Consider the following 56,576-nt stretch of genomic DNA (forward strand, 5'->3'; position numbering starts at 1 on the left):
CGCACCGCATGAGCACTCGCCCGTGCCGCGCCGAGGCAGCTGTAGATGCTCGCCGGATTGGCCGCATCGAGGGCAAAAAAGTGCAGCAGGCGTTCGGCATGCAACGCGCCATGACGCTCCAGATAATCCTCAAGGGTGCCGGTGATCAGCAACGGCATGGCCAGTTCGTGCAGACCATCGCCGCGACCGTCCTGCGGCATCAGCGACAGCGAATAACTGACGTCGAGCATCCGTGCGAGGTTTTCCGCCCGCTCCAGGTAACGCGACATCCAATACAGATCCGAGGCAGTTCTACTTAACATGGCAAGCTTCCTTCAATCCTCGACCACCCAGGTGTCCTTGGTTCCGCCGCCCTGGGATGAGTTCACCACCAGAGAGCCTTCGCGCAGTGCGACGCGGGTCAAACCGCCAGGCACCACGCGGGTTTCACGCCCGGACAAGACAAACGGGCGCAGGTCGATGTGGCGCGGCGCGATGCCGTTTTCGACAAAGGTCGGACAGGTCGACAGCGACAGCGTCGGTTGCGCGATGTAAGCGTGAGGCTTGGCCTTGATGCGCTCGCGGAAGGCATCGATTTCGGCCTTCGTCGACGCCGGCCCCACCAGCATTCCGTAACCGCCGGAGCCTTGGGTTTCCTTGACCACCAGATCTGGAAGATTGGCCAGCACATGGGAAAGTTCAGACGGGTTGCGGCATTGCCAGGTCGGCACGTTTTTCAGGATCGGTTCTTCGTCGAGGTAGAAACGGATCATGTCGGTGACAAACGGGTATACCGATTTGTCGTCCGCCACGCCGGTGCCGATGGCATTGGCCAGCACCACGTTGCCGGAACGATAGGACGACAGCAGCCCCGGCACGCCGAGCATTGAATCCGGGTTGAACGCCAACGGATCGAGGAACGCGTCGTCGAGGCGGCGGTAGATCACGTCTACCGCTTTCGGGCCATCGGTGGTGCGCATGAAGACTTTGTCGTCACGCACGAACAGGTCCGCGCCTTCGACCAGCTCGACGCCCATTTCCCGGGCGAGAAACGCATGTTCGAAAAAGGCACTGTTGAAGCGCCCCGGCGTCAGCACCACGACGCTTGGGTCGTCAATCGGGCTGGAGCTTTTCAGGGTATCGAGCAGCAGGTTCGGGTAGTGATCGATTGGCGCAATGCGTTGCGCGGCGAACAGCTCAGGGAACAGGCGCATCATCATCTTGCGGTCTTCGAGCATGTAGCTGACGCCACTCGGCGTGCGCAGGTTGTCTTCGAGCACGTAATACGTGCCGTCGCCATCGCGCACCAGATCGACGCCGGAGATGTGCGAATAGATATCGCGGTGCAGATCCAGACCTTGCATCGCCAACTGGTATTGCTCGTTGGCCAGCACCTGTTCGGCGGGAATGATCCCGGCCTTGATGATGCGCTGCTCGTGATAGAGGTCGGCGAGGAACATGTTCAACGCCTTGACCCGCTGGATACAGCCGCGCTCGACGATCCGCCATTCACTGGCGGGGATGCTGCGCGGAATGGTGTCGAAAGGAATCAGGCGCTCTGTGCCCTGCTCGTCCCCATAGAGCGTGAAGGTAATCCCGGCACGATGGAACAGCAGATCGGCCTCGCGGCGCCGTTGGGCCAGCAGCTCGTCAGGCGTGTCGGCCAGCCATCGGGCGAACTCCCGATAATGCGGGCGAACCTGGCCGCCGGCATCGTACATCTCATCAAAATAGGTGCGGATCATGCCGTACTCCTTGTCACCCGGACATACAGGCCTTCGCAAGGCCCGTGCCATCGGCATAAACGCTTTGATTTCAATCGGTTGGATATTCACGCCAGAGACACCGCACCATTCCTGTGCGGCAAATGCCCCAACCTGATTGCCCCCGCTTCATTGCGACGCACTGCATCGCCTATCAGCAGCATAGTCAGAGTTGATTTCACTGCCCGGCCTTGGCTGCGGATAATCCGCGCATTCGCTGCAAAACTTCCCCGCGCACAGCGCCGCGAAGTCGCCAGCTCAACTGACCTGGACTGCTCCCGCAGCCCGACCCGCTGTAACCCTGACCGGTTTCCTCTCCTTATCGGTCTTCCCTTTTAGCCACCCTTTTCGGTGGCTTTTTTTTGCCTTTTGGAAATGTTTTGAAAGCAAAAGATCGCAGCCTCCTGTAGCTCCTACACCAATCACCTGTAGGAGCTGCCGAAGGCTGCGATCTTTTGATCTTCTATCTATAAAAATTCAATTCAACCGGTGGCGGCTACGCACCTCCTGTTTCACCCCCCAGCCCTCGATTATCCCGCCCAAGGGCTCGACCACTGCCGAAAAGCCCTGCTCGAAATCGCCAATGTCGTCATATGTCGCGTACATCACCTTGCTCAATTCCAGCGCCCACGCGCCATCATCACGCACACTGACCTGGGCATTGATGGATTCACCACGAAATTTGCCTGCAGCCCTGCGCGCCCGCTCCTCGTCCGGGAAAATGGCGTAGAACTCGATGGGATGGAATCGGGAAAAATCGAAACCGCCTTCTTTCATGCGGCGCAGAACATTGCTGCTGATGTCTTCTTGATAGGCTGTGCTCATGAATCGTCCCCCTCGCATAGATGGATAGACTTTCCGTATTCCCGCCCCGGGCCTTACAGGCCAAAGCACTTCGGCAACGGGGTTGCCGGCGGGAAACAAGCATGTAGCTGACAAGACCAGACCTTAGCGATCCGTTCGCTGATCTCGCTTGCAGAGTAGCCCCAAGATAGAGCTGCTGCCAAGGCCTGGTGTGAAAGGTGACAGGAAGAATGTCAGACGGGAGTAATGCTGCGGATTTCGATGCTGTTCTGGGTTTTCAGGCTTTTCGCCCCCGCGTCGGGGGTACGCCCTTCCAGATCGTTGAGATCCAGTTCGGCAGCAACGGGCAGAAGCCGTGCCTTGATCAATCGAGCGGCCTCATCGTCGCTGGGGCATTCCGCGCGCTCGAACACCTCATCGACAATTTCACCATGATCGTCCACGAAAGTGACTTTCCACTTTTGCATCGGTGCCTCCTCGATCAAACCCGCAAATGGGCTTACACCTATCTCGACTTATACGCCGGGGGTTGGTTCAAAAGGATTACAGCGGACGAAGATGAAAAAAACGACATCTGTCACTGGGGCTGCCGCAGGCTGCGATCTTTTGATCTTGTTTTTAAGATCAGAATCAAAAGATCGCAGCCTGCGGCAGCTCCTACAGGTTCAATATCAGTCGTTGCTTGGCTTGTTGATCGCCTGCAGCACGTATTGCGGCAAGGCGAATGCGCCGATGTGGATTTCCGGGTTGTAGTAGCGCGTGACGATGCCGCTGCCGATGAAACGCTGCTGCAGGGTTTCACGGCTCAGCTTGCGGTAGGCCGGATGGGTCGAGCCCCAGGCGAAGGTCATCGAGCCGCCGATGTAGGTCGGCACGGCTGCCTGGTAGAAGTGCCAGTCCGGGAACAGGCTGTTCAGGCGCCCGGCGGTGGTTTTCACTTCGTCGATCTGCATGAACGGCGTGCCGTTCTGGGTCACGAGGATGCCGCCTTCGTTCAGGCAACGGTGGCAGGCCTGGTAGAAGTTCTCCGAGAACAGCACTTCGCCCGGGCCGATCGGGTCGGTGGAGTCGGAGATGATCACGTCGAATTTTTCCGTGGTGGTGGCGACGAAACGCATGCCGTCGTCGATCACCAGGTTCAGACGTGGATCGTCGTAGGCGCCGCTGGAGTGGTTCGGCAGGAACTCTTTGCACATGTCGACCACGGTGCCGTCGATCTCGACCATGGTGATGTGTTCGACGCCGGCGTGTTTGCTTACTTCGCGCAGCATGCCGCCGTCACCGCCACCGATGATCAACACGCGCTTGGCGCTGCCGTGGGCGAGGATCGGCACGTGGGTGAGCATTTCGTGGTAGATGAATTCGTCGGCTTCGGTGGTCTGGATCACGCCGTCCAGCGCCATGACACGGCCCATGCGCGGGTTCTGAAAGATCACCAGGTGCTGGTGTTCGGTGCGCACTTCGTGCAGCAGTTTTTCCATGCGAAAACGCTGGCCGTAGCCTTCGTAGAGGGTTTCCAGGTACTCGCTGGTCTTGGTGACGGTCATGGTGAAGTGCTCCGATGAATGCGCGGGCGTTAATCGTGGGGACGATTGCCCGGGAAAGGCGCGCATTCTACGTTGCCGAAGATGACAGGTCGAACCTCACAACCACAATCCCTGCAGGAACTGCCGCAGGCTGCGATCTTTTGACATTGATTTTTAAAAGCAAGATCAAAAGATCGCAGCCTTCGGCAGCTCCTACAGGGGTATCGCGGTGTTGGTTGATTCAGATCCGGACGTTGCCTCGTGGGCCGGCGATTGCCCAGATGATCAGGCCCAGCACTGGCAGGAGGATGATCAGCAACACCCAGACGATTTTCATCCCGGTGGAGGCGCCGCTTTTCAGCACGTTGATGATGGCCCAGATGTCGAGGGCGAGAATGATCAGGCCGATCAGACCGTTGAACGTGGAACCCATGGCGTTGCTCCAGAATAGTGGCATGCACTTTTAGGATAGACGGTCGCGCGCAGGGTTCCCTTTTATTGCGCTCAGACGTGAACAGCGATTTTCAGCGCTTCCAGCGCAGGTGCCGCAGTGATGCCAGCCTCAGCGCACAATTCGAGGACGCGCGGTACGTCATTGCCGTAGACCAGCACCATTTGCAGCTCGTCATCGAGCAACTGGCTGAAGTTCATCAACGTGTAGCCGCCGTTTTCCTTGTTCATGCTGCTCATCTGCACCTGGATGCGGTTGAGTGCGGTCAACGCTTCGGTCTTGGCCAGTTGCTTGGGCTTGAGGTTGAAATCGACGCCCGGGCCGAACGAGGCAACGATCTGTGCAAACAGGTCGCCATAGGAGTCAGCCTGGAATAGCACGGTTTCCGGCAGGCTGCCGACCACGACCCACTCGCCCAGCGGAATCGGGAAGGTGTCGTCGTAGTTGATGTCCGGGTTGGCGGTCAGAAAAGCGTCGGCATCGGCGTAGGCTTGCGCCGCTTCCTCGGCCACTTTCAGGATCTCGTCCTCGCCCATGCAGCCGGAGCTGATTTTGCTGATGAGTTCGACGAGTGCGGCTTTCATGAGGGCGGATCCTGTGGCGAAGGTGAAATTTCAGGGCGCGGAGGATAGCGCACAAAGCAAAAGATCGCAGCCTGCGGCAGCTCCTACAGAGGAATCAGTGTAGGAGCTGCCGCAGGCTGCGATCTTTTGACCTTATCAACCCAACAATTTTTCCAGCTGCGCCATGGTATCAACCGCGCCCATGGTCCGCGCCGCGTCCAGCGCGGTCACGCCGTTGGCGTCCTTGGCCTGCGCGTTGGCGCCTTTGCTGATCAGGTAATCAACGATTTCAACACGGTTGAACATCGCCGCCATCATCAACGCCGTGCGGCCATCGAACGACGAACCTTCGATCTCGGCACCGGCCTCGACCAGCGCTTTCACCACGGCCAGGTCACCTTTGAACGCCGCACCGGCAATCGGGCTCTGGCCGTTGCCATTGCGCATTTCCGGATCAGCCTTGTGCTTGAGCAGCACCTGCACCGCGTCGACATGGCCGTAATAGCTGGCCAGCATCAGCAAAGTGTCGCCCTTGCTGTTTTTCAGGTTCACCGGCAAACCGGCGGTGACCAGGCGATCAAGCATCTCGGCATCACCGTCGCGCGCCTTGTTGAAAACCTGCTCGGTGAATTCGGCAGCTTCTTCAGGGGTCATCTGGCGGCTTTGGTCGGACATGGGGCAACTCCACTTTCGGTCGATCGGAAAGCCGACAGTTTCCCGAGCGCGGCGAAAGCTGTCACCCCCTTTTTCTCAAAAGCGCTTATAGCCAGAATCAATAACGATGCTTGCCCTGATGAATTTCCGTCAACACTTCGTCAGTGACTCGAACATAAGTCTGCGTACCAGGCAGCCATGCGTAGATCGGGTCATCGCCCGTCTGACCGGGGTCGAAGCCTTCGTTTTTCAGGCGCGTCTTCTGGTATTTGAAGGTGCCGGTGGTTTCCATTTTGACTTTCACCCGCAAGAACAACGGCACCGCATAGGCGGGCATGCGTTCGCGGGCAAACGTCAGTAACTCGGCAAAATCCAGCGTGGCCAAGGATTCTGCCGGGGTGATTGCCGCCATGCCGGCGCGGCCGTTGGTGTTGCGGATTTCCACGCCATACGCCACCGCCTCGGAGATATGCGGGTGTTGCAGCAACAGGTTTTCGACTTCCGTGGTCGAGACGTTTTCGCCCTTCCAGCGATAGGTGTCGCCGAGTCGATCGACAAATTGCGCGTGGCCGAAACCGATGTTGCGCAGCAGATCGCCAGTGTTGAAGAAACGATCGCCCTTACTGAACACGTCGTGCAACACGACCTTGGCGGTTTTCTGAGGATCGGTGTAACCGTCCAGCGGCGCTTTCTCGTCGATCCGCGCCAGCAACAGGCCCTGCTCGCCTTTGCCGACCTTGCGCATGAACCCGTCGGCGCTGCGGATCGGCGCACCGCTGTCATGGTCGTAGGCGACCAACTCCCAAGCCATCAGCGAGAAACCGATGGTGTTGTCGAAGTTGAGAATGTTGGTGAAGCCGATGTTGCCGTCGCTCGCCGCGTAAAGCTCACAGATGTGTTCGACCGCGAAGCGTGTCTTGAACTCGGCCCAGGCACCGGGGCGCAAGCCGTTGCCGATCATCTTGCGCACGTCGTGACGGCTGTCGTCGGCGCTGGCCGGTTGGTCGACCAGATAACGGCACAACTCGCCGACGTAACCAATAGTGGTCGCGCGATAGCGGCGCACATCGTTCCAGAACTGGCTGGCGCTGAATTTGCGCCGAATCGCGAAACCGGAAGCGCCGTTGACCGCCGAGCCCCAACACACACAGAGGCCGGTGGCGTGGTACAGCGGCAAGGTGCAATAGACGACGTCGTCGGGGCGCATGTCGAGAGCGATCATGCCGAAGCTCGCTGAACTGCGCATCCAGCGGCCATGTTTGAACACCCCGGCCTTGGGCAGGCCCGTGGTGCCTGAGGTGTAAATGTAGAAACACGGATCGTTGAAAAATACCTGCCGGCTGCTCGGCGGATTTTCGCTGCTGGCATCGGCACTGGCGCTGATCAGGTTGACGTAACCGTCGGGCGCAATCCCCGGATGGCTGTAGGTGTCGTGGTCGGCAATGAACCAGGTGCGCTGCGACGCTATCGATACTTGCTCGCGCACTGCCGCAAACGCGGGACTCAATTCTTCGCCGACGACGATCGCCACCGGCGCCACCAGATTCACGCTGTGGATCAGCGTGTCGCGAGTCTGAGAAGTGTTGAGCAACGCACTGACGGCACCGATCTTGGCCAGCGCCAGAATCGTCACCAGCAATTCCGGACGGTTCTCGACGAACACCGCCACCACGTCGCCCTTGCCAATGCCCTGCCCGCCCAAATAATGAGCGATGCGATTGGCCCATTGATTGACCTGCGTGTAGGTCAACACGACCTCGCCCTGCAATAACGCCGGGCCTTGGGGATTGCGCAGGGTCGCTTGTTCAAATGTCCAGCCAAGGCCACAGCTTTGGGTCGGATCCGTGACGTTGGCTACCTTCATGCCCTTGACCACCCGCGGGATGGCTTTGGCAATCATCGGCAGTTTGCGGAGCATCATGCCCCAGGTAATCGTGTCGCTTGGCGCGTGACTCATGACAGCTCCCCGTTCGGCCTTGGTGTTGGCCGGTGTTTTTATTTTCGGGCAATGGCTTGGTGCAACCGACGCATTGGAGCGTGGATCGAGATCGAAAATACGTCAGCACTTCTCGGGCTGTACACGCGGTTTTTGCAATGTTTTGTATCCGCTGTTTGTGCGGATGCGACGAGGATCGCCAAGTAATCGAATGGTTCCGTCAAATCGACAACGATCCCGCAAAATGCAGGATGCACGATGGCCACTCATGCAGATTGCACGACACCTGAAAATCTCGTTATTTACAACACATTGATTTATAAGGATATTTTAAATTTAAAATGCTGGCACAATCTCTGCAACCTCCTCTGCATGCTTGCCATTCAAGTGCATACGGAGCTGAAAGACATGAGCCTGATCCAAGAAAAATTTACCTCGCTGTTCTCCAACTTCGAAGTCACCACCGCGCCACGTCCCGATGGCGGGATCCTGCTGACTCTGCGCAGCAGCGACGGCAAGGTGTTTAAACGCGCACTGACCTATCAGCAACTGCATGCCGGTGACCAACTGTCGTGGGCGATCAGCGCGATTCGCCGTGACCTGGCCGAACAAGCCAGCGAGTTGCCGCAAATTGCCATGTTGCAGAGCCAGCAGCGTTTTGCGCTGCCGACGTATCACTCGCTGTAATTTGTAAAACGCCTTAAACGAAACAGGCCGTGGAGCATGCGCTTCACGGCCTGTTTTTTTATGCGCGATCTCTACTACGATCGCTAACTCTTTGTAGGAGCTGCGGAACGCTGCGATCTTTTGATCTTGTTCTTAAAGATAAGGATCAAAAAATCGCGGCGTGCCGCAGCGCCTACAGGGGTTTTGGGTGGTCAGAAGGCTTCGGGTTCTATGCCGGAGAATGTGTCGACGGCGATGTGGCTTCCCAGCTCGCCGCCTTCGCGGGCCAGGCCGCAGGTCTGCAGGCCGGCCGATTGCGCGGCGTCGAGTTCTTCGACGATGTCGGAGAGGAATAGAATCTCTTCCGGTTCAACGCCGATGGCTTGCTGGATGTTGGTGTAAGACTGCGCCTCACGCTTGGGCCCCGACGTGGTGTCGAAGAAACCGTCGAACAGCGGCGTTAGATCCCCCGCCTCCGAGCAGCCGAAGATCAGCTTCTGCGCCTGAATCGAGCCGGACGAATACACAAACAGTTGATAACCCGCCGCGTGCCAGCGTTGCAGTGCTTCAACGGCGTCCGGGTAAACATGCCCTTTCAACTGCCCGGCGTGATAACCCTGCGCCCAGACCATACCCTGTAAGGCCTTGAGCGGCGTGGCTTTGCGATCTTCCTCGATCCAGCTCAAGAGAATTTCAACGACCCGTTCAACCTCGGCCTGCGGTGCATTGCTGTCACGGCGCACGGCGTCGAGTTGCTCGGCGACATCGGCACGCTCGGCGTTCTGCCGAACGAAATCCGGCAGGTGTTTGGCCGCGTAGGGAAACAGCACGTCAAACACGAAACTCACCGCGCTGGTGGTGCCTTCGATGTCGGTGACAATGGCTTTGATCGACATCGAATCAGTCCTCCAGACGCGGGAAACGGCCGGCGATGTCTTCGCCGGTGAAATTGGCAACCCAACCTTCTGGATTGTTGAACAAGCGAATCGCGACGAAATGCGGATGCTCGCCCATGTCGAACCAGTGTTTGGTGCCGGCCGGTACCGAGATCAGATCGTTCTTCTCGCAGAGTACCGCGTAGACGTAATCGTCGATGTGCAGAGTAAACAGCCCACGGCCGGCGACGAAAAAGCGTACTTCGTCTTCGCCATGGCGATGTTCTTCGAGGAACTTGGCGCGCAATTCGGCTTTTTGCGGGTGATCGCTGTTGAGGCTGATGACATCGACGGTGATGTAACCGCGCTCGGTCATCAGCTTGTCGATCTGCTCTTTATAAGCGCTGATCACTTCTTCCTGCGTAGCGCCGGGCTGGATCTTCGCCGCAGCTTGCCAACGGTCGAAGCGCACGCCCTGCTCGGCCAGGGTCGAGGCGATGTCTTCAAAGTGAGTCAGCACTTTGTTGGGAATGTCGGGGCTTGAGACGTGATAGACGGACAGGCTGCTCATTGGGGCAATTCCTCGGTATCGGCCTTGCCGTCCGGTTCTTGCAGACCGGTCGGGCAGAGCATTTCATCAGGCAAATGGGCTACTTCCGGTGAAGTCAGCCTTGGCGGTTCATGACGCTGCGGGTTTTCAATTCGCATTCAAACAGGAATTCAAAGGCCTCGATCTGCCGCAACGCGTCGTTCATCTGCGCGCCCCACGTATAGAGGCCGTGGCCGCGGATCAGATAACCGACGCAATCGGGATGGGCGTCGAGCCAAGGCTGCACCTTGGCGGCGAGGCGCGCAATGTCCTGATCGTTGTCGAAAATCGGCACGCGCACTCGCGATTCGTGGGTCGAGATGCCACTGAAGGCTTTTTGCAGTTCGTAGTCTTCGAACTCGATGAAGTCTTCCGGGGTCAGGCGCGACAGCACCGTGGCGTTGACCGAATGGGTGTGCAGCACCGCACCGATCTCCGCGCGCCAGCTATACAACTGGGTGTGCAGCAGGGTTTCGGCGGAGGGCTTTTTGCCCGGTTCCAGGCTGTTGCCCGACAGATCGGTGGCGAGCACATCGTCCAGACCCAACTGGCCCTTGTGCTTGCCGGACACGGTCAACAGCGCTTCGCTCGGCGACAGGCGTGTCGAGTAATTGCTGCTGGTGGCCGGCGACCAGCCGCGACCATAAAGAAAACGCCCGGCGTCGACGATTTGCTGGGCGAGCTGTTCACGCGTAAGGCTCATGGCCTGTCCTCTTGCATACGTGTGGCAATGATAACGGCAGCAGCGAGCGCCGCGAGACTGGCAATACTAAAGGTCAATGTCGCGCCGAGGGCATTCCAGCTGTAGCCGGAATACAACGCACCCATGGCGCCGCCGGTACCGGCGAGTGCCGCATACAGTGCCTGGCCCTGCCCTTGCTGACGGGCGCCGAAGCTACGTTGCACGAAAGCGATGGCCGCGGCGTGAAAACTGCCGAAGGTCGCCGCGTGCAGAATCTGCGCGAACAACAGCACCCACAGGAACTCGGCGAACGAACCTAGCAGCAACCAGCGCAGCGCCGCCAGCAGAAAACTCGCCATCAGCACCCGGCGCAGGGAAACCCGCGCGAGAATCCGGCTCATGCACATGAACATCAGCACTTCGGCGACGACACCCACGGCCCAGAGCATGCCGATGGTGCCGCGTGTGTAGCCGAGTCGTTCCAGGTGCAGGGTCAGAAAGGTGTAATACGGGCCGTGGCTCATTTGCATCAGCGCCACGCAGCCATAAAACGCCAGTACGCCGGGATTGCGCAGTTGCTTGAGGAATCCGTCGCCGCTTGACCGGTTGCCTTGTGGCGGCTGCGCGTTCGGCACCCACAGACTGCTGAGGACGATGCCGGCCATGATCAGCACCAGCGCCGCCGGGTAAATGTCGAGGCTCAGCCATTCGAACAGACGACCGAGGGCAACCACGGTGATGATGAAACCGATCGAACCCCACAGGCGAATCTGGCTGTAACGCGAGGTCTGCCCCTGCAAATGCGCCAAAGTGATGACTTCGAACTGCGGCAACACCGCGTGCCAGAAGAACGCGTGCAGCGCCATGACCATCGCCAGCCAGGCGTAGGTCTTGCTGACGAAGATCAGCGAGAAGGTCAGCAACGTGCACACTGCGCCAAAGCGCACGATGGCCAGGCGCTTGCCGGTGTAGTCGCCGAGCCAGCCCCAGATGTTTGGCGCCACGCAGCGCATCAGCATCGGGATCGCCACCAGCTCGCCAATGCGTGCGGCGCTGAAGCCGAGATGATCGAAGTACAGCGCCAGAAACGGCGCTGTCGACCCGAGCAAGGCGAAATAGAACAGGTAGAAACTGGACAGCCGCCAGTAAGGGAGCGCCGCCACGCCGGTTATGCCGCGACGGCTTTAGAGCCCGCCATCAAAGCTGACCCAGCACCGGCGTGCTCACGCGTACATCGGCGTTCTGGCCACGGTGACGCAGCAGGTGATCCATCAGCACGATGGCCATCATCGCTTCGGCAATCGGCGTGGCGCGGATGCCGACGCACGGGTCGTGACGGCCCTTGGTGATGACGTCGACCGGGTTGCCGTGGATGTCGATCGAACGGCCCGGGGTGGTGATGCTCGACGTTGGTTTCAACGCGAGATGGGCAATGATCGGCTGACCGGAGGAAATGCCGCCGAGGATGCCGCCGGCGTTGTTGCTGAGGAAGCCTTGCGGGGTCATTTCATCGCGGTGTTCGGTGCCGCGTTGGGCAACCGAGGCGAAACCGGCGCCGATTTCCACGCCTTTGACGGCGTTGATGCTCATCAGCGCATGGGCCAGTTCGGCGTCGAGGCGGTCGAAGATCGGCTCGCCCAGACCGGGCATGACGCCTTCGGCAACCACGGTGATTTTTGCGCCGACCGAGTCTTGATCGCGGCGCAACTGGTCCATGTAGGCTTCCAGCTCAGGGACTTTGTCCGGATCCGGGCTGAAGAAGGCGTTCTCTTCCACCGAATCCCAGGTCTTGAACGGGATTTCGATCGGGCCGAGTTGGCTCATGTAGCCACGGATGACGATGCCTTGGGTGGCGAGGTATTTCTTGGCGATCGCACCGGCCGCTACGCGCATCGCGGTTTCGCGCGCCGAGCTGCGGCCGCCGCCACGGTAGTCGCGCTCGCCGTATTTGTGGTGGTAGGTGTAGTCGGCGTGGGCCGGGCGGAACAGATCCTTGATCGCCGAGTAGTCCTTGGACTTCTGGTCGGTGTTGCGGATCAGCAGGCCGATCGAGCAACCGGTGGTGCGCCCTTCGAACACACCGGAAAGGATTTCGACTTCGTCGGCTTCCTGACGCTGGGTGGTGTGGCGGCTGGTGCCGGGCTTGCGGCGATCGAGGTCGCGCTGCAGGTCTTCGAGGGAAATCTCCAGGCCCGGCGGGCAGCCGTCGACAATGGCGACCAACGCCGGACCATGACTTTCGCCAGCGGTGGTGACAGTGAACAACTTGCCATAGGTATTGCCGGACATGCAGGACGCTCCGTGAAATCAAACCCAAATTCGTGATGCGCGCCAGTATACGCAGGCTAACCGAGTAGTTCATCCTCGAACCTTAGTGGTGCGGGTGAGTCCAACCGGCACCTTGGCGAATGATGGCGTGATGATGCTGCGAGTTTTGATCTTGAGTCTTACCCTGTTTACGGGCTTTGCCCAAGCGACGGTCCTACAACGCCCGGTAACTTTGGACACCGGCACTGGCGAGCTTTTCGGCTCGCTGTTGCTGCCAAAGTCCGACAGTCCGGTGCCGGTTGTCCTGATCATTTCTGGCTCCGGCCCTACGGATCGTGACGGAAACAACCCCGACGGCGGGCGCAACGACAGCCTGAAACGGCTGGCCTGGGTGCTGGCCAAACACAACATCGCCAGTGTGCGATACGACAAGCGTGGTGTAGCGGCGAGCCTGGCTGCGACCCCGGATGAACGTAACTTGTCGGTGGAAGCCTATGTCGCCGACGCCCAGGCGTGGGCGCGCAAACTCAAGGCCGATCCGCGATTCGGCCCGTTGATCCTGCTCGGCCACAGCGAAGGCGCGATGATCGCCACGCTGGCGGCACCGAATGCTGATGCGGCAGCGCTGATTTCGCTGTCCGGCACTGCCCGACCGATTGATGAGGTGTTGCGCCAACAACTGGCGCGCAGCCTGCCGCCGCCACTGATGCTGCGCAGCAATGAGCTGCTCGACAGCCTCAAGGCCGGCCACACCGATGACAATGTGCCGCAACCGTTGCAGGTGATATTCCGTCCGAGCGTGCAGCCGTATCTGATTTCGCTGTTCCGTCAGGATCCAGCCAAGGCTTTCGCGCAATTGCAGATGCCGGCGCTGATTGTTCAGGGCAGCAACGACATTCAGGTCGGCGTCGATGACGCGAAGCTGCTCAAGGCTGCCAAACCCGACGCCGAACTGGTGGTGATCGAAGGCATGAACCATGTATTGCGCATCGTCCACAACGACATGAAGCGGCAATTGGCCTCGTACAAGGATCCGAATTTGCCCCTGGCGGCAGAACTGGGCAGCAAAATCATCGAGTTTATTGACGGACTTCGCACCCGTTAAGCGTTGTTTGCCCTCCAGTCCTGACAAAAACGGCCGATAAGCCTTTGTCGCCAGCGCAATGGCTGGCGACAAGCAGGGCTTGGACAGGATCTCGCCGTTATGACTGATACCCCGACTTCACCCGACACCACCGCTGAAAAAGACGCACCGCCAGCGGCCGAGCTGCCGTGGGCGGATGTCCATGTCGAGCACCACAAGATGCTCCGCCTGGCCCCGTTGCAGACTGATCGTCACACCGGTGGCCGGCCGCTGCGCTTTGTCGAGTTCGGCTATGCCGAGCGCAACAGCAAAGAACACAGCCTGATGCGCATGGAAATCAAGCTGCCTGGCCAGCGCGTGCGCAAAGAACAGAATCACCTCGATATCTGGGTCAATCACACGACCAAGCGTGTGCATTTCGGCCCGGACAGCGGCCTGCAGATCGAGCCGTTGAACCGTGGCATCGGCCGTTACATGGCGGCGCAAGGGATCAACTGGGCGAAAAAGCGTTGGCCGACGTACACCGTCGACGGCATGGACTTGAACAACAAGGACGCGCTGAATGAAGACACGCGGCTGCGTCGCGATCATTTCCTGCGCGTCCACGGGTTTGATGTGGTGTACGCCGATGCCCAGCATTTGAAGGGCAGCGTCAAGGAAGTGCAGGTCGGTGACTTGCTGGGCGACTGGAACAGCGAAAAGCTGCAGAACGTCGAGATTCTCGAAGCGGCGCAGATGCTTCAGCAGGCCGAGCAGAATCTGGCCGAGCAGGAAGTGAAGCTGAAGAAGCAGGAAGAGAAAGTCGGCAAGTTCAAGCGTGAAGACGCTGGGCTGCGCTTTACGATTACTTGTCTGGTGGCGTTTGCGGTGTTTCAGGCGGGGCTGTTGATCTGGATTGCCACGCACCGGTAGATCAAAAGATCGCAGCCTTCGGCAGCTCCTACATTGGAATTGGTGTACACCCTGTAGGAGCTGCCGAAGGCTGCGATCTTTTGCTTTTAGGCCTTAGACGCGGGAAGCGAACAAGGCCTGGTGAGCGCGGCACTGTTCAGCGGTCAGCATGAACACGCCATGCCCGCCGCGCTCGAATTCGAGCCAGGCAAAATCGACTTCCGGGTACAGCGCGTCAACGTGCACCTGGCTGTTGCCCACTTCGACAATCAGCAAACCCTTCTCGGTCAGATGATCCGCCGCTTCCGCGAGCATCCGGCGCACCAGGTTCAGACCATCATCGCCACACGCCAGGCCCAGCTCGGGCTCATGCTGATATTCATCCGGCATGTCGGCGAAATCTTCCGCATCGACGTAAGGCGGGTTCGACACGATCAGGTCGAAACGCTGCCCCGGCAGGCCATCGAAACCGTCGCCCTGCACGGTGTACACACGCTCATCGACGCCATGGCGCTCGATGTTCTGGTTAGCCACTTCGAGCGCTTCGAACGACAGATCCGCCAGCACCACTTCGGCATTCTGGAACTCGTAGGCACAGGCGATGCCGATGCAGCCGGAACCGGTGCACAGGTCGAGAATGCGCGCAGGCTCGGTGCCGATCCACGGGGCAAAATGGTTTTCGATCAGTTCACCAATCGGTGAGCGCGGGATCAACACGCGCTCGTCGACGATGAACGACATGCCGCAGAACCACGCTTCACCCAACAGGTAAGCGGTCGGTATACGTTCTTCGATACGGCGCTTGAGCAGGCGTTGCAGGTTCACCAGTTCGTCGTCTTCCAGCGCACAATCGAGGTAGCTGTCGGCGATTTCCCACGGCAGGTGCAACGCACCGAGTACCAACTGCCGGGCTTCGTCCCAGGCATTGTCGGTGCCATGGCCGAAAAACAGATCCTCCCCATGGAAGCGGCTGACGGCCCAACGGATGTGGTCGCGCAGGGTACGAAGTCGGGAAGTGATCACGGGGGCAGAACTCCAGAAAAAACGACTGGCGATTCTACCAGCCAAAACGCGCGCCGACGACGCAGGAAAATCGTCGCGGCGACGGTAGGCGTTTTGTGTCTTTTTGCTTCAGCGGTTCAACATAACGTGTAACTTGACATGGCTGCAGGCCAGTAACGACGGTGCCTACGATGGTAGCGATTCACAGAACCGCTCAGCCAGAGGACAATGTCGCAAAAGCCCCACCCCAAGGAGCCCCAGAATGTCCGTTCCAAAAACGATGTTTCAACTCAGCGGTCGCGGTTATGCAGCGGCCACACTGAGCCATGCCACCGTGGTCATCATCGATGCCCAGAAAGAATATCTCAGCGGCCCGTTGGCCCTGAGCGGCATGGACGCGGCCGTCGCGAACATCAAACAAATTGTTGCCGCAGCCCGTGCAGCCGGTCGGCCGATCGTGCACGTGCGTCATCTCGGCACCGTTGGTGGCCTGTTCGACCCACAGGGCGAACGTGGCGAATTCATCCCTGGGCTTGAACCGCAGGGTGATGAAACCATCATCGGCAAGCTGCTGCCGAGCGCCTTCCATGGCACCGAATTGCTCGACCGTCTGCAAAACCTCGGCTCTCTGGACCTGATCGTTTGCGGTTTCATGAGCCATTCCAGCGTCAGCACCACCGTGCGTGCGGCGAAGAACCTCGGGTTCCGCTGCACGCTGGTCGAAGACGCCTGCGCCACCCGCGACCTGCCGTTCAAGGGCCGGGTACTGAGCGCCGAACTGGTTCAGGAAGCGGAAATGGCGATCATGGCCGACAACTTCGCCACCCTCGCGCTGACTCAAGACCTGATCTGATCTGCTCTAATGAGCGGTTCAGCGCGCCGCTCATCCGCAAAATCCTCTCATTTGCCGCAAATGCCATAGCCTCAGGAACAACCCGGTCAACTCCCGGTCGAAGGGCCGATACCCATTGAGGAAGGTCGGAATGAAGTTATCCGATGGATTTGACGCACGCCGCTTGCGGCCCAAAGGCCAAAGCAACTGGCGTTTTCGATTCGGCGCGGCGATCGCGGCCATTCTGGCCACCTTCGGCGTGTTGTTGGCAATGGCCGGAGCGGCCAGCCTGATCGGGCACCCTCCGGCGCTCGGTGATTTGAACGCTACACCGATGGGTTCGGCGATCATTCTGGCGGTCGGTTTGCTGTTTCTGTATTTCGGTGTCGCCCTGTGGCGCCGCTGCCGCCGTCGCGCACGGCAATCGCGGGAACTGAACATGTCCCCGCACCTGATGAAAAAACACGACTGATTCACCGGCCTGGCTTTTTGCCGGGCCGTTTTGTTTCGACTTGGGTAAACTGGCCGCCCTTCGCGGAGGCTGACATGCAAGACGACGATTTTTCCCTGTTCAAAAGTGCGATCCAAGGCGTCAAGCCGATCAAGCACGACCGCGCCGACACCGGCAAACCCAAGGCTGACCGCGCACAGATTGCCAAGCTGCGCCAGTCCGCCACCGTGCGCACCGACACCGCTACCGTGGATGGTCTGTCCGATCAGTTCGTGATCGATGTCGGCCCGGAAGACGAGTTGATGTGGTCACGCGACGGCGTGCAGGAAAGTCAGATGCGCAAGCTCAAGGTCGGTCAGATCCCGTTCGAAGGCAGCCTCGACCTGCACGGCATGAGCGTGGAAAAGGCCCGCGAAACCCTCTGGGCCTTTCTCGCTGAAGCGACAAAATTCGAAATCCGCTGCGTGCGTGTCACCCACGGCAAGGCCGTGCGCCTGGACGGCAAGCGGCCGATGATCAAAAGCCACGTCAACACCTGGTTGCGTCAGCATGCGCAGGTGCTTGGGTTCTGTTCGTGCCAGGCCAAACATGGCGGTGCCGGCGCGGTGTACGTGATGCTTAAACGCACGATGATGGAAGGTCGCGACGAATAATCCCGTTACACCGAACTTGCAGGGTCGTGTCCGCCACCGTACCCTTGCCCTTTGCGAAAATCCCCCACAGGTAGTTTCATGTCCCTGGAACAGAATTACACCGCGATTCTCGGCCAACTGGGCGAGGACGTCTCCCGCGAGGGCCTGCTCGACACGCCAAAGCGTGCCGCCAAAGCCATGCAGTACCTCTGCCGCGGTTATCAACAGACGCTCGAAGAGGTCACCAACGGTGCCCTGTTCAGCTCCGACAACAGCGAAATGGTGCTGGTCAAGGACATCGAGCTGTACTCGTTGTGCGAACACCACCTGCTGCCGTTTATCGGCAAGGCGCACGTTGCTTACATCCCGAGCGGCAAAGTGCTGGGCCTGTCGAAGGTCGCGCGGATCGTCGACATGTACGCCCGCCGCCTGCAGATTCAGGAAAACCTCAGCCGCCAGATCGCCGATGCTGTCCAGCAGGTGACCGGCGCACTGGGCGTGGCGGTGGTGATCGAGGCCAAGCACATGTGCATGATGATGCGCGGTGTCGAGAAACAGAATTCGTCGATGATCACTTCGGTGATGCTCGGTGAGTTCCGTGAAAACGCTGCGACCCGCAGCGAGTTTCTCAGCCTGATCAAGTAATCCGCAGCACGAAGAAAACCGGCATTCATCGCCGGTTTTTTTTCGCCCGTGAAAAATCGGGTAAGCTGCGCGCCTTTCTCAATCTGCACCGTGAGGCTTTCAACGTGTTCGTCAAAGCGCTTCGTGTCGGCCTCGGCCAACTGGTTATCTTCATCGACTTCATCACCCGTCCGGGCAAGAAAAAACGCCCCGCCGCTGCTCAGGCCCAAGTGGATGCGGCAGCGAAGGATCTGACGTTGTATCAGTTCAACGCCTGCCCGTTCTGCGTAAAAACCCGCCGGACTCTGCGTCGTCTGAATGTGCCGGTGGCGCTGAAGGATGCGAAGAACAACCAGCAGGATCGTCAGACGCTGCTGGAACAGGGTGGCCGGATCAAGGTGCCTTGCCTGCGCATTGAAGAGAATGGTAAGACGACGTGGATGTATGAGTCGAAGGTGATTATTGATTATCTGGACAAGCGATTTGCTGCGGTCTGATGGTTTTGTTGTGGGGCTGAAGGTGCTATCGCGAGCAGGCTCACTCCTACAGGGGAACGCATTCCAATTGTAGGAGTGAGCCTGCTCGCGAAGAGGCCCTCTTGGCCAACACTAATATCAGACAAAAATAAACCGGCCCATGAGCCGGTTTATTTGTTTTATCAGGCCGCTTCATCCAACTGCGCCTGGCGCACCACCGCCGCCAATCGCTTCAACCCTTCATCCAGTCGCGCCGGATCGATGTGGCTGAAATTCAAACGCAAATGCCCATGATGTTTATCCGGCTCCGGAAAGAACGGCTCCCCCGGCATAAACGCCACGTCATTGGCCAGCGCCTCATTCAATAGCGTTCGCGTATCCAGCGGTTGCTTCAACGTCAGCCAGAAAAACAACCCACCCTGCGGCGTTTCCCAATCCGCCAGATCCGCAAAATGCGTTTCCAGTGCCGATTGAAACGTATCCCGACGCTGGCGATAGAACCCACGCAACTCACTCAAGTGCTGCTGATATTTCTCCGTGCCAATCCATTGCAACGCCTGCCACTGGCCGATGCGGTTGGTGTGCAGATCCGCTGATTGCTTGAGCTTGAGCAGGTGCGGAAACAGATCCGGGCTGGCGATCAGGTAGCCGATGCGCAGACCTGGCAGCAAGGTTTTCGACACGGTGCCGGTGTAGATCCAGCTCGCCTTCTTCAGACGCCCGGCAATCGGTTTGGCGCTGCCACCATCGAAAGTCAGCTCGCGGTAAGGCTCGTCTTCGATCAGGGTTACGCCGAATTCATCAAGCAATGCCGCAACGGCTGCACGTTTGGCTTCGCTGTATCGCACGGCTGACGGGTTTTGAAAGGTCGGGATCAAGTAGATGAACGCCGGACGGTGTTGTTCCAGGCGGCTGCGCAATTGCACCAGATTCGGGCCGTCGGACTCTTGCGGCACGGTCAGGCAATCGGCGCCGAACAGCTGGAAGATTTGCAGGGCGGCGAGATAGGTCGGCGCTTCGAGCAGAATTTCCGTGCCCTTGTCGATGTACAACTTGGCTGCCAGATCGAGGGTCTGCTGGGAGCCGCTGACCACCAATACCTGACTCTCCTCACAGTCCAGACCCAGCGCCCTCGCCTCCGCCGCCAACGCTTCGCGCAACGCCGGCTCGCCTTCGCTCATGCCGTATTGACCGAGCGCCAGCGGCATGTCGGCCCACTCGACTTTCGGCAGCATCGCTTCGGCGGGCAAGCCGCCGGCGAACGACATCACCTCAGGGCGCTGGGCGGCGGCGAGGATTTCACGGATCAGAGAACTTTTAAGGCGCGAGACACGTTCGGAAAAAGCCATGGAGGTCACCGGTAGCGAGGCGGATGAAAAATGAGTCAAACTGGTTGACTGAAATTACGCCAGCTTGAGCGAGTACGTCAATATGCTTGACCTTAAAAACCCATCCAGTCAGCAGCAGGCGATGGAAGCATTTTTCTTCGGCTACCAGGCATTCACCGCCAAGGCTGACGAAATGCTCGAGCGCCGTGGATTGTCGCGGGTGCATCAGCGCATTGTGTTTTTCATCGCCCGTTATCCAAATTTGAGCGTGAAGGAATTGCTGGAATTGCTCGGTGTGAGCAAGCAGGCGCTGAACATGCCGTTGCGGCAGTTGCAGGAAATGCATCTGGTCGACAGCGTCGCGTCGGAGGCAGACAAGCGTAAGCGGCTGCTGGCGTTGACGGCGGAGGGCGCGAAGTTTGAACAGGCGTTGCGGCGTGAGCAGGTGAAGTTGCTGGAGCGGGTGTTTGCCGAGGCTGGGGAGGCGGCGGTGAATGGCTGGTTGGCGGTGAATTTGGCGTTGGGGAAAAGTCAGACAGTTCTCGAATGACTGTTCGGGCCTCATCGCTGGCAAGCCAGCTCCCACAATGATCGCGGGAGTACACAGATACAAAGAAACCCACGAATCCTGTGGGAGCGGGCTTGCTCGCGAAGAAGTCCGAACAGACGATATATCCCTATCGATGGAACTTTCGTAAACAAAACCAAAAACAATATTTGCTTTATTTGTACACAAAAGCATAATCCACAGCGTGCGAGTTCCTGACCGCATGGTCAACAAATTCGCGTATGCCTCAAAGGGCCGCTGCCACCCCTCATGGGTCCGGCCCTGGAAATAACAATAAAACTCTTGAGGAGTACTCGCTGTGGAAAGCCGCAAATCCGAAGCATCGACGCTGGATCTCTCGCCGCCATTACAAAATGGCTTGCTGGAGCGCTTGTTTAAACTCAGCTTGCATGGCACCACGGTGAAGACCGAGCTGATTGCCGGTCTGACAACCTTCATCACCATGGCTTACATCATCTTCGTCAACCCGAACATCATGGCCGATGCCGGGATTGACCACGGTGCAGCCTTCGTCGCCACCTGTATCGCCGCTGCGCTGGGCTGCCTGTTGATGGGCCTGTACGCCAACTGGCCAGTTGGTCTGGCACCGGGCATGGGCCTCAACGCATTTTTCACTTACACCGTGGTCGGCACCATGGGCTACAACTGGGAAACCGCGCTTGGTGCGGTGTTTGTCTCGGGTGTGCTGTTCATGATCCTGACGTTCTCGCGGATTCGCGAGTGGCTGCTCAACAGTATTCCGGTCAGCCTGCGTTTTGCGATGGGTGCTGGTGTCGGGCTGTTCCTCGGCTTGATCGGCCTGAAAACCGCGGGCATCGTCGTCGATAGCCCGGCGACCCTGATCAAACTCGGCTCCCTGCGCGAGCCTGGCCCGCTGCTCGCCGCCATCTGCTTCCTGATGATCGCAATCCTCAGCTACCACAAAGTCTTCGGCGCGATCCTCATCAGCATCATCACCGTGACCCTCGCCGGTTGGGGTCTGGGCATCGTGCATTACGAAGGGATCATGTCGACGCCGCCAAGTCTGGCGCCGACCTTCATGGCGATGAATGTCGCGGGCGTGTTCAACGTCAGCATGATCAGCGTGGTCCTGGCCTTCCTCTTTGTGCACATGTTTGACACCGCCGGCACCCTGATGGGTGTTGCTCAGCGCGCCAATCTGGTCAACGCTGACGGCCGTATCGAAAACCTCTCCCGCGCGATGAAAGCCGACAGTGCGTCCAGCGTATTCGGCGCTGTTGTCGGTGTTCCGCCGGTTACCAGTTATGTAGAAAGTGCTGCCGGCGTGGCCGCAGGTGGTCGGACTGGTCTTACCGCAGTCACCGTAGGTGTGCTATTTATAGCGGCAATGTTTTTCGCACCGCTGGCCGGCATGATTCCCGCTTACGCCACCGCCGGTGCACTGATCTACGTAGCGATGCTGATGATGGGCGGCATGGCCCACATCGAGTGGGACGAAGCCACTGATGCCATTCCGGCGATCGTCACCGCCATCATGATGCCGCTGACTTTCTCGGTCGCCGACGGTATCGCGCTGGGCTTCATCACTTATGTGGCATTGAAGGCCGGTACCGGCAAGTACAAGGAAATTTCCGTCAGCCTGTGGGTGCTCTGCGCGATCTTCATCGCCAAGTTCATCTTCCTGTAAACGCTACGCGGTTCAGGTTTCAAAACAGCCTCACCCTCGCGGGTGGGGCTTTTGTGCATTTTTCAGTACAACAAAAAAAGGAGGAAAGTGATGAGTCTGGAAACCTGGCTGCTGTTCAGCGGCGCTGCATTGGTGGTGATCCTCATTCCGGGGCCACTGTCGTTGTTGATGATCAGCAACAGTCTGAATTACGGTTTGCGCCGCTCTTACCCGGCGTTTCTCGGTGGCGTGATTGCCTCGATCTGCCTGCTCAGTGCCTCGGCGCTGGGGCTCGGTGCGTTGCTGCTGGCGTCGGAGCAGTTGTTCAGCGCGCTGAAAATCGTCGGTGCGCTGTACCTGTTCTACCTCGCCTGGCAGAGCTGGCAGCAATCACGTCAACCGTCGGTGGGCGCAGAAGTGCCTCAGGCGGCACCGACTCCGCGCTTTCGCACCTTGTTTGGGCGCGCGTTTGTGTTGGGCGCGAGTAATCCGAAGGACATCCTCTTCTTTGCTGCGTTTCTGCCGCAGTTTCTCAGCGCGCAGCAGCCGTTCCTGCCGCAGTTGCTGATCATGATTGCGACCTGGGTGGTGCTCGATCTGTGCTGCAAACTGGCCTATGGGCTGGGCGCGCATGGCGCGGCGCGGTATCTGCGCAGTGGCAAGGGACAGAGCTGGTTTAACCGCATCAGTGCCGGGTTGTTCAGTGGCGCGGGTGCTGCCTCCCTGCTGAGCCGTTAAAGAGCAAAAGATCGCAGCCTGCGGCAACTCCTACATGGGATTGCACTTCAATCTGTAGGAGCTGCCGCAGGCTGCGATCTTTTGACTTTAGGGCAGGCGAAAAAAAGCCCGCAGTGTGAGCGGGCGAAAGACCAAAGAAGCTATATGCGCAGTCGCTTCCCGGTGGGGGCAGCTGCTTGGGGGTCAGCTGCCCCGGTACGTGGAATAGCTGTACGGCGAAATCAGCAACGGCACATGGTAGTGATCCTGTTCGGCAGAGATGCCGAAGCGCAGCACAACCACGTCCAGAAATGCCGGTTCCGGCAACTGAACGCCACGGGCGCGGTAGTAATCGCCCGCATGGAACTGAACCTGATAAACCCCGGTACGGTAGTCATCGCCTTGCAGCAGCGGTGCATCGACCCGGCCATCGCTGTTGGTAATCGCACTGGCGACCAATTCCAGTTGCGAGCCTTCAACGCGGTACAGCTCGACCTTGATCGAACTGCCCGGGCAACCGTGTGCAGCGTCCAAAACGTGTGTTGTCAAACGTCCCATTGATTCTGCGCGCCTGCCTGCGTGGAAGCAGTCAGACCTCGCGCCTCCCGAAGTCAGTTGAAAAGGAGACCGCACCGATTCGGAGCACGAAAAGCTGCGGCGAGCGATTGATTAAGACACTTTTCAAAAAAATTGTACACAATAAAAACGACATTTTTTCCTGCACCCCCGTCATCCGGGCCTTTACCCGCGATCTGCCAGCACAGCGCCTGAACATTGAACCTTCAATCCATTAGCTGACCGGTCAGGCAGGTTTCTTGCAGGCTCACGCCATTAGCAGTAAAAGATGACAGTCGGTGAAAAATGCGAAAATTCAGGCTTACAAAGTGCGATTAAAGTTGTATACAATCAGCCCATCGCTGTGACGCCAGCCTGCCAGGCCGCCACACACATCTGTCAACGAATAAGAAGGAAGACTGCAGTGAGCGCTGACTACCCACGCGACCTGATCGGTTACGGCAGTAACCCTCCTCACCCACACTGGCCGGGCAATGCCCGTATCGCCCTGTCGTTCGTACTCAATTACGAAGAAGGCGGCGAGCGCAACATTTTGCACGGCGACAAAGAATCCGAAGCCTTCCTGTCTGAAATGGTTGCTGCCCAGCCGCTGCAAGGCGCGCGCAACATGAGCATGGAATCGCTTTACGAGTATGGCAGCCGTGCCGGCGTCTGGCGGATCCTGAAACTGTTCAAGGAATTCGACATTCCGCTGACCATCTTCGCCGTCGCCATGGCCGCTCAGCGCCACCCGGACGTGATCCGCGCGATGGTCGATGCCGGCCACGAGATCTGCAGCCACGGCTACCGCTGGATCGACTACCAGTACATGGACGAAGCGCAGGAACGCGAGCACATGCTCGAAGCGATCCGCGTCCTCACCGAAATTACCGGCGAGCGCCCACTGGGCTGGTACACCGGCCGCACCGGCCCGAACACCCGTCGCCTGGTCATGGAAGAAGGTGGTTTCCTCTACGACTGCGACACCTACGACGACGACCTGCCCTACTGGGAACCGAACAACCCGACCGGCAAGCCGCATCTGGTGATCCCGTACACCCTCGACACCAACGACATGCGCTTCACGCAAGTGCAGGGTTTCAACAAGGGTGACGACTTCTTCGAATACCTCAAAGACGCGTTCGACGTGCTCTACGCCGAAGGTGCCGAAGCGCCGAAGATGCTCTCGATCGGTCTGCACTGCCGCCTGATCGGCCGTCCGGGTCGCATCGCTTCGCTCAAACGCTTTATCGAATACGCCAAAAGTCATGAACAGGTGTGGTTCAGCCGTCGCGTCGACATCGCGCGCCACTGGCACGAAACCCAGCCGTACCAAGAGGCCGCCAAATGAGCCGCTTTCAAACCCTGCAACCGTCGACCCTGAGCCGCGACGCTTTCGTCAACGCTTTCGCCGACATCTACGAACATTCGCCATGGGTGGCCGAGAAGGCCTACGACCTGGGCGTGGACGCTTCGATCGACGAGATCGAAACCCTGCACCAGCGCATGAGCGACATCCTGTTGAGCGCCGATCACGCCAGTCAGCTGGCACTGATCAACGCTCACCCGGACCTGGCCGGCAAAGCGGCCGTCCAGGGCCAACTGACCGAAGCCAGCACCAATGAACAAGCTGGCGCCGGTATTCACCAATGCACGGCCGAAGAGTTCCAGCGCTTCACCGAGCTGAACGACGCCTACAAAGCCAAGTTCAAGTTTCCCTTCATCATGGCGGTAAAAGGCAGCAACCGGCATCAGATCCTCGCGGCGTTCGAAACGCGCATTCACAACTCGGTCGACACCGAATTCAAATGCGCGCTGGCGGAGATCAACAAGATTGCCCTGTTCCGTTTACTGACTCTTTAGCAAGCCTGACCCGAGTACATCAAACGCGGAGAGTACCCAGGGTCTTGCAAGCATCCCCAGCCAACTTATTAAAGGCAGACAAGAAGAATGAAAGCTTACGCCGTACCTTTCGAGAAGTTCGTCAACCTGGCCGATGCCCGTCTGGGCACCAAAATCATCTCGGTCACCGATGACTGGTTCGCAGACGCCAATCGTCTGTTCCAACCGACCCCGGCCGTATGGAAGGAGGGCGTGTTCGATGACAACGGCAAGTGGATGGACGGCTGGGAATCGCGCCGCAAGCGCTTCGAAGGCTTCGACAGCGCAGTGATCCGTCTGGGCGTACCGGGCTCGATCAAAGGCGTGGACATCGACACTTCATTCTTCACCGGCAACTTCCCGCCATCGGCCTCGCTGGAAGCGTGCTTCCTGGCCTCGGGCGAGCCGGACGAAAACACCCAGTGGACTGAAGTGCTGTCGGCCGTCGAGCTGCAGGGCAACAGCCACCACTACCACGAAATCAGCAACGACAAAGCGTTCAGCCACCTGCGCTTCAACATCTACCCGGACGGCGGTGTTGCCCGTCTGCGTGTGTACGGTGTTCCGCATCGCGACTGGTCGGCCGTTGGCGACAACGAGCAAGTCGATCTGGCAGCAGCCCTCAACGGTGGCCGCGCCCTCGCCTGCTCCGACGAACACTTCGGCCGCATGAGCAACATTCTCAACCCGGGCCGTGGCATCAACATGGGCGACGGCTGGGAAACTGCACGTCGTCGTACGCCAGGCAATGACTGGGTCATCGTCGCGCTGGGCCACCCGGGCGAGATCGAGAAGATCGTCGTCGACACCCTGCACTTCAAAGGCAACTACCCGGACACTTGCTCGATTCAGGGCGCGTTCGTCAAGGGCGGAACTGACAGCCAGATCGAAACCCAGTCGCTGTTCTGGCGCGATCTGCTGCCAAGCCAGAAGCTGGAAATGCACGCCGAGCACACCTTCGTCGAGCAGATCAAGGCACTGGGCCCGATCACCCACATCCGCCTGAACGTGTTCCCGGACGGTGGTGTAAGCCGCCTGCGCGTACTGGGCAAGGTCGCTAAATAACACTGAGCCTGTAGGAGCTGCCGCAGGCTGCGATCTTTTGATCTTAAAAACAAAGTCAAAAGATCGCAGGCTTCGCCAGCTCCTACAGAGTAATGCAGTGAACAGACAACGAATTCGGATAAGAAGAACAGCATGCGCACACTAACGATTGAACCGCTGAGCAAAGAAGCCTTCGCCCCTTTCGGTGACGTCATCGAAACCGACGGCAGCGATCACTTCATGATCAACAACGGTTCGACCATGCGCTTCCATAAACTGGCGACGGTCGAAACCGCTCAGCCTGAGGACAACGCGATCATCAGCATCTTCCGCGCCGACGCGCAGGACATGCCGCTGACCGTTTGCATGCTGGAACGCCATCCGCTGGGCAGCCAGGCTTTCATACCGCTGCTCGGCAACCCCTTTCTGATCGTGGTCGCGCCAATTGGCGATGAACCTGTATCAGGCTTGGTCCGCGCCTTCGTCACCAACGGCAGGCAGGGCATTAATTACCATCGCGGCGTTTGGCACCATCCGGTGCTGACGATCGAAAAGCGGGATGACTTCCTGGTGGTTGATCGCAGTGGCACAGGCAATAACTGCGATGAGCATTTTTTCAAAGAGGATGAGCGTTTGATCCTCGCCCCCCACCAATAAGAGAAGGTCTGATCACTCGACAACAAGAGTGACAGGCGAGAGGTAAAGACTGTGGAAGCACATCTGTTGGAATGGCTGAACCTGAGCGTGCGCTGGGTTCACATGATTACTGGCGTGGCCTGGATCGGCGCGTCGTTCTACTTCGTCTGGCTGGAGAACAACCTCAACCGCGTCAACCCGAAAACCGGCCTGGCCGGTGATCTGTGGGCGATCCACGGTGGCGGTATCTATCACCTCGAAAAATACAAACTGGCCCCACCGTCGATGCCGGAGAACCTGCACTGGTTCAAATGGGAAGCCTACTTCACCTGGATGTCGGGTATCGCGCTGCTGTGCGTGGTGTTCTACTCCAACCCAACGCTCTACCTGCTGGCTCCGGGCAGCACACTGAGCGGCCCTGAAGGCGTGGCCATCGGTATCGGCTCGCTGTTCCTCGGCTGGTTCATCTACTCCTTCCTGTGCGACTCGGCCTTGGGCAAACGCCCTGCTCTGCTGGGCTTCATTCTGTTCGTGCTGATCATCGGCGCGGCGTATGGCTTCAGCAAAGTGTTCAGCGGTCGTGGTGCGTACCTGCACGTCGGCGCGATCATCGGCACCATCATGGTCGGTAACGTGTTCCGCATCATCATGCCGGCGCAACGGGCACTGGTGGCGGCTATTGCCGAGAACCGCACGCCGGATCCGGCGCTGCCGGCCAAAGGCTTGCTGCGTTCGCGTCACAACAACTACTTCACCCTGCCGGTGCTGTTCATCATGATCAGCAACCACTTCCCGAGCACCTATGGCAGCCAGTACAACTGGTTGATCCTGGCCGGGATCGCAGTGTTGGCAGTGTTGGTGCGTCACTACTTCAACACCCGTCACGACAGCCACAAGTTTGCCTGGACTCTGCCGGTGGCAGCGGTGGGCATGATCACTCTGGCGTACGTCACCGGCCCGACGCCGATGTCGACCGCTCCGGAAGTGGCCAAAACTCCTGCGAAAATCGAGTACCAACCGCTGCCGGAAACGGCACTGGGCGGTGGCGCTAAACCGGCTGAAGCGTCGGCACCTGCGCAAGCCGCAGCGCCTGCTGCAGCACCGGCGCAAGCCTCCAACGCAGGTCCGGCCTTCGACAAAGTGCACAACGTGATTCAAGAACGTTGCGCAGTTTGCCACTCGGCCAAACCGACCAGCCCGTTGTTCAGCGCAGCGCCTGCGGGTGTGATGTTCGACACCCCTGAGCAGATCCGCCAGAACGCGCCGCGCATCCAGGCGCAAGCCATCACCACGCAGATCATGCCACTGGGCAACATCACGCAGATGACCCAGCAGGAACGTGACCTGATCGGTGCATGGATTGCCCAGGGAGCACAGACCAACTAAGCAACAAAGCTTCGCGAGCAGGCTCGCTCCCACAGAGATCGCGCATTTCCTGTGGGAGCGAGCCTGCTCGCGAATCGCCGCAACGCGTTTTTACCTGATGCAAAGAAACAGCTGTGAGCAACCGGACAGCTGTTAATCACAAGAATAAAAAGATCCGAGGTGTTGCATGTCCGAGCTGTCCGAAGCGCGCATCCCCGACGCACCCGCCATTCAGCGATTGCCCCTTTTGCAACTGATCCTGGTCGGTTTGCAACATGTTCTGCTGATGTACGGTGGTGCCATCGCGGTGCCGCTGATCATTGGACAGGCCGCTGGCCTGAGTCGTGAAGAAATTGCCTTTCTGATCAACGCCGACCTGCTGGTCGCCGGTGTCGCCACCATCGTGCAATCCATGGGCATCGGCCCGATGGGCATCCGCATGCCGGTGATGATGGGCGCCAGTTTTGCTGCGGTTGGCAGCATGGTCGCCATGGCCGGCATGCCCGGTATCGGCCTGCAAGGCATCTTCGGTGCAACGATCGCCGCCGGTTTCTTCGGCATGATCATCGCGCCGTTCATGTCCAAGGTCGTGCGCTTCTTCCCGCCCCTGGTGACCGGCACGGTCATCACCTCGATCGGTTTGTCGCTGTTCCCCGTGGCCGTGAATTGGGCGGGCGGCGGTGCTGGCGCCGCGCAATTCGGTTCACCGATTTATCTGGCCATCGCTGCCCTGGTGTTGGGCACCATTCTGCTGATCCACCGCTTCATGCGCGGTTTCTGGGTCAACATTTCCGTGCTGATCGGCATGTGCTTCGGCTACGTGCTGTGCGGCGCAATCGGCATGGTCGACCTGAGCGGCATGGCCAACGCGCCGTGGATTCAGTTCGTCACTCCGCTGCATTTCGGCATGCCGAAATTCGAACTCGCACCGATCCTGTCGATGTGCTTGGTGGTAGTGATCATCTTCGTCGAGTCCACCGGCATGTTCCTCGCGCTGGGCAAAATCACCGGCCAGGAAGTCTGCCCGCGCATGCTGCGTCGCGGCTTGCTGTGTGATGCCGGCGCCTCGTTTGTCGCCGGTTTCTTCAACACCTTCACCCATTCCTCGTTCGCGCAGAACATCGGTCTGGTGCAGATGACCGGCGTGCGCTGCCGCTCGGTGACCATCGTTGCCGGTGGTTTGCTGATCGTTCTCAGTCTGCTGCCGAAAGCGGCGTTCCTGGTGGCATCGATTCCACCGGCAGTCCTCGGCGGCGCAGCGATTGCGATGTTCGGCATGGTCGCCGCTACCGGCATCAAGATCCTGCAAGAAGCCGACATCGGTGACCGTCGCAACCAGTTGCTGGTCGCGGTGAGCATCGGCATGGGCCTGATCCCGGTGGTGCGTCCTGAGTTCTTCGCGCACCTGCCGCTGTGGATGAGCCCGATTACGCACAGCGGCATCGCCATGGCAACGCTCAGCGCGCTGACGCTGAACCTGCTGTTCAACATTCTTGGCGGCAAAGAGCGCGCAGCGATCAACGACTGCCACGTACACCAGCATTAACTAAGTCACCACAAAACCTTGTGGGAGCGAGCCTGCTCCGGGCGGCGTTCCGACGAAAGCGCTGTGTCATTCAACAGTGATGGCGACTGACACACCCCCTTGGCGAGCAGGCTCGCTCCCACAGGGGCAAGCAACAGCTCTGCGCCTCAACAATAAAAACAAGAGGGAGCAACAGATGATTCGCACGCAAACCAACGTTCTGTTGAGTGGCGGCCTGCTGGCCGCGAGTCAAGCCATGGCCGGCGATCTCCTGCTGTGGCAAACCAACAGCCTCAGCTATCTGTATGGCAAGAACTTCGCGATCAACCCGTCGATCCAGCAGACGGTGACGTTCGAGCACGCCGACAAGTGGAAATACGGCGACAACTTTCTCTTCGTCGACAAGATCTTCTACAACGGCGAAGAAGACCGCAACAAAGGCCCGCACACCTTCTACGGCGAATTCACCCCACGCTTCTCGTTCGGCAAGATCTTCGATCAGAAGCTCGAATTCGGCCCGATCAAGGACGTGCTGCTGGCGATGACCTACGAGTACGGCGAAGGCGAAAGCGAGGCCTACCTGATCGGCCCGGGCTTCGACCTCAAGGTGCCCGGCTTCAACTACGTCACCCTGAATATCTTCCGTCGCCAGACCGAAGGCCCGCGCCCCGGCGACGGTGTCTGGCAGATCACTCCAGGCTGGTCCTACAGCATTCCGGTGGGCAATTCCGATCTGCTGATCGACGGTTATCTGGACTGGGTCGTCGACAATGACGAGAACTCGCGCGGCACCTACCACGCCAACCTTCACATCAATCCGCAGATCAAATACGACCTCGGCAAAGCCCTCGGCTGGCGTCAGAAGCAGCTGTACGTCGGCACCGAATACAGCTACTGGAAGAACAAATACGGGGTCGAAAGCAGCCACAACCTCGACACCAATCAGAACACCGCCAGCCTGCTGGTGAAGGTGCATTTTTAAGATGACCCGCAACCGTGCCCCCTACCTGTCGTCGGTGCTCTGTTGCGGGGCACTTGAGAGCTGGCCGAGGAGTCAGTATTCTCCGCGGCCTCCTGAATTCGGTCTAAAAAAAAGCCCGGATTTAATTCCTGACCGACGGGCCAACTTATCCCGGCCCCGGTCAGTACCGAGGCATCCCGAAAACACGCTCAATCGACTGTTTTTTCAGCAGCCGAACGGGCGTTTTTTGGCTTTTCGAAGGCCTTGGCTCAGCTTTTGCTAACAGCACTGAAGCTGACCGATCGGATGACTTTTGCAGCAACGAAAAAAGGCGCCACACCAGAGCGCCGATCTTAAAAAAATAAACGTGGAACACCTACTTTGGGAGCAACCGAATGAAACGTATGTGCACCAGCCTGATGCTTGCGGGATCGATGCTGGCCGGCGGCCAGGCCATGGCCGATGGCCTGCTGCAGTGGCAGAACAACAGCCTGACCTACCTTTACGGTAAAGACTTCAAGGTCAACCCTGCGATCCAGCAGACCGTCACCTTCGAGCACGCCGATGCCTGGAAGTACGGGGACAACTTCCTGTTCGTCGACAAGATCTTCTACAACGGTGACAAGGACTTCAACAACGGCCCGAACACCTACTACGGCGAGTTCCAGCCACGCATCTCGCTGGGCAAGGTACTCGACCAGAAGATCGAGTTCGGCCCGATCAAAGACGTCCTGCTGGCGATGACGTACGAGTTCGGCGAGGGTGACACCGAGTCCTACCTGATCGGTCCAGGCTTCGACCTGGCCATCCCGGGCTTCGACTACTTCCAGCTGAACTTCTACCAGCGCCACACCGAAGGCTCGCGCCCGGGTGACAACGTCTGGCAGATCACTCCGGTGTGGTCCTACACCATCCCGGTCGGCGACTCCAACGTGCTGATCGACGGTTACATGGACTGGGTTGTCGACAACGACGTCAACAACCGTGGCGAATACCACGCCAACCTGCACTTCAACCCACAGGTCAAATACGACTTGGGCAAGGCGTTGAATTTCGGCGAGAAGCAGCTGTACGTCGGTGTCGAGTACGACTACTGGAAAGACAAGTACGGGATCGACGACACCCGTGCGTTCACCACCAATCAGAACGTGACCAGCTTCCTGGTGAAGTTCCACTTCTGATCTTAAAAGCTTCGCGAGCAGGCTCGCTCCCACATTCGACCGGGTTTCAATGTGGGAGCGAGCCTGCTCGCGAAGGCCTCACTGCAGATTTCAGGCCGAGACCACCGCCGCGGATATCCCCAAAAATCGGCAAAGTTCTTCACGCTTGGCCAACGCATCACGCCGCCCCAGATCGATCAACTCGCTGCAATACCCCGCCTCGAACAGCAGATAACTCAACACCCCCGCCCCACTCGTCTTCGTTGCCCCCGGTCCACGCAGAAACAAGCGCAACGCCGCCGGCAACTCCTGGCGATGCCGCGCCGCGATCTCATCGATCGGCTGACTCGGCGAAATCACCAACACCTCCACCGGCGCCACACCCAGCTCGCGCGTCGGCGTGCCAGCGGGCATCAGATGACTGAACTGGTTGAGGCGCTGCAGCAACTCGATGTCGCTCTCCAGACTGTCAATGAACGTGCTGTTGAGCATGTGCCCGCCAATTTGTGCCAGCGTCGGCTGTTGCCCGGTGTAAGTGCGCTCCAGCGGCTGCTGCGGATCGAAGCCGCGCGGGTTGCCGCTGACACCCACCACCAGCACGCGACTGGCGCCTAGGTGCAATGCCGGACTGATCGGCGCCGATTGCCGCACCGCGCCGTCGCCGAAATATTCATCACCGATCTTCACCGGCGCGAATAGCAACGGAATCGCCGAACTGGCGAGCAAGTGATCCACCGACAATTGTGTCGGCACACCGATGCGCCGATGCCGCAGCCATGAATCGATCGTGCCGCCGCCCTGATAGAACGTCACCGCTTGCCCCGACTCATAACCAAACGCCGTCACCGCCACCGCATGCAATTGCTTGCGCGCGATGGATTCGGCGATGCCGGGCATGTGCAGTTTTTCATTGAGCAGATCACGCAGCGGCGAACTGTTGAGCAGCGCCACCGGCATATGGCGGCCGAGGCCAAGCAAGCTGTGACTGACAAAACGGCTGGCCTGACGGATGACGCCCGGCCAGTCACTGCGCAGCACGCGATGGCTGCGAAAGCCTTGCCAGAATAAGGTGAGCCGCTCAATGGCCGCGCGAAAATCGGTGGCGCCACTGGCGAGGCTGACGGCGTTGATCGCGCCCGCCGATGTGCCGACGATCACCGGAAACGGATTGTCAGCACCCAACGGCAACAGTTCGGCAATCGCCGCCAGCACCCCCACCTGATACGCCGCCCGAGCCCCGCCGCCGGAAAGAATCAAACCTGTGACCGGTTCAGCTGGGCTCATCGCAACGCTCCATGGTGCTTATAGGAATGGATCAATCAACCGCGCTTGGCGTACAGCTTCGGCTCGCCCGGTGGCCGGCTCTTGAAGCGTCGATGTGCCCACAAATATTGCTCCGGGCAATCGCGCAAGACGCCTTCGACCCACTGGTTGATGCGGATGCAGTCGGCTTCTTCGGTCTCGCCGGGGAAATCTTCCAGCGGCGGATGCACGACCAGACGATAACCGCTGCCGTCGGCCAGGCGCTCCTGAGTGAACGGCACCACCAGCGCTTTACCCAAACGGGCAAACTTGGTGGTTGCGGTCACAGTCGCCGCCTGAATGCCGAACAGCGGCACGAAAATGCTCTGCTTGGCGCCGTAGTCCTGATCCGGTGCGTACCAGATCGCCCGGCCAGAGCGCAGCAGCTTGAGCATGCCGCGCACGTCGTCACGCTCCACCGCCAGCGAGTCGAGGTTGTGCCGCTCGCGGCCCTGACGCTGAATGAAATCGAACAACGGGTTTTTGTGCTCGCGGTACATGCCATCGATGGTGTGCTGCTGACCGAGCAAAGCCGCGCCGATTTCCAGGGTAGTGAAATGCACCGCCATCAGAATCACGCCTTTGCCTTCGCGCCGGGCTTTTTGCAAATGCTCAAGACCTTCGACGTGCGCCAGCTTCGCCAGACGCTCACGTGACCACCACCAGCTCATGGCCATTTCGAAAAAGGCGATGCCGGTCGAGGCGAAATTTTCTTTGAGCAAGCGCTTGCGCTCGGCGGCGGATTTTTCCGGGAAGCACAGCTCAAGATTGCGCTTGGCGATGCGCCGCCGGTCGCCGGCGAGGCGATACATCAATGCGCCCAAAACTCGACCGATGGTCAGCAACGCCGGATACGGCAGTTGCACGATCAGCCACAAAAGCCCCAAGCCGCACCAGAGCGGCCAGAAGCGTGGCGATAAAAATGCTTTTCGAAAACGCGGGCGATCCATTAAAGCTTCCGTAAATACAGTGGCCGCGCATTCTACATCGTTCGACCCGGCTTGCGGCCTGCGGGCGTTCTCGTTATAAGTCTCGGCACTTTTAGTGACAAGCCGTTGTATGCCGACATGAGCAAAACCGAACCGTTAGACCAAGATCCCGTGTTCCAGTTGAAGGGCAGCATGCTGGCCATTACCGTGCTGGAACTGGCCCGTAACGACCTCGACAGCCTCGATCGGCAATTGGCCGCCAAAGTTGCGCAGGCGCCGAACTTCTTCAGCAACGCGCCGCTGGTTCTGGCCCTCGACAAACTGCCGCCGGGTGAAGGCGCGGTCGATCTGCCGGGGCTGATGCGCGTCTGCCGTCAACACGGCCTGCGCACCCTGGCGATCCGTGCCAGTCGCATCGAAGACATCGCCGCCGCGATCGCCATCGACATCCCGGTGCTGCCGCCGTCCGGCGCCCGTGAGCGGCCGCTGGAGATGCCCGAAGCCGAAGTCAAAAAGAAGCCGGAAAAGCCACCCGAGCCGACCATCAAACAGACCCGCGTCATCACCACGCCAGTACGGGGTGGCCAACAGATATACGCCCAGGGTGGCGATTTGGTGGTGGTGTCCTCGGTCAGTCCGGGGGCGGAACTTCTCGCCGATGGCAACATCCATGTATACGGCCCGATGCGTGGTCGTGCGCTGGCCGGCGTGAAGGGTGACACCAAGGCACGGATTTTCTGTCAGCAATTGAGCGCTGAACTGATCTCCATCGCCGGTCATTACAAGGTCTCCGAAGATTTGCGCCGCGACCCGATGTGGGGCTCGGGCGTACAGGTCAGCCTGTCGGGCGACGTGTTGAACATCATTCGGCTTTAACGGATACTGCCGCATTTTCCAAGCATCTCTAAAACGTAGCGAAAACGGCTCAAACGAAGTAGGAAAAAGGCCAAAAGCCAAATTCCAGCCAAGGCTGTCCGACTGCAGTAGTTTTCAAGAGATGTTTTTCAGGGGCTAAAAAGTCCTTCTTCCTTAGGGGTGAAACACCTTGGCCAAGATTCTCGTGGTTACATCCGGCAAGGGTGGTGTGGGTAAGACCACCACCAGCGCCGCTATCGGTACCGGCCTCGCTCTGCGCGGCCACAAAACAGTGATCGTCGACTTCGACGTGGGCTTGCGCAACCTTGACCTGATCATGGGTTGCGAGCGCCGCGTGGTGTATGACTTCGTCAACGTGGTCAACGGCGAAGCCAACCTGCAACAAGCGCTGATCAAAGACAAGCGTCTGGAAAACCTCTACGTACTGGCCGCCAGTCAGACCCGCGACAAAGACGCGCTGACTGTCGAAGGCGTGGAAAAAGTCCTGATGCAACTCAAGGAGGACTTTGACTTCGTGGTTTGCGACTCCCCGGCGGGCATCGAGAAAGGTGCACACCTGGCCATGTACTTCGCCGACGAAGCGATCATCGTGACCAACCCGGAAGTGTCCTCGGTACGTGACTCCGACCGCATGCTGGGCCTGTTGGCCAGCAAGTCCCGTCGTGCCGAAAAAGGCGAAGAGCCGATCAAGGAACACTTGCTGCTGACCCGTTACAACCCGCAGCGCGTCAGCGATGGCGAGATGCTGGGCGTGGAAGACGTGAAGGAAATCCTGGCCGTCACCCTGCTGGGCGTGATTCCGGAATCCCAGGCAGTGCTCAAGGCCTCCAACTCGGGCGTCCCGGTGATCCTCGACGACCAGAGCGACGCCGGTCAAGCGTACAGCGACGCGGTTGATCGCTTGCTGGGCAAAGAAAAAGAGCATCGTTTTCTCGATGTTACGAAGAAGGGATTCTTCGAGCGCCTGTTTGGAGGTAGGTAATGAACCTTTTTGACTTCTTTCGTGCCAACAAAAAGCCAAGTACTGCCTCGGTCGCGAAAGAGCGTCTACAGATCATCGTGGCGCATGAGCGCGGCCAGCGCAGCACGCCGGATTACTTGCCAGCCTTGCAGAAGGAACTGGTCGACGTGATCCGCAAGTACGTCAACATCGGCAACGACGACGTACATGTTGCACTGGAAAGCCAGGGCAGTTGCTCGATTCTGGAACTCAATATCACCCTGCCCGATCGCTGAGTCGATCCGGCAGTCGCCACGGCGGCTCGGGGCCAACAAGCCTTTGTAGGAGCTGCGGCACGCTGCGATCTTTTGCTCTTGTTGTTAAAAAGATCAAAAGATCGCAGCGTGCCGCAGCTCCTACAGGGAATGTGGTCCCCGAGCCGCCGTTGGCATTTGTTACGAGGCTGTTTTAATGCCGCTGTCCAACATCCGCATCATCCATCAGGACGCCGCCGTACTCGTGGTGAACAAACCGACGTTGCTGCTCTCGGTGCCCGGTCGCGCCGACGACAACAAGGATTGCCTGATTACCCGCCTGCAGGAAAACGGCTACCCGGAAGCGCGCATCGTCCATCGCCTGGACTGGGAAACCTCCGGCATCATTCTGCTCGCCCGTGACGCCGACACTCACCGTGAACTCTCGCGGCAGTTTCATGACCGTGAAACCGAAAAGGCCTACACCGCTATGGCTTGGGGTCAACCGGAACTGGACAGTGGCAGCATCGATTTGCCGCTGCGCTACGATCCGCCGACCAAGCCGCGGCACGTGGTCGATCACGAATTCGGCAAACATGCGCTGACCTTCTGGCGCGTGCTCGAGCGTTGCGGCGATTGGTGTCGCGTTGAGCTGACGCCAATCACCGGCCGTTCGCATCAATTGCGCGTGCACATGCTGTCGATCGGTCATCCGCTGCTCGGCGACGGTCTGTACGCCCACGAGCAGGCTTTGGCCGCCTGGCCACGTCTGTGCCTGCACGCCAGCATGTTGAGCTTCACCCACCCGCAAACCGGCGAACGCTTGCGCTTCGAGTGCCCGGCACCGTTCTGACACATCCCCTATGTAGCTGCCGAAGGCTGCGATCTTTTGATCGGGTATTTCAAATATCAAAAACAAGATCAAAAGATCGAAGCCTTCGGCAGCGCCTACAGGGGCCGGTGCAGATTCAATTCCCCGGCCGATGCGTTAAACTCCCGGCCATTGCTGTCTGGAGCTTCTTATGCGCGAAGAGTTGAACCAAGGCCTGATCGACTTCCTCAAGGCCTCCCCTACCCCGTTCCACGCCACTGCCAGCCTTGTTCAGCGTCTGGAGGCTGCCGGTTTTGTGCGCCTCGACGAACGCGAGCCATGGACCACCGAGGCCAACGGTCGCTACTACGTCACCCGTAACGACTCCTCAATCGTCGCGATCAAAATGGGCCGCCACTCGCCATTGCACAGCGGCATCCGCCTGGTCGGCGCGCACACCGACAGCCCATGCCTGAGGGTCAAGCCGCAACCGGAGCTGCAGCGTCAGGGTTTCTGGCAACTGGGCGTTGAAGTCTACGGCGGCGCCTTGCTCGCGCCGTGGTTCGACCGCGATCTGTCGCTGGCCGGCCGCGTGACCTTCCGCCGCGATGGCAAGGTCGAAAGCCAGTTGATCGACTTCAAGGCACCGATCGCGATCATTCCCAACCTGGCCATTCACCTCAACCGTGAAGCCAACCAGGGCTGGGCGATCAACGCGCAGACCGAACTGCCGCCGATCCTCGCGCAATTTGCCGGTGACGAGCGCGTCGATTTCCGCGCCGTGCTCACCGATCAACTGGCCCGCGAACACGGTTTGAACGCCGACGTGGTGCTCGATTACGAGCTGAGTTTCTACGACACGCAAAGTGCTGCGGTCATCGGTTTGAATGGCGACTTCATTGCCGGCGCGCGCCTCGACAACCTGCTGTCGTGCTACGCCGGCCTGCAGGCCTTGCTCACCGCCGAAACCGATGAAACCTGCGTGATGGTCTGCAACGACCACGAAGAAGTCGGCTCCTGCTCGGCCTGCGGTGCCGATGGCCCGATGCTCGAACAGACCCTGCGCCGCTTGTTGCCGGAAGGCGACGAATTCGTCCGCACCATTCAGAAATCCCTGCTGGTCTCGGCCGACAACGCTCACGGCGTGCACCCGAACTACGCGGAAAAACACGACGCCAACCACGGCCCGAAACTCAACGCCGGCCCGGTGATCAAGGTCAACAGCAACCAGCGCTACGCCACCAACAGTGAAACTGCCGGGTTCTTCCGCCATCTGTGCATGGCCGAAGAAGTGCCGGTGCAAAGCTTCGTGGTGCGCAGCGACATGGGCTGCGGCTCGACCATCGGCCCGATCACCGCCAGCCACCTCGGTGTGCGCACGGTCGATATCGGCCTGCCGACGTTCGCCATGCACTCGATCCGCGAACTCTGCGGCAGCCACGACCTGGCGCACCTGGTGAAAGTGCTGAGCGCGTTCTACGCCTGCCACGATCTACCGTAACCCGCTGTAGGAGCTGCCGCAGGCTGCGATCTTTTGATCTTGAAAAACAACATCAAAAGATCGCAGCCTGCGGCAGCTCCTACAGGGGTAAAGCCACCTAGACTTACATCATTCATTTCGACAAGGCAGTCTCCATGATCTCGATGTCTTCGTTTCACGCCATGCTCGTACCGATCCTCACCGGGATGATCCTGCTGGCCATCGGCTTCAACTTCCGTGACAAGAATGCCGGCGTCTTTGCCATGTGGATCGGCATGCTGACGATCCTCGCCACCGTGATCTACAAGATCCTCGCCAAACTCAACGAATAATCCGCGACGGCTCGCATTGATCGGGTGGGCCTCGTACACTCCAGCGAATCCGCCCCTTGCGAGGTTGACCGCCTAGTGTTCGCTCGTCTTTTTGCTTTGCCCAGTCTGTTCCTTGTCTGCCTGATGACGCTGCTGCCGCTGGCGCCCGCCCACGCGGTCGGCTTGCCGGGCCTGCTCAACACCAGCAAGGCCCAGCCCGAAGCCCAGGAACCCCTCGGCCAGTCCCTCGACGAAGTCATCAAGTCACTGGAAAACGACAAGCAACGCGCACAGTTGCTCACCGATCTGAAGAAGCTGCGCGACGCCACGAAAAAAGCCCAGATCGCACCGGAAGAAGGCGTGCTGGGCCTGATCGGCGGCACCTTGGCCAACTTCGAAAAACAGTTTACCGGTGATGACAGCCCACTGAATCGCTGGGGCAACGAGTTCGACCTGGCCAAGGAAGAACTCAGCGGCATGATGCTGCCGGCCAACGAATGGCTGCCGATCATCTTCGGTTTCGCCATGATCCTGATGGTCTGGAGTCTGCTTGCCGCCGCATTGATCTGGCTCGGCCATCGCGTGCGCATGCGCTTCGGCCTGACCGAAGAACTGCCGCAACACCCCAAGGCCCTCGACATGCTGCGCTTTGCGTTGCGCAAGCTCGGGCCTTGGCTGATCGCCCTGGTGATGACCGTTTACATGTCCTACGCCTTGCCATCTTCGCTGGGCAAAAGCCTGGCGATGGTGCTGGCCTATGCGCTGGTGGTCGGTACCTGCTTCTCGGCAATCTGCGTGATTGCCTTCTCGCTGCTCGACGGCCCGCATCGCCATCGCGCGCTGTACATTCTGCGTCATCAAGCGTTCCGGCCGCTGTGGCTGATCGGCAGCTTCGCAGCATTCGGTGAAGCCCTGAACGACCCGCGCCTGATCGAAAGCCTCGGCGTGCATCTGGCCCACACGGCAGCGACCATCGCCAACATTCTCGCGGCACTCTCGACCGGGCTGTTCATCCTGCGCTTCCGCCGCCCGATCGCGCACCTGATTCGCAACCAGCCATTATCTCGACGCCTGACCCGGCGTGCGCTCAGCGACACCATCGATATCCTCGGAACGTTCTGGTACGTGCCGGCGCTGGTACTGGTCGGCATCTCGCTGTTCGCGACGTTCGTCTCCGCCGGCGACACCAGTACCGCGCTGCGCCAGTCGCTGATCTGCACCGTGTTGCTGGTGTTGTGCATGGTGATCAACGGCCTTGTGCGTCGCCATTCACTGAAACCGCAACGCGGGCCACGGCGCCACGCCCTGTACTCGGAGCGCCTGAAAAACTTCTTCTATACCCTCGCGCATCTGCTGGTGTGGCTGGCGTTCATCGAACTGGGCCTGCGCGTATGGGGCAAATCGCTGATCGGTTTCGCCGAGGGCGACGGCCATGATGTCAGCGTCAAACTGTTCAGCCTGATCGGCACGCTGATTTTCTCCTGGCTGATCTGGATCCTCGCCGACACCGCCGTGCATCACGCCCTCACCCGCTCGCGCAAAGGCCTGGCCAACGCGCGCGCGCAAACGATGATGCCGTTGATCCGCAACGTGCTGTTCGTGGCGATCTTCATCATTGCGCTGATCGTCGCACTGGCGAACATGGGCATGAACGTCACGCCACTGCTCGCCGGTGCTGGCGTGATCGGTCTGGCCATCGGTTTCGGCGCACAATCACTGGTCGCCGACCTGATCACCGGCCTGTTCATCATCATCGAAGACTCGCTGGCCATCGACGATTACGTCGACGTCGGCGGCCACCTCGGCACCGTCGAAGGCCTGACCATCCGCACCGTACGCCTGCGCGACATCGACGGCATCGTCCACACCATTCCGTTCAGCGAAATCAAAAGCATCAAGAACTACTCACGGGAATTCGGCTACGCGATCTTCCGCGTCGCGGTGCCGTACAACATGGAAATCGACGACGCGATCAAACTGATGCGCGATGTCGGCCAGAAGATGCGCACCGACCCGCTGCAACGGCGCAACATCTGGTCGCCACTGGAGATTCAGGGTGTCGAAAGTTTCGAGTCCGGCAGCGCGATATTGCGCGCCCGGTTCAAGACCGCGCCGATCAAGCAATGGGAAGTTTCCCGCGCCTTCAACCTTTCGCTCAAACGCCATCTCGACGAAGCCGGACTCGATCTGGCAACGCCGCGTATGAGCGTGCAAGTGATCACTGCTGGTGGCGGTCAGCCGAAGGAATAGCACTCAGGCGCGCGGTTGCAGTCACAGGCAGGGAAGCCCGACAACAATAATCAAGGAGTAACCGATGCAACTGACGCGCATTGCCCAAGCCGTTCTATTCGGCCTTTTCGCCAGCCACGCCAGCGCGGCCACCCTGGACAGCACCCGCACGCAAATCGCCGAACAAGCGCAAAAGCTTGAGCCCGAACTCCTCGAAACCCGCCGCGATATCCATGCCCACCCGGAACTCGGCAACACGGAAAAACGCACCGCCGAGCTGGTCGCCAAACAACTCAAAGCGATGGGCCTGGACGTCAAGACCGGCGTCGCCCGCACCGGCGTGGTCGCCGTCCTCAAAGGCGCCCTGCCCGGCCCGACCGTGGCCCTGCGCGCCGACATGGACGCGCTGCCGGTCAAGGAAGTTTCCGACCTGCCCTTCGCCTCGAAAGCCAAAAGCACTTATCTCGACAAGGAAGTCGACGTCATGCACGCCTGCGGCCACGATGCGCACACCGCAATCCTGCTGAGCACGGCGAAGATTCTTACGGGCATGCGCGACACCCTGCCCGGCACCGTGGTGTTCTACTTCCAGCCCGCCGAAGAAGGCCCAAGCGACTTCATCCCCGACGGCAAAAATACCTGGGGCGCAAAAATGATGGTCGAGGAAGGCGTGATGAAGTCACCGAAACCCGATGTGGTCTTCGGCCTGCACGTCTGGGCCGGCGTCCCCGCCGGCCAGATCGCCTACCGCCCAGGCGCCACCCTCGCCAGCTCCGACGACCTGCGCATCAAAATCCTCGGCAAACAAACCCACGCCGGCCGCCCATGGGACGGCATCGATCCGATCACCGTCGGCGCGCAAACCATCGTCGGTCTGCAAACTGTAGTCAGCCGCCGCACCGATATCTCCTCGTACCCGTCAGTGGTCAGCATCGGCACCATCAACGGCGGCACACGCTACAACATCATTCCCGAATCCGTGGACATGACCGGCACGATCCGCTCCTACGACTACGGCATCCGCCAGAAACTGCATGCCGACGTACGCCAGACCGTGGAAAAAATCGCCGAAAGTGGCGGTGCAAAAGCAGACGTGACCATCATCGAAAAATATGACCCGACGATTAACAACCCAGCGCTCACCGAAAAAATGCTGCCGACGTTGAAGTGGGCGGCCAAGGACGATGTGGTGAATGCACCGCTGGTGGGCGGCGCAGAAGACTTCTCGTTCTATGCCAAGGAAGTACCGGGATTGTTTGTGTTTCTCGGCGTGACCCCGAGGGACCAGGACATGAGCAAGGCAGCGCCGAATCACAATCCGGGGTTCTTTGTGGATGAGTCGGCGCTGGTGGTCGGGGTGAGGACAATGGCTTCATTGGCGACGGATTATCTGTATGCCAATGCGGAGGCTGGCAAGTAGTGTCGAGATGACTGTGGGGGCGCTTTCGCGAGCAGGCTCGCTCCCACATTTGGACCGTGTGCAGCCGCCAGAAACAGGTCTGCTGTCAGGCCGCCATCGCTGGCAGGTCGCACCGCAACTCCCACAGTTTTACTTGCGAACACCCCATGCGGCAAAGCCGCCCCACTCAACACAATGAGCGCAAGCTCGAGTACCGCTCTTGATCTTGCCGTGCTGGCCCCTTCGGCAGGCTTCGTTCCGGGATTGATCCGGGGGTGGGAGCGCAGCGACCGTTCGACGAAGTCGAACACATCGAGAGGAGGTGCAGCGAAGCAAACCGTAGGCGATGCCCCCCGGATCAATCCCGGAGCGAAGGAACCCCGAGCTTTAGCGAGCGGGCCGAACGCCGGGGCCCAGCGTTTTGGTTACTTTTGGGCGTCTGCAAAAGTGACTCGCTGTAAGAGCGAAACCGCCAGCGGCGACACCCGCAGAAACGGATATTCACACAGAACCCAATAGCCTGGTCGGCCCACAGGCCGCCAAGGTCAAAGCTCAAGCAACATCAACCCCAACGTGAATCGCATCATGCCGCCAAAACTCCAGATCACAATCAATCAACCGCTCATGCTGATCATAATTAACCCGAGCAATCCGTAACCCCGGGCTCCCCACCGACACCCTTAAAGCCGCCGCCGCATCCACAGACAATGACGTAGGCACAATCTCAAAGCGCACCCGCCCATAGTGCAAATCGTAATGCCGCGCATACAACTCGGTAATCGACTGATTCAAATCAAACTCAAGAATCCCCGGAAAAAACTGCGGATTCAAATAGTGCTCCACATACAACACCAGCCGCCCGTCAATGCGCCGCGACCGGCAAATCTGAATCACGCTGGACAGCGCCGGCAACTGCAACCACGCACACACCGCCGCTGACGCCGGCTGCAACCGCGCCGAAATCACCTCGGTCGAAGGCTCACGTCCCTGCGCACTGACCATCGCGTGGAAATGACTGCGCTGCATCAGGTTGTACGCCAGACGCGGTGGCGAAACGAACCAGCCACGGCGCTCCTCGCGATAAATCTGCCCCTGCGCCTCCAGCTGCAACAACGCCTCGCGCACGGTAATCCGCGTCGTACCAAACAACTCACTGAGCTTGCGCTCGGCCGGCAACTTGCTGCCCGCAGCCAACAACCCGTGATCGAGTTGCTCCTGCAGGACTTGGCCAATCGCTGTCACCGCTTTTGTTGCCTCATCGCGCATCAACGTTACCTATCTGGACTAGACCAGCACTGTTTCAGGGCAAAACTGCACGGCCAACGAAGCGTTTCCGTGTGTTGCAAGCCTAGGCAGTGCAGATGACCGAGAGATGACAAACCTACCGAACGGTCGTTCTCATGACTTGCAATACATCGGCCAAGTCCCTTGCCCGCCGGGGCCTGAGCATGGTCTACGCTTATCTGGCAACCGCTGATAACGGGCAAACAAAAGGCCTGCCGCAGGGCCACCGACATCAAAGTGTCATCCAGCCCCCTTAAATTGGCTCAGGTATTGCTGACCTAGACCAACACAAACCGCAATCGCAGCGTTGAACACGACCAAGGAGCTTCGGAATGAAACAGCTTTTCCTGGCAACACTGTTAGGCTCGACCATTGCAATGTGCACCTCCGCCATGGCGGCCGGCACCGATCTGAAAACCCTCGAAGCCGCTGCGAAAGCGGAAGGCGCCGTCAACAGTGTCGGCATGCCCGATGACTGGGCCAACTGGAAAGGCACCTGGGAAGACCTGGCCAAGACCTACGGCCTGAAACACATCGACACCGACATGAGTTCGGCCCAGGAAATCGCCAAGTTCGCCGCCGAGAAAGACAACGCCACCGCCGACATCGGCGACGTCGGTGCCGCCTTCGGCCCGATCGCGGTCAAGCAAGGCGTAGTGCAACCCTACAAGCCAAGCACCTGGGATCAGGTTCCGGACTGGGCCAAGGACAAAGACGGCAACTGGGCACTGGCCTACACCGGCACCATCGCGTTCATCGTCAACAAGAAGCTGCTGCACGGTTCCGAAGTACCGACCAAATGGGCTGACCTCAAGGGTGGCAAATACAAAGTCTCGATCGGTGACGTGAGCACCGCCGCGCAAGCTGCCAACGGCGTACTCGCCGCAGCCCTGGCTAACGGTGGCGACGAGAAAAACATCCAGCCGGCCCTGACCCTGTTCGCCGACATCGCTAAACAAGGTCGTCTGTCGATGGCCAACCCGACCATCGCCACCATGGAAAAAGGCGAGATCGAAGTCGGCGTGGTCTGGGACTTCAACGGCTTGAGCTACAAAGCCAAGATGGCCAACCCGGATGATTACGTGGTGCTGATCCCGTCCGACGGTTCGGTGATTTCCGGCTACACCACGATCATCAACAAGTACGCGAAAAATCCGAACGCCGCCAAGCTGACCCGCGAATACATCTTCAGCGACGCCGGCCAGACCAACCTCGCCCGAGGTAACGCCCGTCCGATCCGCGCCGAGCACCTGCAACTGCCGGAAGACGTGAAGGCCAAGCTGCTGCCGAACGAACAGTACAAGAAAGTCACCCCGATCAAAGACGCCGATGCGTGGGAAAAAACCTCCAAGGCCCTGCCGCAGAAGTGGAACGAAGAAGTCATCGTAGAGATGAAGTAATCCTTCATCTGTAGGAGCTGCCGCAGGCTGCGATCTTTTGATCTTGCCCTTTAAAGCAATATCAAAAGATCGCAGCCTGCGGCAGCTCCTACATTGACCGGTTCAAGTTTGGTTTTCGGAGTCAACGCCCCTATGAAGCACAACGTCATCCTTGTCGTGCTCGACGGCCTCAACTACGAGGTCGCGCGCCACGCCATGGGGCATCTGCAGGCTTATGTTGGCGCAGGACGCGCCGCGCTCTATCAGTTGGAGTGCGAACTGCCGGCCCTGTCCCGACCGCTTTATGAATGCATCCTCACCGGCGTGCCGCCGATCGACAGCGGCATCGTCCACAACAACGTCTCGCGCCTGTCCAATCAGCGCAGCATTTATCACTACGCCCGCGATGCCGGTTTGAAGACCGCTGCGGCGGCGTATCACTGGGTCAGCGAGCTGTACAACCGCTCGCCATTCGTCGCCGCGCGCGACCGTCACACCGACAATCTGTCGCTGCCGATCCAGCACGGACACTTCTACTGGAACGACCACTACCCGGATTCGCACCTGTTCGCCGACGCGGAAAACCTGCGTCTGCGCCACGATCCGGATTTCCTGCTGATCCATCCGATGAACATCGACGATGCCGGGCACAAGCACGGGCTCGATTCGTCGCAGTACCGCAACAGCGCGCGTTCGGCGGACATCATCCTCGCCGACTATTTGCAGAGCTGGCTCGACGCTGGCTATCAGGTACTGGTGACCGCCGACCACGGCATGAACAACGACCGCTCGCACAACGGCCTGTTGCCGGAAGAACGCCAGGTGCCGCTGTTCGTTCTCGGCGACGCGTTCAGCCTCAGCGCTGATGCCGCGCCGAAGCAGACGGAAATCTGCGGCACGGTCTGCGAACTGCTCGGTGTGCCCCACGACAAACCTGTGTGCCGGGAGCTGCTCAAGTGAATGCCATGACTCGCGGAAAATGGCTGGCGGCGTTGTGCCTGGTGCCCTTCGCACTGTTCTTTATCGTCTTCGAAATCGCCCCGCTGGTCTGGGTGATGATCAACAGCCTGCAATCAGAAGAGTTCGGCTGGGGCGTCGAAAACTTCACGAAAATCTTCAGTTCGAAATTCTATTTGCAGGCGATCCAGTACAGCCTGGAGATCAGTTTCTGGTCGAGCGTATTCGGCATCATCATTGCCGTACTCGGTGCGTATTCCCTGCGCCGGGTCGATTCGAAGCTGCGCAACTTCGTCAACGCCTTCGCCAACATGACCAGCAACTTCGCCGGTGTGCCGCTGGCATTCGCCTTCATCATCCTGCTTGGTTTCAACGGCAGCATCACCATCATGTTGAAGCAGTCGGGGATCATTCAGGACTTCAACCTGTATTCGAAAACCGGGCTGATCATCCTCTACACCTACTTCCAGATTCCCCTTGGCGTGTTGCTGCTCTACCCGGCCTTCGACGCCTTGCGTGAGGACTGGCGCGAGTCGGCGGCGCTGCTCGGCGCCAACGGCTGGCAATTCTGGCGGCACATCGGTTTGCCGGTGCTGACCCCGGCGCTGCTCGGCACTTTCGTGATCCTGCTGGCCAACGCCCTCGGCGCCTACGCCACGGTGTATGCACTGACGACGGGAAATTTCAACGTCCTGCCGATTCGCATCGCGGCAATGGTTTCCGGTGATATTTCCCTCGACCCGAATCTGGCCAGCGCCCTGGCCGTGGTGCTGGTGGCGCTGATGACCATCGTCACTGTCGTGCATCAACTGCTGCTGAAGAGGAGCTACCATGTCTCGCGCTGAATCCGGCCCGGCCGGCCTCTACCACCGCGTCGTGGTCTACCTGCTGTTCGCGATCCTCTTGCTGCCGCTGGCGGGCACGCTGGTCTACTCGATCGCCAGCAGTTGGTCGGCGACCATCCTGCCCAGCGGCTTCACCTTCAAGTGGTACATCCAGTTGTGGAGCGATCCACGTTTCCTCCACGCCTTCGGCCAGTCGTTATTGGTGTGCGTGGGCGCGCTGGTGCTGTCGGTGGTGCTGATTCTGCCGCTGCTGTTCGTCGTGCATTACCACTTTCCGAAACTCGATGCGCTGATGAACATCCTGATCCTGCTGCCCTTCGCGGTGCCGCCAGTGGTGTCGTCGGTGGGCCTGCTGCAACTCTACGGTTCCGGGCCGATGGCGATGGTCGGTACGCCGTGGATCCTGATCGGTTGCTACTTCACCGTGGCGCTGCCGTTCATGTACCGGGCGATCACCAACAACCTGCAAGCAATCAACCTGCGCGACCTGATGGACGCCGCGCAACTGCTCGGCGCCAGCACCTTTCAAGCAGCAATTCTGGTGGTACTGCCGAACCTGCGCAAAGGCCTGATGGTCGCGTTGCTGCTGTCGTTCTCGTTCCTGTTCGGTGAGTTCGTGTTTGCCAACATCCTCGTCGGTACGCGCTATGAAACCCTGCAGGTTTACCTGAACAACATGCGCAACAGCAGCGGCCACTTCACCAGTGCGCTGGTCATCTCGTATTTCTTTTTCGTGCTGGTCCTGACCTGGATCGCCAACATCTTGAACAAGGACAAAAGCGAATGAGCTATGTCAGCGTCCAACACCTGCAGAAAAGCTACGCCGGCACCACGGTGTTCAGCGACATCGACTGCGAAATCAACAAGGGCGAATTCGTCACTCTGCTCGGCCCGTCCGGTTGCGGCAAGTCCACTCTTCTTCGTTGCATCGCCGGCCTGACGTCGGTGGATGGCGGCAGGATTCTGCTGGATGGCGTCGACATCGTGCCCTTAAGCCCGCAGAAACGCGGGATCGGCATGGTGTTCCAGAGCTACGCGCTGTTTCCCAACATGACCGTCGAGCAAAACGTTGCGTTCGGTTTGCGCATGCAAAAGGTCAACGCCGACGACAGTCATAAGCGCGTTGCTGAAGTGTTGAAACTGGTGGAGTTGAACGACTTTGCCAGCCGCTATCCGCATCAGCTGTCCGGAGGTCAATGTCAGCGTGTGGCCCTCGCCCGTTCGCTGGTCACGCGTCCACGCTTGTTGCTGCTGGATGAACCGCTCTCGGCACTCGATGCACGGATTCGTAAACACCTGCGCGAACAGATCCGCCAGATCCAGCGCGAACTCGGCCTGACGACGATTTTCGTTACTCACGATCAGGAAGAAGCGCTGACCATGTCTGATCGAATTTTCCTGATGAATCAGGGAAAAATCGTCCAGAGTGGCGACGCCGAAACCCTCTACACCGCACCGGTCGATGTGTTCGCCGCAGGCTTCATTGGCAACTACAACCTGCTCGATGCCGATGACGCTTCGAAATTGTTGCAGCGCCCGATCAATCACCGCATCGCCATTCGCCCGGAAGCCATCGAGCTGAGCTTGAACGGCGAACTCGATGCGCAGATCCGCAGCCACAGCCTGCTCGGCAACGTCATCCGCTATCGCGTCGAAGCGCGCGGCGTCGAACTGGTGGTGGATGTACTCAACCGCTCGGCGGCCGATCTGCATCCCGACGGTCAGCGCCTGGCGCTTTCCATCGATCCGACGGCCCTGTGCGAAGTAGCTTAAAAGCAGCTGCAAGCTTCGAGCTACAAGCTTCAAGTTGTAGACTGCGGCGAAGCTGATTCCAATTTTTGCAGCTCGAAGCTTGTAGCTCGCAGCTGTTCTCGGAGAGAACTGATGGCCCTGGCAATTTTTGATCTGGACGAAACGTTGATCCACGGCGACTGCGCCACCCTCTGGAGCGAGCAGATGGGGCGTTTGGGCTGGGTCGATCCCGAGTCGTTCATGCGCAAGAACAACGAACTGATGGACGCCTACAGCCATGGCAAATTGCGCATGGAAGAGTACATGGAGTTCAGCCTCGAACCGCTGATCGGGCGTACTGCGGAAGAAGTCGAGCACTTGGTCGGCCCTTGGGTGGAAGACTTCATTGAGCCGATCATTTTCAGCGACGCGACGAAAACCATCGCCGCGCATCGCAAGGCCGGCGACCGGATTCTGGTGATTTCGGCGTCGGGCACGCACCTCGTCAAACCAATTGCCGACCGTTTGGGCATCGATGAGATTCTCGGTATCGAACTGGAAGTCGCCCATGGCGTTTACAGCGGCCACACCGTTGGCACGCTGACCTACCGCGAAGGCAAGATCACCCGGTTGCTGGAATGGCTGGATGCGGAGGAGGAGAACCTGGAAGGCGCGAGTTTCTATTCCGACTCGCGCAATGATCTGCCGTTGTTGCTGAAGGTGGATTTCCCGCACGTGGTCAACCCGGATCCAGTGCTGCTTGAGCACGCCGAAAAAGCCGGCTGGCCTATTCATCTCTGGAAATAAAAGCAAACGGCAGCTCCTACATTTCCCCCTGTAGGAGCTGCCGAAGGCTGCGATCTTTTGATCCAGCCCTTCTAACAGCTCAAACTTTCGTCAATCACCAACACCAGTTTGCCCGCCACCGTATTACTCGCCAACTCCGCAAACGCCGCCTCGGCATCCTTCACGGCAAACGCCTTGGCCAACTGCGGACTCAACCGCCCCTCTGCAAACAACGGCCACACCTGCTGACCGAGATCACTCAACAGATCCGCCTTGAACTGATCGTCACGACTGCGCAACGTCGAACCGAGCAACTGCACGCGCTTGCCCAACACCTGCGCCAGATCCAGTTTCGCCTCGCGGCCGCCCATCAAGCCGATCAGCACCCAACGTCCGTCCAGCGCCATCAGCTTCAGATTCAGTGCCGAATAATTTCCGCCCACCGGATCAAGAATCACATTGAACGGCCCAAAGTCGCGCAGGCTTTCCAGATCGTCAGTGCGCACCACCCCGCCCTGCGCACCCAGCGCCTCGCAGTAAGCCAGACGCTCGGCGGAACCGACGCTGACCCAGCAGGGATTGCCAAACGCCTTGCACAACTGAATGGCGGCTGAACCGATTCCACTTGCTCCGGCGTGCAAGAGAACTTTCTCACCCGGTTTGAGCGCCGCAAGTTGAAACACATTCAGCCAGACTGTTGCGTAAACCTCAGGTAATGCGGCCGCCTCGATCAGCGAAACACCTTCAGGAACCGGCAGCACATGCCGTCCGTCGACCACCACCTCTTCGGCCATGCCACCCCCGGCCAGCAAGGCGCAAACCCGATCACCGACCTGCCACGAACTGCCCGCACCGACCTCGCTGATCACCCCGGAGCACTCCAGACCGAGCACCTGGCTGGCACCAGGCGGTGGCGGATAAAGCCCTGCCTTCTGTAATAAATCGGCGCGATTGAGGCCGGCTGCCGCCACTCGGATGCGAACTTGTCCTACATCGCATGTAGGACTCGGCTCCTCAACCCATGCCACTTGACCTTCAACGCCTTGCAATGCCTTCACAGTGCCTCCATAGTGAGTCTGGACTGAGCCCGAAGCTGTAGCGCCGGGCTTTTTGCATTATGCGACCGGCTCTCGTAGACCGGCGACTTCAAAGACGGCCTAATATGCGTTATCAATTGTCCCCGCGTCGAATCAGCATGAAGCATTTGCTCCCCAGCACCGCCCTCGCTCTTTTCATCGGTATCGGCCTGTTGCCGGTATCGGGCAGTACATTCGCAGCCAACAGCTGGGACAAGTTGCAGCCTGATCGCGATGAAGTCATCGCCAGCCTGAACGTCGTCGAGTTGCTCAAGCGTCACCACTACAGCAAGCCGCCGCTCGACGATGCGCGCTCGGTGATCATCTACGACAGCTACATCAAGCTGCTGGATCCGTCGCGCAGCTATTTCATGGCCAGCGACATCGCCGAATTCGACAAGTGGAAGACCCAGTTCGACGACTTCCTCAAAAGCGGCGACCTCAACGCCGGCTTCACCATCTACAAGCGCTATCTGGATCGCGTCAAGGCGCGTCTGGACTTCGCCATTGCCGAGCTGGACAAAGGCGTCGACAAGATGGACTTCAACAGCAAGGAGACCTTGCTGATCGATCGCAAGGATGCCCCTTGGCTCAAGTCCACTGCTGAACTCGACGACCTGTGGCGCAAACGCGTCAAGGACGAAGTCCTGCGCCAGAAGATCGCCGGCAAAGAGCCCAAGCAGATCCAGGAAACCCTGACCAAGCGCTACAAGAACCAGCTGGCGCGCTTGGACCAGACCCGTCCGGAAGATATCTTCCAGGCGTACATCAACACTTTCGCCATGTCGTACGATCCGCACACCAATTATCTGTCGCCGGATAACGCGGAAAACTTCGACATCAACATGAGCCTGTCCCTCGAGGGCATCGGTGCCGTGTTGCAGAGCGACAACGACCAGGTCAAAGTCGTGCGTCTGGTGCCGGCAGGCCCGGCCGACAAGACCAAGCAGGTCGCCCCGGCCGACAAGATCATCGGCGTTGCCCAAGGCAACAAAGAGATGGTCGACGTCGTCGGCTGGCGTCTGGACGAAGTGGTCAAGCTGATTCGTGGCCCGAAAGGCACCGTGGTGCGTCTGGAAGTGATTCCGGCGAGCAATGCGCCGAACGACCAGACCACCAAGATCGTGCCGATCACCCGTGAAGCGGTGAAGCTTGAAGATCAGGCCGTGAAGAAGTCCATCCTCAACCTGAAACAGGACGGCAAGGACTACAAGCTCGGCGTCATCGAGATCCCGGCCTTCTACCTCGACTTCAAGGCATTCCGTGCCGGTGATCCGGACTACAAGAGCACCACCCGCGACGTCAAGAAACTGCTGACCGAGCTGCAGAAAGACAAAGTCGACGGCGTAGTCATCGACCTGCGTAACAACGGTGGCGGCTCCCTGCAGGAAGCCACCGAGCTGACCAGCCTGTTCATCGACAAAGGCCCGACCGTACTCGTGCGTAATGCCGATGGCCGCGTCGACGTGCTCGAAGATGAAAACCCGGGTGCGTTCTACAAAGGCCCGATGGCGCTCCTGGTCAACCGCTTGTCCGCCTCGGCTTCGGAGATCTTCGCCGGCGCCATGCAGGACTACCACCGCGCGCTGATCATCGGTGGCCAGACCTTCGGTAAAGGCACCGTGCAGACCATTCAACCGCTGAACCATGGCGAACTGAAACTGACCCTGGCGAAGTTCTACCGGGTTTCCGGTCAGAGCACCCAGCACCAGGGCGTACTGCCGGACATCGACTACCCGTCGCTGATCGACACCAAGGAAATCGGTGAGAGCGCACTGCCGGAAGCCATGCCGTGGGACACCATCCGCGCGGCGATCAAACCGGCTGCCGATCCGTTCAAACCGTACCTGGCTCAGCTCAAGTCAGAGCATGATGCGCGCACGGCCAAAGACGCCGAGTTCGTGTTCATTCGTGACAAGCTGGCACTCGCGCAAAAGCTGATGGAAGAAAAAACCGTCAGCCTCAACGAAGCCGAGCGTCGCGCCCAGCACACTGACATCGACGCCAAGCAACTGGCGATGGAAAATATCCGTCGCAAAGCCAAAGGCGAAGAGCCGCTCAAAGAGCTGAAGAAAGAAGACGACGACGCGCTTACCGCCGCCGAGCCGGACAAGGTCAAACCAGAAGACGACGCCTACCTGAGCGAAACCGGGCGCGTGTTGCTGGATTACCTGAAGCTGAGCAATCAGGTGGCCAAGAAGTAACGTGATGGCAATTTAATGCTGACGATCCCCGGATCGTCATCAAACAGTCATCATTCTGTCGTGCAATAAAGGACTGGGAGCCACTCTCTTCACCGAGAGCGCTCCCAGTCCTTTTTTTATCGCCAGAGATTGCCATGACCACGACCGAACAGCTGGGTGCCTTGAGCTCGATCCTGACTCAAAGCGGATTGCACAGCCTGTTCCAGCCGATCATTTGCCTCTCCGAGCGACGCATTCTCGGTTACGAAGCCCTCACTCGCGGCCCGTCCAACAGCCCTCTGCACTCACCGATTGCCTTGTTTGCCGTCGCGCGTCAGGCCGGACGCCTGAGTGAACTGGAAATCGCCTGCCGACAAAGCGCCTGCCGCCGTTTCAACGAGCAGCAATTGCCGGGCAAACTGTTTCTCAACGTCTCTCCTGAATCCTTGCTCGAAGCTGCGCACCAGCCCGGACGTACACTGCAGCTGCTGCAAGACTTCGGCATCCCGCCGAGCCAGGTAGTTATCGAACTGACTGAACAAACGCCGATCGACGATTTCCAGTTGCTGCAAACCGCGCTGCATCACTACCGGGCGATGGGCTTTTCGATTGCGCTGGATGATCTTGGCGCCGGTTATTCAAGCCTGCGTTTATGGTCGGAACTGCGCCCGGATTACGTGAAGATCGATCGGCACTTCATCGACGGTATTCATCAGGACGCGCTGAAACGCGAGTTCGTCGGCTCAATCCTGCAAATCGCCAAAGCTTCACGGGCGCAGGTCATCGCTGAGGGTATTGAGTTACCTGAAGAGCTCGCAGTGTTGACCGAGATGGGTGTCGACCTGGTGCAGGGTTATTTGCTCGGTCGCCCACAGGAACATCCTCCCCGCGACGCCCGCGCCTTGATGCCCAAACACGACAGCAGCAACGTTGCGCTGAACGACGAAGGCAGCGACCTCAGTGCCCTGCTCAACGACCAACCGGCGGTCCATCGCGATACACCGACCGCCACCGTGCTGGAAGCCTTCCGCCGCCAGGCCAACCTCAACTCTCTGGCCGTGCTCGACGAACAAGGCCAGCCCTGCGGCATCGTCCATCGGCACTCGCTGTCCGATGCGTTGCTCAAACCGTTCGCCACCGACCTGTTCGCCCGCAAACCGATCAGCCGCCTGATGAACGACGATTTCCTCGCCGTGGAAATGAGCCAATCGCTGCAACAGGTCAGCCGCCTGATCACCAGCCGCGCCCGGCAGCGTATCGAAGAAGACTTCATCATCACCCTCAACGGCGGCTACCTCGGCTTGGGCCGAGTGATTGACGTGCTCAAACTGATCACTGAACTGAAAATCCAGCAAGCACGTTACGCCAATCCGCTGACCCTGTTGCCGGGCAATGTGCCGATTCAGCAATGCCTGACACGGTTGCTGCAACAGGCGCGCGAGTCGGTGATTTGTTATGTCGACATCGACAGCTTCAAGCCTTTCAACGATATCTACGGCTACGGTCGCGGTGACGAAGTCTTGCTGTGCCTGGCGCAATGCCTGAACGAACGGGTCGATCCGTCGCGCGACTTTGTGGGGCATATCGGCGGCGACGATTTCCTCCTCGTCCTAGGCCCCGAAGATTGGCGAAAACGCCTCAACCAGCTTCTTGACGATTTCCAGAGCCAATGTCGCCGCTTTTATCGGCCTGAACACCTTGAGGCTGGATGCTTTATCGCGCCGAATCGTCAGGGGATGCGCCAGGAGTTTCCGCTGCTGTCACTGTCCATCGGCGTTGTTCACCTGCACCCCGAAGCTTGCGCACAACTTGATGCGAGTCAGCTGGCGGAGATGGCTTCGCAGGCGAAGCACCATGCGAAGAACATTCCGGGGTATAGCGTGCATGTGATTGATAGTCTCATTGCATCCGAGCTACATCCAGCGCAGTTAATCGGGCAACGTTGACTTGATTTTTAGTCTACCAAGCCGACTTATCCTCACTTGCTGCCATCAACAGGTCCTCTTTCCAAACTTCTTTTGCCAATTTAAAGATATCTTGAAAAAAACAGCGAGGACTTTCTAATGAATACCATTCCTCGCGCGGCCAACTGTTTGCCTCGCACTCATCTATTTCGAATACAACTTGAAAATCGAAGCTTGGATCCTTAAGCGCTGCCTCTAAATTCTCAACGAGTACAAATTTATGTCTATGTGAGAAATAAGGCTGATTCAAGCAATATTTCCTTATTAGGATACTCCTATCAGTTCTATCGTTCGGATCATAAGCCTCGAGCTCTATACCCTTGGACTCCTCTCTATCATAAACATCAAACACCCCAACGAACCACATCAAGTCAGGTTCAAAACGCTCATTTAAAAATGGGTCCTTTAGCATTATTTCCCCTCCGCAGGGAAGCCTGTGAAAGGCTCCTGTGTATTCACTTTATCGAACTTCACCTCAAACCAATTCATATCCTCATTAAGCCCCGGTTTTTGCTTATCTTTTTTATTGGGTCTGTAACCGCGCCCAGCTCCAGGCAGTTCCAACCTGACTATCGGATTCTTCTTCTGATCCTTCCCTGTATGCCTAATCAATCCGTTTTTATCCTTCGTCATCGCTTTATTCAAGGCCCCCAAATGCATGCGCCAACTATGAAACTGAGAGCTTAGATTACCTTTGGCACCTTTCGGGACATCCCCGGTATGAGGATCAGCACCATCGATAGCTCGCTGTTTGAGGGCTAGATCGGGAATTTCCGAACCATGCTTTTTCACAGTGTGCATGTCATAAAGTTTTTCATATTCACTCACACGTTGCTTTGCATTCCCCTCCGCCAACTCATCAATCCTCGCCCTCCGCTCCTGCGCCGTCATCTTCGGCAGCGCAGGCCCGCCTTCATCAACTTTAGCGCCGCTGACATCTCCCGGCACTGCACAACCCGGCTTCTTCGGCGGAGGACAATTGGAACTCAACCCCAACGGATCCACCCACCCCGTCGGATTCGGCACGTACTGGTACTGATTCAACCCCCCAGCCAACTTGATGGGATCCGGCGTCAGATACCGTCCCAACCGCGGGTCGTAATACCGGTGCCGGTTGTAATGCAGCCCACTCTCCGCATCGAAATACTGCCCCTGAAACCGCAGCGGCTGATCGAGGTATTCCGCCGCCGCCAGGCTCAGCGCAGCGACTTTGCCGTAGGCGTCGTACTGCGCTGACCAGACAATCTCGCCGCTGTAATCGGTCAGCTCCAGCGGGGTGCCCAGGTGATCGAGTTGGTAATAAAACGGGCAGGCCTTTTTCGGGCCTTTGCCGTCGAGCAGGGCCAGCGGGCGGAAGGTTCCGGGTTCGTAGACGTAGCTGCGATATTCGTTTTGGCTGCTTTCGGCGACGAGGTTGTCGCCCTGCCAGAAGAATTCCGTGGTGACGCCGTTGACGGTTTTGCTGATGCGTCGGCCGAAGGCGTCGTACCTGTACGAGGCGGTTTGGCCGTCCGGACGGGTCAGGCCGATCAGGCGGTGCTGGCTGTCGTAGCGGTATTCGCTGACGAGTTTTTGCGCGGTGCCACGGCGTTCGCGGATCAGGTTGCCGAAGGCGTCGTAGTCGTAATGGCGGTCGCCCTGCATCAGCAGGCGGTTGCCCTTGATCTGGCTCGGGCCGGGGCGGTCCTGCATCAACAGGTTGCCGGCCGGGTCGTGAGCGAAGGA

General features: G+C 59.0%; 58 protein-coding genes (2 of these 58 running past the window's edge). 35 read left to right on the forward strand and 23 right to left on the reverse strand.

Annotated elements, in window-relative coordinates; all coding sequences use genetic code 11:
• The 9 genes from QOL84_RS10310 to QOL84_RS10350 form a co-directional block, all read right to left on the reverse strand.
• On the reverse strand, positions 1-302 hold the 5' portion of the coding sequence (locus QOL84_RS10310; RefSeq protein WP_129391327.1) for an alpha-E domain-containing protein. Its footprint begins 649 nt before the window's first position; only the first 302 of its 951 coding nucleotides appear in the window; the start codon lies at positions 300-302; its stop codon lies off the left edge, out of view.
• Positions 303-314: 12 nt separating this feature from the next.
• Positions 315-1,724 carry a circularly permuted type 2 ATP-grasp protein gene (locus tag QOL84_RS10315; RefSeq protein WP_007914061.1) on the reverse strand — a complete coding sequence of 470 codons (1,410 nt, stop codon included), beginning with the start codon at positions 1,722-1,724 and terminating at the stop codon, positions 315-317.
• 495 nt (positions 1,725-2,219) lie between these two features.
• A complete protein-coding gene (locus tag QOL84_RS10320) occupies positions 2,220-2,567 on the reverse strand; it encodes a ribonuclease E inhibitor RraB (protein WP_008080948.1) in 348 nt (115 codons plus the stop codon).
• Between the two features lie 212 nt (positions 2,568-2,779).
• Positions 2,780-3,013 carry a hypothetical protein gene (locus QOL84_RS10325; RefSeq protein WP_283437150.1) on the reverse strand — a complete coding sequence of 78 codons (234 nt, stop codon included), beginning with the start codon at positions 3,011-3,013 and terminating at the stop codon, positions 2,780-2,782.
• 204 nt (positions 3,014-3,217) lie between these two features.
• Positions 3,218-4,093, reverse strand: a complete 876-nt coding sequence (gene speE, locus QOL84_RS10330) for a polyamine aminopropyltransferase (RefSeq protein WP_283437151.1) — start codon at positions 4,091-4,093, stop codon at positions 3,218-3,220.
• Positions 4,094-4,313: 220 nt separating this feature from the next.
• Positions 4,314-4,505 carry a PLDc N-terminal domain-containing protein gene (locus QOL84_RS10335; RefSeq protein WP_016773784.1) on the reverse strand — a complete coding sequence of 64 codons (192 nt, stop codon included), beginning with the start codon at positions 4,503-4,505 and terminating at the stop codon, positions 4,314-4,316.
• Positions 4,506-4,576: 71 nt separating this feature from the next.
• On the reverse strand, positions 4,577-5,107 hold the full coding sequence (locus QOL84_RS10340) for a hypothetical protein (protein ID WP_283437152.1): 531 nt from the start codon (positions 5,105-5,107) through the stop codon (positions 4,577-4,579).
• A gap of 135 nt (positions 5,108-5,242) precedes the next feature.
• A complete protein-coding gene (locus tag QOL84_RS10345) occupies positions 5,243-5,761 on the reverse strand; it encodes an ankyrin repeat domain-containing protein (protein ID WP_283437153.1) in 519 nt (172 codons plus the stop codon).
• Between the two features lie 97 nt (positions 5,762-5,858).
• Entirely contained in the window at positions 5,859-7,697 is a 1,839-nt protein-coding gene (locus QOL84_RS10350) for a long-chain-acyl-CoA synthetase (RefSeq protein WP_283437154.1), read from the reverse strand.
• Positions 7,698-8,084: 387 nt separating this feature from the next.
• Between QOL84_RS10350 and QOL84_RS10355 the strand changes: the two genes are divergently transcribed.
• Positions 8,085-8,363, forward strand: a complete 279-nt coding sequence (locus QOL84_RS10355) for a DUF3509 domain-containing protein (RefSeq protein WP_129391315.1) — start codon at positions 8,085-8,087, stop codon at positions 8,361-8,363.
• Positions 8,364-8,554: 191 nt separating this feature from the next.
• Here the strand turns inward: QOL84_RS10355 and mtnC are convergent, their stop codons facing one another.
• From mtnC to aroC, 5 genes are all read right to left on the reverse strand, one after another.
• Positions 8,555-9,238 carry an acireductone synthase gene (gene mtnC / locus QOL84_RS10360; protein ID WP_283437155.1) on the reverse strand — a complete coding sequence of 228 codons (684 nt, stop codon included), beginning with the start codon at positions 9,236-9,238 and terminating at the stop codon, positions 8,555-8,557.
• A gap of 4 nt (positions 9,239-9,242) precedes the next feature.
• The gene (locus tag QOL84_RS10365) at positions 9,243-9,788 is read right to left on the reverse strand and encodes a 1,2-dihydroxy-3-keto-5-methylthiopentene dioxygenase (protein ID WP_007914042.1); all 546 of its coding nucleotides are present in this window, start codon (positions 9,786-9,788) and stop codon (positions 9,243-9,245) included.
• Positions 9,789-9,882: 94 nt separating this feature from the next.
• Positions 9,883-10,509: a methylthioribulose 1-phosphate dehydratase gene (locus QOL84_RS10370; protein WP_129391306.1), complete on the reverse strand. Its 627-nt coding sequence runs from the start codon at positions 10,507-10,509 to the stop codon at positions 9,883-9,885.
• Positions 10,506-11,651 (reverse strand): MFS transporter, encoded by a 1,146-nt coding sequence (locus tag QOL84_RS10375; protein ID WP_129391304.1) that lies wholly within the window; start codon positions 11,649-11,651, stop codon positions 10,506-10,508. The genes QOL84_RS10370 and QOL84_RS10375 overlap by 4 nt, the downstream gene beginning before the upstream one ends.
• A 34-nt stretch (positions 11,652-11,685) precedes the next feature.
• The gene (aroC, locus tag QOL84_RS10380; RefSeq protein ID WP_283437156.1) at positions 11,686-12,777 is read right to left on the reverse strand and encodes a chorismate synthase; all 1,092 of its coding nucleotides are present in this window, start codon (positions 12,775-12,777) and stop codon (positions 11,686-11,688) included.
• A 130-nt stretch (positions 12,778-12,907) separates the two neighbouring features.
• Here aroC and QOL84_RS10385 point away from each other — a divergent pair, with 130 nt between their 5' ends.
• Together QOL84_RS10385 and QOL84_RS10390 are read left to right on the forward strand one after the other, a co-directional pair.
• On the forward strand, positions 12,908-13,861 hold the full coding sequence (locus tag QOL84_RS10385) for an alpha/beta hydrolase (protein WP_129391301.1): 954 nt from the start codon (positions 12,908-12,910) through the stop codon (positions 13,859-13,861).
• A 99-nt stretch (positions 13,862-13,960) separates the two neighbouring features.
• On the forward strand, positions 13,961-14,752 hold the full coding sequence (locus QOL84_RS10390) for a hypothetical protein (protein ID WP_129391298.1): 792 nt from the start codon (positions 13,961-13,963) through the stop codon (positions 14,750-14,752).
• Between the two features lie 93 nt (positions 14,753-14,845).
• On the opposite strand, the gene prmB is transcribed toward QOL84_RS10390, so the two are convergent.
• Positions 14,846-15,754, reverse strand: a complete 909-nt coding sequence (gene prmB / locus QOL84_RS10395; RefSeq protein WP_283437157.1) for a 50S ribosomal protein L3 N(5)-glutamine methyltransferase — start codon at positions 15,752-15,754, stop codon at positions 14,846-14,848.
• A 241-nt stretch (positions 15,755-15,995) separates the two neighbouring features.
• On the opposite strand from prmB, the gene QOL84_RS10400 reads away from it, so the two are divergent.
• The 5 genes from QOL84_RS10400 to QOL84_RS10420 all read left to right on the forward strand — a co-directional run bounded on the left by QOL84_RS10400 (position 15,996) and on the right by QOL84_RS10420 (position 18,769).
• Positions 15,996-16,586, forward strand: a complete 591-nt coding sequence (locus QOL84_RS10400) for a cysteine hydrolase family protein (RefSeq protein WP_129391295.1) — start codon at positions 15,996-15,998, stop codon at positions 16,584-16,586.
• A gap of 130 nt (positions 16,587-16,716) precedes the next feature.
• The gene (locus QOL84_RS10405; protein WP_085732350.1) at positions 16,717-17,037 is read left to right on the forward strand and encodes a hypothetical protein; all 321 of its coding nucleotides are present in this window, start codon (positions 16,717-16,719) and stop codon (positions 17,035-17,037) included.
• Between the two features lie 74 nt (positions 17,038-17,111).
• A complete protein-coding gene (locus QOL84_RS10410) occupies positions 17,112-17,669 on the forward strand; it encodes a Smr/MutS family protein (protein WP_038366959.1) in 558 nt (185 codons plus the stop codon).
• Positions 17,670-17,747: 78 nt separating this feature from the next.
• Positions 17,748-18,293, forward strand: coding sequence for a GTP cyclohydrolase I FolE (gene folE / locus QOL84_RS10415; RefSeq protein ID WP_011333202.1), 546 nt, complete (start codon positions 17,748-17,750; stop codon positions 18,291-18,293).
• Positions 18,294-18,397: 104 nt separating this feature from the next.
• Positions 18,398-18,769 carry a glutathione S-transferase N-terminal domain-containing protein gene (locus QOL84_RS10420; RefSeq protein WP_283437158.1) on the forward strand — a complete coding sequence of 124 codons (372 nt, stop codon included), beginning with the start codon at positions 18,398-18,400 and terminating at the stop codon, positions 18,767-18,769.
• 161 nt (positions 18,770-18,930) lie between these two features.
• Here QOL84_RS10420 and QOL84_RS10425 read toward each other — a convergent pair whose 3' ends face one another.
• Positions 18,931-20,097: an aminotransferase-like domain-containing protein gene (locus tag QOL84_RS10425; protein WP_283437159.1), complete on the reverse strand. Its 1,167-nt coding sequence runs from the start codon at positions 20,095-20,097 to the stop codon at positions 18,931-18,933.
• Positions 20,098-20,179: 82 nt separating this feature from the next.
• Here QOL84_RS10425 and QOL84_RS10430 point away from each other — a divergent pair, with 82 nt between their 5' ends.
• From QOL84_RS10430 to QOL84_RS10440, 3 genes are all read left to right on the forward strand, one after another.
• Complete coding sequence (locus tag QOL84_RS10430) at positions 20,180-20,626, forward strand: MarR family winged helix-turn-helix transcriptional regulator (protein WP_283437160.1); 447 nt, start codon at positions 20,180-20,182, stop codon at positions 20,624-20,626.
• A gap of 316 nt (positions 20,627-20,942) precedes the next feature.
• Positions 20,943-22,292, forward strand: coding sequence for an NCS2 family permease (locus tag QOL84_RS10435; protein WP_283437161.1), 1,350 nt, complete (start codon positions 20,943-20,945; stop codon positions 22,290-22,292).
• A gap of 90 nt (positions 22,293-22,382) precedes the next feature.
• Entirely contained in the window at positions 22,383-23,009 is a 627-nt protein-coding gene (locus tag QOL84_RS10440; protein ID WP_008080903.1) for a LysE family translocator, read from the forward strand.
• A gap of 183 nt (positions 23,010-23,192) precedes the next feature.
• Here the strand turns inward: QOL84_RS10440 and uraH are convergent, their stop codons facing one another.
• A complete protein-coding gene (gene uraH, locus QOL84_RS10445; RefSeq protein ID WP_008031462.1) occupies positions 23,193-23,546 on the reverse strand; it encodes a hydroxyisourate hydrolase in 354 nt (117 codons plus the stop codon).
• A 421-nt stretch (positions 23,547-23,967) separates the two neighbouring features.
• Here uraH and puuE point away from each other — a divergent pair, with 421 nt between their 5' ends.
• From puuE to QOL84_RS10485, 8 genes are all read left to right on the forward strand, one after another.
• Positions 23,968-24,894 carry an allantoinase PuuE gene (puuE, locus tag QOL84_RS10450; RefSeq protein WP_283437162.1) on the forward strand — a complete coding sequence of 309 codons (927 nt, stop codon included), beginning with the start codon at positions 23,968-23,970 and terminating at the stop codon, positions 24,892-24,894.
• The gene (uraD, locus tag QOL84_RS10455) at positions 24,891-25,406 is read left to right on the forward strand and encodes a 2-oxo-4-hydroxy-4-carboxy-5-ureidoimidazoline decarboxylase (protein WP_129391274.1); all 516 of its coding nucleotides are present in this window, start codon (positions 24,891-24,893) and stop codon (positions 25,404-25,406) included. The genes puuE and uraD overlap by 4 nt, the downstream gene beginning before the upstream one ends.
• Positions 25,407-25,493: 87 nt before the next feature.
• Entirely contained in the window at positions 25,494-26,489 is a 996-nt protein-coding gene (gene alc / locus QOL84_RS10460; protein WP_122594937.1) for an allantoicase, read from the forward strand.
• Between the two features lie 132 nt (positions 26,490-26,621).
• Positions 26,622-27,125 carry an ureidoglycolate lyase gene (locus tag QOL84_RS10465; RefSeq protein ID WP_077571770.1) on the forward strand — a complete coding sequence of 168 codons (504 nt, stop codon included), beginning with the start codon at positions 26,622-26,624 and terminating at the stop codon, positions 27,123-27,125.
• Between the two features lie 51 nt (positions 27,126-27,176).
• Positions 27,177-28,490 carry a urate hydroxylase PuuD gene (locus QOL84_RS10470; RefSeq protein ID WP_283437163.1) on the forward strand — a complete coding sequence of 438 codons (1,314 nt, stop codon included), beginning with the start codon at positions 27,177-27,179 and terminating at the stop codon, positions 28,488-28,490.
• Between the two features lie 166 nt (positions 28,491-28,656).
• Positions 28,657-30,015, forward strand: a complete 1,359-nt coding sequence (locus QOL84_RS10475) for a nucleobase:cation symporter-2 family protein (RefSeq protein WP_283437164.1) — start codon at positions 28,657-28,659, stop codon at positions 30,013-30,015.
• 175 nt (positions 30,016-30,190) lie between these two features.
• Positions 30,191-30,976 carry an outer membrane protein OmpK gene (locus tag QOL84_RS10480; RefSeq protein ID WP_283437165.1) on the forward strand — a complete coding sequence of 262 codons (786 nt, stop codon included), beginning with the start codon at positions 30,191-30,193 and terminating at the stop codon, positions 30,974-30,976.
• A gap of 374 nt (positions 30,977-31,350) precedes the next feature.
• Positions 31,351-32,136 carry an outer membrane protein OmpK gene (locus QOL84_RS10485; protein ID WP_129391263.1) on the forward strand — a complete coding sequence of 262 codons (786 nt, stop codon included), beginning with the start codon at positions 31,351-31,353 and terminating at the stop codon, positions 32,134-32,136.
• Between the two features lie 90 nt (positions 32,137-32,226).
• Here the strand turns inward: QOL84_RS10485 and QOL84_RS10490 are convergent, their stop codons facing one another.
• Entirely contained in the window at positions 32,227-33,399 is a 1,173-nt protein-coding gene (locus QOL84_RS10490) for a patatin-like phospholipase family protein (RefSeq protein WP_283437166.1), read from the reverse strand.
• 35 nt (positions 33,400-33,434) lie between these two features.
• Positions 33,435-34,367: a lipid A biosynthesis lauroyl acyltransferase gene (locus QOL84_RS10495; protein WP_129391257.1), complete on the reverse strand. Its 933-nt coding sequence runs from the start codon at positions 34,365-34,367 to the stop codon at positions 33,435-33,437.
• Positions 34,368-34,484: 117 nt separating this feature from the next.
• On the opposite strand from QOL84_RS10495, the gene minC reads away from it, so the two are divergent.
• From minC to QOL84_RS10535, 8 genes are all read left to right on the forward strand, one after another.
• Positions 34,485-35,222 carry a septum site-determining protein MinC gene (gene minC, locus QOL84_RS10500; RefSeq protein WP_129391254.1) on the forward strand — a complete coding sequence of 246 codons (738 nt, stop codon included), beginning with the start codon at positions 34,485-34,487 and terminating at the stop codon, positions 35,220-35,222.
• Between the two features lie 169 nt (positions 35,223-35,391).
• Entirely contained in the window at positions 35,392-36,204 is an 813-nt protein-coding gene (gene minD, locus QOL84_RS10505; protein ID WP_038367005.1) for a septum site-determining protein MinD, read from the forward strand.
• Positions 36,204-36,458: a cell division topological specificity factor MinE gene (gene minE, locus QOL84_RS10510; protein ID WP_003223146.1), complete on the forward strand. Its 255-nt coding sequence runs from the start codon at positions 36,204-36,206 to the stop codon at positions 36,456-36,458. Before minD ends, minE begins: the two co-directional genes overlap by 1 nt.
• Positions 36,459-36,633: 175 nt before the next feature.
• Positions 36,634-37,269 carry an RluA family pseudouridine synthase gene (locus QOL84_RS10515; protein WP_283437167.1) on the forward strand — a complete coding sequence of 212 codons (636 nt, stop codon included), beginning with the start codon at positions 36,634-36,636 and terminating at the stop codon, positions 37,267-37,269.
• A gap of 169 nt (positions 37,270-37,438) precedes the next feature.
• On the forward strand, positions 37,439-38,728 hold the full coding sequence (locus QOL84_RS10520; protein ID WP_283437168.1) for a M18 family aminopeptidase: 1,290 nt from the start codon (positions 37,439-37,441) through the stop codon (positions 38,726-38,728).
• A gap of 134 nt (positions 38,729-38,862) precedes the next feature.
• Complete coding sequence (locus tag QOL84_RS10525; RefSeq protein WP_283437169.1) at positions 38,863-39,039, forward strand: hypothetical protein; 177 nt, start codon at positions 38,863-38,865, stop codon at positions 39,037-39,039.
• 75 nt (positions 39,040-39,114) lie between these two features.
• Positions 39,115-41,268, forward strand: a complete 2,154-nt coding sequence (locus QOL84_RS10530) for a mechanosensitive ion channel family protein (RefSeq protein ID WP_283437170.1) — start codon at positions 39,115-39,117, stop codon at positions 41,266-41,268.
• A 64-nt stretch (positions 41,269-41,332) separates the two neighbouring features.
• Positions 41,333-42,667, forward strand: coding sequence for an amidohydrolase (locus QOL84_RS10535; protein ID WP_283437171.1), 1,335 nt, complete (start codon positions 41,333-41,335; stop codon positions 42,665-42,667).
• A 531-nt stretch (positions 42,668-43,198) separates the two neighbouring features.
• On the opposite strand, the gene QOL84_RS10540 is transcribed toward QOL84_RS10535, so the two are convergent.
• A complete protein-coding gene (locus QOL84_RS10540) occupies positions 43,199-43,912 on the reverse strand; it encodes a UTRA domain-containing protein (protein ID WP_283437172.1) in 714 nt (237 codons plus the stop codon).
• Between the two features lie 350 nt (positions 43,913-44,262).
• On the opposite strand from QOL84_RS10540, the gene QOL84_RS10545 reads away from it, so the two are divergent.
• The 6 genes from QOL84_RS10545 to QOL84_RS10570 all read left to right on the forward strand — a co-directional run bounded on the left by QOL84_RS10545 (position 44,263) and on the right by QOL84_RS10570 (position 49,649).
• Positions 44,263-45,330: an ABC transporter substrate-binding protein gene (locus tag QOL84_RS10545; protein ID WP_129391239.1), complete on the forward strand. Its 1,068-nt coding sequence runs from the start codon at positions 44,263-44,265 to the stop codon at positions 45,328-45,330.
• 132 nt (positions 45,331-45,462) lie between these two features.
• A complete protein-coding gene (locus QOL84_RS10550) occupies positions 45,463-46,269 on the forward strand; it encodes an alkaline phosphatase family protein (RefSeq protein WP_283437173.1) in 807 nt (268 codons plus the stop codon).
• Between the two features lie 5 nt (positions 46,270-46,274).
• Positions 46,275-47,111: an ABC transporter permease gene (locus QOL84_RS10555; protein ID WP_164979467.1), complete on the forward strand. Its 837-nt coding sequence runs from the start codon at positions 46,275-46,277 to the stop codon at positions 47,109-47,111.
• Positions 47,098-47,898 carry an ABC transporter permease gene (locus QOL84_RS10560; RefSeq protein WP_008083711.1) on the forward strand — a complete coding sequence of 267 codons (801 nt, stop codon included), beginning with the start codon at positions 47,098-47,100 and terminating at the stop codon, positions 47,896-47,898. Before QOL84_RS10555 ends, QOL84_RS10560 begins: the two co-directional genes overlap by 14 nt.
• Positions 47,895-48,884, forward strand: coding sequence for an ABC transporter ATP-binding protein (locus QOL84_RS10565; protein ID WP_283437174.1), 990 nt, complete (start codon positions 47,895-47,897; stop codon positions 48,882-48,884). Before QOL84_RS10560 ends, QOL84_RS10565 begins: the two co-directional genes overlap by 4 nt.
• A gap of 111 nt (positions 48,885-48,995) precedes the next feature.
• Positions 48,996-49,649, forward strand: coding sequence for an HAD family hydrolase (locus tag QOL84_RS10570; RefSeq protein ID WP_283437175.1), 654 nt, complete (start codon positions 48,996-48,998; stop codon positions 49,647-49,649).
• Positions 49,650-49,720: 71 nt separating this feature from the next.
• Here QOL84_RS10570 and QOL84_RS10575 read toward each other — a convergent pair whose 3' ends face one another.
• Positions 49,721-50,686, reverse strand: a complete 966-nt coding sequence (locus QOL84_RS10575; protein WP_283437176.1) for a zinc-binding dehydrogenase — start codon at positions 50,684-50,686, stop codon at positions 49,721-49,723.
• 137 nt (positions 50,687-50,823) lie between these two features.
• Here QOL84_RS10575 and QOL84_RS10580 point away from each other — a divergent pair, with 137 nt between their 5' ends.
• On the forward strand, positions 50,824-52,908 hold the full coding sequence (locus tag QOL84_RS10580; protein ID WP_164979414.1) for a carboxy terminal-processing peptidase: 2,085 nt from the start codon (positions 50,824-50,826) through the stop codon (positions 52,906-52,908).
• Between the two features lie 134 nt (positions 52,909-53,042).
• Positions 53,043-54,833, forward strand: coding sequence for a bifunctional diguanylate cyclase/phosphodiesterase (locus QOL84_RS10585; RefSeq protein WP_129391218.1), 1,791 nt, complete (start codon positions 53,043-53,045; stop codon positions 54,831-54,833).
• A 13-nt stretch (positions 54,834-54,846) separates the two neighbouring features.
• On the opposite strand, the gene QOL84_RS10590 is transcribed toward QOL84_RS10585, so the two are convergent.
• Together QOL84_RS10590 and QOL84_RS10595 are read right to left on the reverse strand one after the other, a co-directional pair.
• Positions 54,847-55,263 carry a hypothetical protein gene (locus tag QOL84_RS10590; protein ID WP_283437177.1) on the reverse strand — a complete coding sequence of 139 codons (417 nt, stop codon included), beginning with the start codon at positions 55,261-55,263 and terminating at the stop codon, positions 54,847-54,849.
• Positions 55,263-56,576: the final stretch of an RHS repeat-associated core domain-containing protein gene (locus QOL84_RS10595; RefSeq protein WP_283437178.1), read on the reverse strand. 3,471 nt of this gene lie beyond the right edge of the window; only the last 1,314 of its 4,785 coding nucleotides appear in the window; its start codon lies beyond the right edge, outside the window; it ends in the stop codon at positions 55,263-55,265. The genes QOL84_RS10590 and QOL84_RS10595 overlap by 1 nt, the downstream gene beginning before the upstream one ends.

Origin of the sequence: Pseudomonas helmanticensis (assembly GCF_900182985.1) — a bacterium.
Classification (GTDB): Bacteria; Pseudomonadota; Gammaproteobacteria; order Pseudomonadales; family Pseudomonadaceae; genus Aquipseudomonas; species Aquipseudomonas helmanticensis.

Excerpts from the sequence above, each read along its gene's own strand:
- QOL84_RS10320 (WP_008080948.1), bottom strand. The coding sequence starts at position 2,567 with ATGAGCACAGCCTATCAAGAAGACATCAGCAGCAATGTTCTGCGCCGC.
- minC (WP_129391254.1), top strand. The coding sequence starts at position 34,485 with ATGAGCAAAACCGAACCGTTAGACCAAGATCCCGTGTTCCAGTTGAAG.
- uraH (WP_008031462.1), bottom strand. The coding sequence starts at position 23,546 with ATGGGACGTTTGACAACACACGTTTTGGACGCTGCACACGGTTGCCCG.
- QOL84_RS10555 (WP_164979467.1), top strand. The coding sequence starts at position 46,275 with ATGACTCGCGGAAAATGGCTGGCGGCGTTGTGCCTGGTGCCCTTCGCA.
- QOL84_RS10535 (WP_283437171.1), top strand. The coding sequence starts at position 41,333 with ATGCAACTGACGCGCATTGCCCAAGCCGTTCTATTCGGCCTTTTCGCC.
- QOL84_RS10410 (WP_038366959.1), top strand. The coding sequence starts at position 17,112 with ATGCAAGACGACGATTTTTCCCTGTTCAAAAGTGCGATCCAAGGCGTC.
- mtnC (WP_283437155.1), bottom strand. The coding sequence starts at position 9,238 with ATGTCGATCAAAGCCATTGTCACCGACATCGAAGGCACCACCAGCGCG.
- QOL84_RS10520 (WP_283437168.1), top strand. The coding sequence starts at position 37,439 with ATGCGCGAAGAGTTGAACCAAGGCCTGATCGACTTCCTCAAGGCCTCC.
- QOL84_RS10315 (WP_007914061.1), bottom strand. The coding sequence starts at position 1,724 with ATGATCCGCACCTATTTTGATGAGATGTACGATGCCGGCGGCCAGGTT.
- QOL84_RS10350 (WP_283437154.1), bottom strand. The coding sequence starts at position 7,697 with ATGAGTCACGCGCCAAGCGACACGATTACCTGGGGCATGATGCTCCGC.
- QOL84_RS10550 (WP_283437173.1), top strand. The coding sequence starts at position 45,463 with ATGAAGCACAACGTCATCCTTGTCGTGCTCGACGGCCTCAACTACGAG.
- folE (WP_011333202.1), top strand. The coding sequence starts at position 17,748 with ATGTCCCTGGAACAGAATTACACCGCGATTCTCGGCCAACTGGGCGAG.
- QOL84_RS10475 (WP_283437164.1), top strand. The coding sequence starts at position 28,657 with ATGTCCGAGCTGTCCGAAGCGCGCATCCCCGACGCACCCGCCATTCAG.
- QOL84_RS10400 (WP_129391295.1), top strand. The coding sequence starts at position 15,996 with ATGTCCGTTCCAAAAACGATGTTTCAACTCAGCGGTCGCGGTTATGCA.
- QOL84_RS10490 (WP_283437166.1), bottom strand. The coding sequence starts at position 33,399 with ATGAGCCCAGCTGAACCGGTCACAGGTTTGATTCTTTCCGGCGGCGGG.
- QOL84_RS10440 (WP_008080903.1), top strand. The coding sequence starts at position 22,383 with ATGAGTCTGGAAACCTGGCTGCTGTTCAGCGGCGCTGCATTGGTGGTG.
- minE (WP_003223146.1), top strand. The coding sequence starts at position 36,204 with ATGAACCTTTTTGACTTCTTTCGTGCCAACAAAAAGCCAAGTACTGCC.
- QOL84_RS10525 (WP_283437169.1), top strand. The coding sequence starts at position 38,863 with ATGATCTCGATGTCTTCGTTTCACGCCATGCTCGTACCGATCCTCACC.
- QOL84_RS10465 (WP_077571770.1), top strand. The coding sequence starts at position 26,622 with ATGCGCACACTAACGATTGAACCGCTGAGCAAAGAAGCCTTCGCCCCT.
- QOL84_RS10355 (WP_129391315.1), top strand. The coding sequence starts at position 8,085 with ATGAGCCTGATCCAAGAAAAATTTACCTCGCTGTTCTCCAACTTCGAA.
- QOL84_RS10325 (WP_283437150.1), bottom strand. The coding sequence starts at position 3,013 with ATGCAAAAGTGGAAAGTCACTTTCGTGGACGATCATGGTGAAATTGTC.
- alc (WP_122594937.1), top strand. The coding sequence starts at position 25,494 with ATGAAAGCTTACGCCGTACCTTTCGAGAAGTTCGTCAACCTGGCCGAT.
- QOL84_RS10545 (WP_129391239.1), top strand. The coding sequence starts at position 44,263 with ATGAAACAGCTTTTCCTGGCAACACTGTTAGGCTCGACCATTGCAATG.
- QOL84_RS10385 (WP_129391301.1), top strand. The coding sequence starts at position 12,908 with ATGATGCTGCGAGTTTTGATCTTGAGTCTTACCCTGTTTACGGGCTTT.
- QOL84_RS10370 (WP_129391306.1), bottom strand. The coding sequence starts at position 10,509 with ATGAGCCTTACGCGTGAACAGCTCGCCCAGCAAATCGTCGACGCCGGG.
- QOL84_RS10340 (WP_283437152.1), bottom strand. The coding sequence starts at position 5,107 with ATGAAAGCCGCACTCGTCGAACTCATCAGCAAAATCAGCTCCGGCTGC.
- QOL84_RS10345 (WP_283437153.1), bottom strand. The coding sequence starts at position 5,761 with ATGTCCGACCAAAGCCGCCAGATGACCCCTGAAGAAGCTGCCGAATTC.
- QOL84_RS10390 (WP_129391298.1), top strand. The coding sequence starts at position 13,961 with ATGACTGATACCCCGACTTCACCCGACACCACCGCTGAAAAAGACGCA.
- uraD (WP_129391274.1), top strand. The coding sequence starts at position 24,891 with ATGAGCCGCTTTCAAACCCTGCAACCGTCGACCCTGAGCCGCGACGCT.
- QOL84_RS10580 (WP_164979414.1), top strand. The coding sequence starts at position 50,824 with ATGAAGCATTTGCTCCCCAGCACCGCCCTCGCTCTTTTCATCGGTATC.
- QOL84_RS10485 (WP_129391263.1), top strand. The coding sequence starts at position 31,351 with ATGAAACGTATGTGCACCAGCCTGATGCTTGCGGGATCGATGCTGGCC.
- QOL84_RS10480 (WP_283437165.1), top strand. The coding sequence starts at position 30,191 with ATGATTCGCACGCAAACCAACGTTCTGTTGAGTGGCGGCCTGCTGGCC.
- QOL84_RS10335 (WP_016773784.1), bottom strand. The coding sequence starts at position 4,505 with ATGGGTTCCACGTTCAACGGTCTGATCGGCCTGATCATTCTCGCCCTC.
- aroC (WP_283437156.1), bottom strand. The coding sequence starts at position 12,777 with ATGTCCGGCAATACCTATGGCAAGTTGTTCACTGTCACCACCGCTGGC.
- QOL84_RS10425 (WP_283437159.1), bottom strand. The coding sequence starts at position 20,097 with ATGGCTTTTTCCGAACGTGTCTCGCGCCTTAAAAGTTCTCTGATCCGT.
- QOL84_RS10540 (WP_283437172.1), bottom strand. The coding sequence starts at position 43,912 with ATGCGCGATGAGGCAACAAAAGCGGTGACAGCGATTGGCCAAGTCCTG.
- QOL84_RS10515 (WP_283437167.1), top strand. The coding sequence starts at position 36,634 with ATGCCGCTGTCCAACATCCGCATCATCCATCAGGACGCCGCCGTACTC.
- QOL84_RS10365 (WP_007914042.1), bottom strand. The coding sequence starts at position 9,788 with ATGAGCAGCCTGTCCGTCTATCACGTCTCAAGCCCCGACATTCCCAAC.
- speE (WP_283437151.1), bottom strand. The coding sequence starts at position 4,093 with ATGACCGTCACCAAGACCAGCGAGTACCTGGAAACCCTCTACGAAGGC.
- QOL84_RS10570 (WP_283437175.1), top strand. The coding sequence starts at position 48,996 with ATGGCCCTGGCAATTTTTGATCTGGACGAAACGTTGATCCACGGCGAC.
- QOL84_RS10560 (WP_008083711.1), top strand. The coding sequence starts at position 47,098 with ATGTCTCGCGCTGAATCCGGCCCGGCCGGCCTCTACCACCGCGTCGTG.
- QOL84_RS10495 (WP_129391257.1), bottom strand. The coding sequence starts at position 34,367 with ATGGATCGCCCGCGTTTTCGAAAAGCATTTTTATCGCCACGCTTCTGG.
- QOL84_RS10565 (WP_283437174.1), top strand. The coding sequence starts at position 47,895 with ATGAGCTATGTCAGCGTCCAACACCTGCAGAAAAGCTACGCCGGCACC.
- QOL84_RS10585 (WP_129391218.1), top strand. The coding sequence starts at position 53,043 with ATGACCACGACCGAACAGCTGGGTGCCTTGAGCTCGATCCTGACTCAA.
- QOL84_RS10590 (WP_283437177.1), bottom strand. The coding sequence starts at position 55,263 with ATGCTAAAGGACCCATTTTTAAATGAGCGTTTTGAACCTGACTTGATG.
- QOL84_RS10405 (WP_085732350.1), top strand. The coding sequence starts at position 16,717 with ATGAAGTTATCCGATGGATTTGACGCACGCCGCTTGCGGCCCAAAGGC.
- QOL84_RS10430 (WP_283437160.1), top strand. The coding sequence starts at position 20,180 with ATGCTTGACCTTAAAAACCCATCCAGTCAGCAGCAGGCGATGGAAGCA.